The organism is Vibrio sinus, assembly GCF_023634645.1.
Classification (GTDB): Bacteria; Pseudomonadota; Gammaproteobacteria; order Enterobacterales; family Vibrionaceae; genus Vibrio; species Vibrio sinus.
In genome coordinates, this window is record NZ_JAMKMR010000011.1 from 57,672 (window position 1) to 115,342 (window position 57,671).

Annotated in this window: 48 protein-coding genes and 1 other annotated feature (2 of these 49 cut by a window edge); of the genes, 28 read left to right on the forward strand and 20 right to left on the reverse strand. The window is 44.1% G+C overall.

Features of this window, described 5'->3' with window-relative positions; translation table 11 throughout:
- A protein-coding gene (mfd, locus tag M9194_RS12785; RefSeq protein ID WP_250613055.1) for a transcription-repair coupling factor crosses the window boundary here: on the reverse strand, positions 1 to 2,404 show its 5' portion. It extends 1,061 nt beyond the left edge of the window; the window shows 2,404 of its 3,465 coding nt (coding positions 1-2,404); its start codon is at positions 2,402 to 2,404; the stop codon falls past the left edge of the window.
- Positions 2,405 to 2,418: 14 nt separating this feature from the next.
- The gene (locus M9194_RS12790) at positions 2,419 to 2,982 is read right to left on the reverse strand and encodes a PilZ domain-containing protein (protein WP_250613056.1); all 564 of its coding nucleotides are present in this window, start codon (positions 2,980 to 2,982) and stop codon (positions 2,419 to 2,421) included.
- Between the two features lie 234 nt (positions 2,983 to 3,216).
- On the opposite strand from M9194_RS12790, the gene lolC reads away from it, so the two are divergent.
- Genes lolC through lolE form a run of 3 tightly spaced genes read left to right on the forward strand, consistent with a single transcriptional unit; the run spans position 3,217 to position 6,349 of the window.
- On the forward strand, positions 3,217 to 4,425 hold the full coding sequence (lolC, locus tag M9194_RS12795; protein WP_250613057.1) for a lipoprotein-releasing ABC transporter permease subunit LolC: 1,209 nt from the start codon (positions 3,217 to 3,219) through the stop codon (positions 4,423 to 4,425).
- Positions 4,418 to 5,104 carry a lipoprotein-releasing ABC transporter ATP-binding protein LolD gene (gene lolD, locus M9194_RS12800; RefSeq protein ID WP_250613058.1) on the forward strand — a complete coding sequence of 229 codons (687 nt, stop codon included), beginning with the start codon at positions 4,418 to 4,420 and terminating at the stop codon, positions 5,102 to 5,104. The genes lolC and lolD overlap by 8 nt, the downstream gene beginning before the upstream one ends.
- The gene (gene lolE / locus M9194_RS12805; protein ID WP_250613059.1) at positions 5,105 to 6,349 is read left to right on the forward strand and encodes a lipoprotein-releasing ABC transporter permease subunit LolE; all 1,245 of its coding nucleotides are present in this window, start codon (positions 5,105 to 5,107) and stop codon (positions 6,347 to 6,349) included.
- A 149-nt stretch (positions 6,350 to 6,498) separates the two neighbouring features.
- Here lolE and M9194_RS12810 read toward each other — a convergent pair whose 3' ends face one another.
- Positions 6,499 to 7,008, reverse strand: a complete 510-nt coding sequence (locus M9194_RS12810; protein WP_250613060.1) for a DUF2062 domain-containing protein — start codon at positions 7,006 to 7,008, stop codon at positions 6,499 to 6,501.
- Positions 7,009 to 7,016: 8 nt separating this feature from the next.
- Here M9194_RS12810 and M9194_RS12815 point away from each other — a divergent pair, with 8 nt between their 5' ends.
- Genes M9194_RS12815 through M9194_RS12830 form a run of 4 tightly spaced genes read left to right on the forward strand, consistent with a single transcriptional unit; the run spans position 7,017 to position 12,237 of the window.
- On the forward strand, positions 7,017 to 9,278 hold the full coding sequence (locus M9194_RS12815; RefSeq protein WP_250613061.1) for a DNA internalization-related competence protein ComEC/Rec2: 2,262 nt from the start codon (positions 7,017 to 7,019) through the stop codon (positions 9,276 to 9,278).
- A 34-nt stretch (positions 9,279 to 9,312) separates the two neighbouring features.
- A complete protein-coding gene (gene msbA / locus M9194_RS12820) occupies positions 9,313 to 11,061 on the forward strand; it encodes a lipid A ABC transporter ATP-binding protein/permease MsbA (protein ID WP_250613062.1) in 1,749 nt (582 codons plus the stop codon).
- 8 nt (positions 11,062 to 11,069) lie between these two features.
- Entirely contained in the window at positions 11,070 to 12,077 is a 1,008-nt protein-coding gene (gene lpxK, locus M9194_RS12825) for a tetraacyldisaccharide 4'-kinase (protein WP_250613063.1), read from the forward strand.
- Positions 12,058 to 12,237, forward strand: a complete 180-nt coding sequence (locus M9194_RS12830; protein ID WP_250613064.1) for a Trm112 family protein — start codon at positions 12,058 to 12,060, stop codon at positions 12,235 to 12,237. The genes lpxK and M9194_RS12830 overlap by 20 nt, the downstream gene beginning before the upstream one ends.
- 74 nt (positions 12,238 to 12,311) lie before the next feature.
- Here M9194_RS12830 and M9194_RS12835 read toward each other — a convergent pair whose 3' ends face one another.
- From M9194_RS12835 to M9194_RS12845, 3 genes are all read right to left on the reverse strand, one after another.
- Positions 12,312 to 13,859, reverse strand: a complete 1,548-nt coding sequence (locus M9194_RS12835) for a SpoVR family protein (RefSeq protein WP_250613065.1) — start codon at positions 13,857 to 13,859, stop codon at positions 12,312 to 12,314.
- Positions 13,860 to 13,869: 10 nt separating this feature from the next.
- Entirely contained in the window at positions 13,870 to 15,141 is a 1,272-nt protein-coding gene (locus tag M9194_RS12840) for a YeaH/YhbH family protein (RefSeq protein WP_250613066.1), read from the reverse strand.
- Between the two features lie 89 nt (positions 15,142 to 15,230).
- A complete protein-coding gene (locus M9194_RS12845; protein WP_250613067.1) occupies positions 15,231 to 17,165 on the reverse strand; it encodes a PrkA family serine protein kinase in 1,935 nt (644 codons plus the stop codon).
- A gap of 313 nt (positions 17,166 to 17,478) precedes the next feature.
- Here M9194_RS12845 and M9194_RS12850 point away from each other — a divergent pair, with 313 nt between their 5' ends.
- On the forward strand, positions 17,479 to 18,279 hold the full coding sequence (locus tag M9194_RS12850; RefSeq protein WP_431769407.1) for a MipA/OmpV family protein: 801 nt from the start codon (positions 17,479 to 17,481) through the stop codon (positions 18,277 to 18,279).
- A gap of 81 nt (positions 18,280 to 18,360) precedes the next feature.
- Here the strand turns inward: M9194_RS12850 and pflA are convergent, their stop codons facing one another.
- The gene (gene pflA / locus M9194_RS12855; RefSeq protein ID WP_250613069.1) at positions 18,361 to 19,101 is read right to left on the reverse strand and encodes a pyruvate formate lyase 1-activating protein; all 741 of its coding nucleotides are present in this window, start codon (positions 19,099 to 19,101) and stop codon (positions 18,361 to 18,363) included.
- Positions 19,102 to 19,317: 216 nt separating this feature from the next.
- Between pflA and M9194_RS12860 the strand changes: the two genes are divergently transcribed.
- Complete coding sequence (locus tag M9194_RS12860) at positions 19,318 to 21,198, forward strand: methyl-accepting chemotaxis protein (protein WP_250613070.1); 1,881 nt, start codon at positions 19,318 to 19,320, stop codon at positions 21,196 to 21,198.
- Here the strand turns inward: M9194_RS12860 and M9194_RS12865 are convergent.
- Positions 21,195 to 22,178, reverse strand: coding sequence for a lipid A deacylase LpxR family protein (locus M9194_RS12865; RefSeq protein WP_250613071.1), 984 nt, complete (start codon positions 22,176 to 22,178; stop codon positions 21,195 to 21,197). The genes M9194_RS12860 and M9194_RS12865 overlap by 4 nt on opposite strands.
- Before the next feature lie 175 nt (positions 22,179 to 22,353).
- On the reverse strand, positions 22,354 to 24,630 hold the full coding sequence (gene pflB / locus M9194_RS12870) for a formate C-acetyltransferase (RefSeq protein ID WP_250613072.1): 2,277 nt from the start codon (positions 24,628 to 24,630) through the stop codon (positions 22,354 to 22,356).
- A 517-nt stretch (positions 24,631 to 25,147) separates the two neighbouring features.
- On the opposite strand from pflB, the gene M9194_RS12875 reads away from it, so the two are divergent.
- The 6 genes from M9194_RS12875 to M9194_RS12900 all read left to right on the forward strand — a co-directional run bounded on the left by M9194_RS12875 (position 25,148) and on the right by M9194_RS12900 (position 31,684).
- Complete coding sequence (locus M9194_RS12875) at positions 25,148 to 25,918, forward strand: ABC transporter ATP-binding protein (RefSeq protein WP_250613073.1); 771 nt, start codon at positions 25,148 to 25,150, stop codon at positions 25,916 to 25,918.
- A gap of 80 nt (positions 25,919 to 25,998) precedes the next feature.
- Positions 25,999 to 26,775, forward strand: a complete 777-nt coding sequence (locus M9194_RS12880) for an ABC transporter substrate-binding protein (protein ID WP_250613074.1) — start codon at positions 25,999 to 26,001, stop codon at positions 26,773 to 26,775.
- 86 nt (positions 26,776 to 26,861) lie between these two features.
- Entirely contained in the window at positions 26,862 to 27,602 is a 741-nt protein-coding gene (locus M9194_RS12885; protein WP_250613075.1) for an ABC transporter permease, read from the forward strand.
- Between the two features lie 3 nt (positions 27,603 to 27,605).
- Positions 27,606 to 28,283 carry an ABC transporter permease gene (locus tag M9194_RS12890; protein WP_250613076.1) on the forward strand — a complete coding sequence of 226 codons (678 nt, stop codon included), beginning with the start codon at positions 27,606 to 27,608 and terminating at the stop codon, positions 28,281 to 28,283.
- A gap of 140 nt (positions 28,284 to 28,423) precedes the next feature.
- Entirely contained in the window at positions 28,424 to 29,233 is an 810-nt protein-coding gene (xthA, locus tag M9194_RS12895; protein WP_250613077.1) for an exodeoxyribonuclease III, read from the forward strand.
- Positions 29,234 to 29,569: 336 nt separating this feature from the next.
- Positions 29,570 to 31,684 (forward strand): methyl-accepting chemotaxis protein, encoded by a 2,115-nt coding sequence (locus tag M9194_RS12900; protein WP_250613078.1) that lies wholly within the window; start codon positions 29,570 to 29,572, stop codon positions 31,682 to 31,684.
- Between the two features lie 31 nt (positions 31,685 to 31,715).
- Here M9194_RS12900 and M9194_RS12905 read toward each other — a convergent pair whose 3' ends face one another.
- Genes M9194_RS12905 through dinG form a run of 5 tightly spaced genes read right to left on the reverse strand, consistent with a single transcriptional unit; the run spans position 31,716 to position 36,504 of the window.
- Complete coding sequence (locus tag M9194_RS12905; RefSeq protein ID WP_250613079.1) at positions 31,716 to 32,858, reverse strand: ribosomal protein uL16 3-hydroxylase; 1,143 nt, start codon at positions 32,856 to 32,858, stop codon at positions 31,716 to 31,718.
- On the reverse strand, positions 32,858 to 33,049 hold the full coding sequence (gene rsmS / locus M9194_RS12910; RefSeq protein ID WP_250613080.1) for a pleiotropic regulatory protein RsmS: 192 nt from the start codon (positions 33,047 to 33,049) through the stop codon (positions 32,858 to 32,860). Before rsmS ends, M9194_RS12905 begins: the two co-directional genes overlap by 1 nt.
- Before the next feature lie 2 nt (positions 33,050 to 33,051).
- Positions 33,052 to 33,597, reverse strand: coding sequence for a primosomal replication protein PriC (gene priC / locus M9194_RS12915; protein WP_250613081.1), 546 nt, complete (start codon positions 33,595 to 33,597; stop codon positions 33,052 to 33,054).
- Positions 33,598 to 33,600: 3 nt separating this feature from the next.
- Complete coding sequence (locus tag M9194_RS12920) at positions 33,601 to 34,371, reverse strand: sulfite exporter TauE/SafE family protein (protein WP_250613082.1); 771 nt, start codon at positions 34,369 to 34,371, stop codon at positions 33,601 to 33,603.
- Positions 34,372 to 34,428: 57 nt separating this feature from the next.
- Positions 34,429 to 36,504 carry an ATP-dependent DNA helicase DinG gene (gene dinG / locus M9194_RS12925; RefSeq protein WP_250613083.1) on the reverse strand — a complete coding sequence of 692 codons (2,076 nt, stop codon included), beginning with the start codon at positions 36,502 to 36,504 and terminating at the stop codon, positions 34,429 to 34,431.
- A 510-nt stretch (positions 36,505 to 37,014) separates the two neighbouring features.
- Here dinG and M9194_RS12930 point away from each other — a divergent pair.
- Together M9194_RS12930 and M9194_RS12935 are read left to right on the forward strand one after the other, a co-directional pair.
- On the forward strand, positions 37,015 to 38,145 hold the full coding sequence (locus M9194_RS12930) for a porin (RefSeq protein ID WP_250613084.1): 1,131 nt from the start codon (positions 37,015 to 37,017) through the stop codon (positions 38,143 to 38,145).
- A gap of 79 nt (positions 38,146 to 38,224) precedes the next feature.
- Positions 38,225 to 38,860, forward strand: a complete 636-nt coding sequence (locus tag M9194_RS12935) for a DUF2057 family protein (protein WP_250613085.1) — start codon at positions 38,225 to 38,227, stop codon at positions 38,858 to 38,860.
- 85 nt (positions 38,861 to 38,945) lie between these two features.
- Here M9194_RS12935 and bioA read toward each other — a convergent pair whose 3' ends face one another.
- Positions 38,946 to 40,229 carry an adenosylmethionine--8-amino-7-oxononanoate transaminase gene (gene bioA / locus M9194_RS12940; RefSeq protein WP_250613086.1) on the reverse strand — a complete coding sequence of 428 codons (1,284 nt, stop codon included), beginning with the start codon at positions 40,227 to 40,229 and terminating at the stop codon, positions 38,946 to 38,948.
- A gap of 119 nt (positions 40,230 to 40,348) precedes the next feature.
- Between bioA and bioB the strand changes: the two genes are divergently transcribed.
- The 4 genes from bioB to bioD are packed head-to-tail and all read left to right on the forward strand — an operon-like array spanning position 40,349 to position 44,040.
- Positions 40,349 to 41,401 (forward strand): biotin synthase BioB, encoded by a 1,053-nt coding sequence (bioB, locus tag M9194_RS12945; protein ID WP_250613087.1) that lies wholly within the window; start codon positions 40,349 to 40,351, stop codon positions 41,399 to 41,401.
- A complete protein-coding gene (bioF, locus tag M9194_RS12950; RefSeq protein ID WP_250613088.1) occupies positions 41,388 to 42,536 on the forward strand; it encodes an 8-amino-7-oxononanoate synthase in 1,149 nt (382 codons plus the stop codon). The genes bioB and bioF overlap by 14 nt, the downstream gene beginning before the upstream one ends.
- Entirely contained in the window at positions 42,536 to 43,360 is an 825-nt protein-coding gene (bioC, locus tag M9194_RS12955) for a malonyl-ACP O-methyltransferase BioC (protein WP_250613156.1), read from the forward strand. Before bioF ends, bioC begins: the two co-directional genes overlap by 1 nt.
- Positions 43,357 to 44,040, forward strand: a complete 684-nt coding sequence (gene bioD / locus M9194_RS12960; RefSeq protein ID WP_250613089.1) for a dethiobiotin synthase — start codon at positions 43,357 to 43,359, stop codon at positions 44,038 to 44,040. The genes bioC and bioD overlap by 4 nt, the downstream gene beginning before the upstream one ends.
- A gap of 69 nt (positions 44,041 to 44,109) precedes the next feature.
- Here bioD and M9194_RS12965 read toward each other — a convergent pair whose 3' ends face one another.
- The gene (locus tag M9194_RS12965) at positions 44,110 to 44,280 is read right to left on the reverse strand and encodes a hypothetical protein (protein WP_250613090.1); all 171 of its coding nucleotides are present in this window, start codon (positions 44,278 to 44,280) and stop codon (positions 44,110 to 44,112) included.
- Between the two features lie 283 nt (positions 44,281 to 44,563).
- Here M9194_RS12965 and htpX point away from each other — a divergent pair, with 283 nt between their 5' ends.
- The gene (htpX, locus tag M9194_RS12970) at positions 44,564 to 45,427 is read left to right on the forward strand and encodes a protease HtpX (protein WP_250613091.1); all 864 of its coding nucleotides are present in this window, start codon (positions 44,564 to 44,566) and stop codon (positions 45,425 to 45,427) included.
- 623 nt (positions 45,428 to 46,050) lie between these two features.
- A complete protein-coding gene (locus M9194_RS12975; protein ID WP_250613092.1) occupies positions 46,051 to 47,286 on the forward strand; it encodes a porin in 1,236 nt (411 codons plus the stop codon).
- Between the two features lie 52 nt (positions 47,287 to 47,338).
- Here M9194_RS12975 and purB read toward each other — a convergent pair whose 3' ends face one another.
- Genes purB through mnmA form a run of 3 tightly spaced genes read right to left on the reverse strand, consistent with a single transcriptional unit; the run spans position 47,339 to position 50,501 of the window.
- Positions 47,339 to 48,709 carry an adenylosuccinate lyase gene (gene purB / locus M9194_RS12980; protein WP_250613093.1) on the reverse strand — a complete coding sequence of 457 codons (1,371 nt, stop codon included), beginning with the start codon at positions 48,707 to 48,709 and terminating at the stop codon, positions 47,339 to 47,341.
- Positions 48,710 to 48,747: 38 nt separating this feature from the next.
- Complete coding sequence (gene hflD, locus M9194_RS12985) at positions 48,748 to 49,365, reverse strand: high frequency lysogenization protein HflD (protein ID WP_250613094.1); 618 nt, start codon at positions 49,363 to 49,365, stop codon at positions 48,748 to 48,750.
- A 26-nt stretch (positions 49,366 to 49,391) separates the two neighbouring features.
- Positions 49,392 to 50,501 (reverse strand): tRNA 2-thiouridine(34) synthase MnmA, encoded by a 1,110-nt coding sequence (gene mnmA, locus M9194_RS12990; protein ID WP_250613095.1) that lies wholly within the window; start codon positions 50,499 to 50,501, stop codon positions 49,392 to 49,394.
- 222 nt (positions 50,502 to 50,723) lie between these two features.
- Here mnmA and M9194_RS12995 point away from each other — a divergent pair, with 222 nt between their 5' ends.
- Complete coding sequence (locus M9194_RS12995) at positions 50,724 to 52,028, forward strand: inosine/guanosine kinase (RefSeq protein WP_250613096.1); 1,305 nt, start codon at positions 50,724 to 50,726, stop codon at positions 52,026 to 52,028.
- Between the two features lie 79 nt (positions 52,029 to 52,107).
- Here M9194_RS12995 and M9194_RS13000 read toward each other — a convergent pair whose 3' ends face one another.
- Positions 52,108 to 52,521, reverse strand: coding sequence for an H-NS family histone-like protein (locus M9194_RS13000; RefSeq protein ID WP_250613097.1), 414 nt, complete (start codon positions 52,519 to 52,521; stop codon positions 52,108 to 52,110).
- 733 nt (positions 52,522 to 53,254) lie between these two features.
- Between M9194_RS13000 and M9194_RS13005 the strand changes: the two genes are divergently transcribed.
- From M9194_RS13005 to hisC, 4 genes are all read left to right on the forward strand, one after another.
- A complete protein-coding gene (locus M9194_RS13005) occupies positions 53,255 to 54,847 on the forward strand; it encodes a Na+/H+ antiporter NhaC family protein (protein WP_250613098.1) in 1,593 nt (530 codons plus the stop codon).
- A 127-nt stretch (positions 54,848 to 54,974) separates the two neighbouring features.
- Positions 54,975 to 55,103 (forward strand) — a sequence feature (His leader region).
- Positions 55,104 to 55,168: 65 nt separating this feature from the next.
- Positions 55,169 to 56,065: an ATP phosphoribosyltransferase gene (gene hisG / locus M9194_RS13010; RefSeq protein ID WP_250613099.1), complete on the forward strand. Its 897-nt coding sequence runs from the start codon at positions 55,169 to 55,171 to the stop codon at positions 56,063 to 56,065.
- Between the two features lie 5 nt (positions 56,066 to 56,070).
- Positions 56,071 to 57,369 carry a histidinol dehydrogenase gene (gene hisD, locus M9194_RS13015; protein ID WP_250613100.1) on the forward strand — a complete coding sequence of 433 codons (1,299 nt, stop codon included), beginning with the start codon at positions 56,071 to 56,073 and terminating at the stop codon, positions 57,367 to 57,369.
- Positions 57,369 to 57,671, forward strand: the beginning of a protein-coding gene (gene hisC, locus M9194_RS13020; RefSeq protein WP_250613101.1) for a histidinol-phosphate transaminase. The gene runs 738 nt beyond the window's last position; the window shows 303 of its 1,041 coding nt (coding positions 1-303); its start codon is at positions 57,369 to 57,371; the stop codon falls past the right edge of the window. The genes hisD and hisC overlap by 1 nt, the downstream gene beginning before the upstream one ends.

A 57,671-nucleotide genomic window follows, 5' to 3' on the forward strand; every position in this document is an offset into this window, starting at 1 on the left:
GAATGACAGCTTCATCGTGTTGTCGCACGAATGTTTTGATGGATAAACGTCTCGCAGGTGGTGTGGCGATGATAGACAAATCTCGCATGCCACTCATGGCCATATTTAGCGTTCTTGGTATTGGAGTCGCGGTTAATGTCAGGATGTCGACATCAGCGCGCATGGCTTTGACTTTTTCTTTTTGTCGAACACCAAATCGGTGTTCTTCATCAACAATAAGCAAGCCAAGATCGTTAAATTGTATGTCACTAGACAGCAATTTATGTGTGCCAACGACAATATCCACTTTTCCTTCAGCAACATCGGCCAAGATTTGTTTTTGTTCTTTTGCGGATTTAAAGCGAGACAGTACTTCAACTCGAATAGGCAAGTTCGCGAATCGATCTCTGAAATTTTCAAAATGCTGTTGGGCAAGCAAGGTGGTGGGTACAAGTACGGCAACTTGCTTACCATTGTCTGTGCTAACAAAAGCGGCACGCATCGCTACCTCTGTCTTGCCGAAGCCGACATCACCACAGACTAAGCGATCCATTGCTTTGGGCTGACACATGTCCGACAACACGGCATTGATGGCATTGGCTTGATCGTCGGTTTCTTCGAATGGGAAGCCAGACTTAAACGTCGCGTATTGGCCTCGGTCCAGCGCAAATTTGTAACCTGGCTTGAGCTCCCTTTTTGCATAAACGTCCAAAAGCTCGGCTGCAACATCTCGCACCTTCTCCGCCGCTTTCTTCTTCGCTTTAGCCCAACTTTCGCTACCCAGCTTATTTATCGGGGCCTTGTCTTCTGCGCCAGCCGAGTATCTACTTATTAAGTTAAGCGACGCGACAGGGACATACAATTTGGCTTCATTTTGATACTCAAGCATAACGTATTCGGTCGTCAACCCACCGGCTTCCAGAGTCTCTAAGCCCAAATAACGACCGATACCATGGTCGATGTGGACGACGGGTTGCCCGGGCTTCAGTTCTGCTAGGTTGCGTATGACCGTATCGCTGTTCACTACCTTGCGGTTTTTACGTCGATGCTGGATAACGCGGTCACCGAGCAAGTCACTTTCACAGATGAAGGCAACTTGGGAATTGGCAAATATAAAGCCACGTTCACAAGCACCGATCACCAGTGAGAATTTATTCTCGCCAGTTGCGGCTGCTTGGAAGCTGTCGGCCTGCTCAGGTCTAAGTTTGACACCTTGTAATAACTCGATTAACGCTTCGCGCCGACCTTCAGATTCAACGGAAAAAATGATCTTGCCAGAGAAGGACTCGCTAAATTGGCGCAGCAGGTGCAGCGGTTCACTATGTTGGTGCTGCACGGACAATTCTGGCAGTGGATGAATATCTCCATTCACCCGACCAGCTTTACTGGCGATAGAGTCACGCGATAAAGTCACTTGAGCAAAACGTTTTAGCTGGGCAAATAACTCATCTTTTTTAAGCCACAGTTCCTCTGGTGGAAGAAGAGGGCGTAAAGGATCGACTTTTCTCTGATCGTATCTAAATTCAACGTCTTCGAGGAAGGTATCAATGGGCTGCTCAATGTCACCGACAACAATGATCTGACAATTGTCATCAATATAATCAAACAGGGTTTCGGTTTGTTCAAAAAATAGTGGCTGCCAATACTCGATACCTGCTGGCCAAGTACCTTTAGATACCTGTGAATACACAGATTCCGCTTCACGTCTGGCCTCAAAGCGCATTCGCCAGCGCGTTCTAAATTCTTCTATAGCACTTTTAGAGGTTGGAAATTCGTGAGCAGGTAGCAACTGAATGCTGTTGATTTCTTCAATTGAACGTTGGTTCTCTGGATCGAATGTTCTAATGGTATCGATTTCGTCATCGAAAAAATCAATTCGATACGGAAGTTGGCTACCCATAGGGTAGAGGTCAAGAATCGAGCCTCTACAGGCGTATTCTCCTGGCCCGAAGACTTGGTCAACATGGCGATAGCCAGAGCTTTCTAGCTTTAACCTCAGTTTGTCTAGTGAAAGCAGATCGCCCGCTTTTACCATCAAGGTATGCTGCAGCATAAAACTGCGAGGGGCTTGCCGTTGCAGCAGCGTGCTGATTGGAACTATGGTTATGCCAGTGTTCAAGCTAGGGAGCTGGTAAAGCCGAGCAATTCGATCTGAGATGATTTCTTGGTGAGGAGAAAAGCTGTCGTATGGCAAGGTTTCCCAATCGGGAAACAGGGTAACGTCTTCATCGGCAAACTGCTCAATTTCACTGGCAAGTTTTAATGCAGTTTGAGGATCTGGCACTGCGAGTAATGTATGAGCTGGATGGCTTTTGGACAGTTCTGCAATGGCTAGTGCTAGGCTAGAGCCTAGTAAATTACCGACATGTTTTTTGTCTCCAGCTCCGGATGGCGTAGCTAGAGATAGCAATGAAGATGTAGTCATGATTTAACGTTAACTTATTCTCGGTTTAGCGTGCGCTCGCGCAATAGTTTTTGTTGTTGGTGAAGGGCGGCTTTAATCAGTAGGTCTCGGTCTTGTTCACGAAGCAATACATATTCCATCGAAACGGCGTAACCCTCATCATTCTCGGCACATTCCACCACTTTGGTGTAGCAGTATATCGCAGCTGCGGGATGTTCCAAGAAGAGTTTTACTCTCGCATGAGCCCCAAGAGTCAGTGCTGAAGGTGATTGGTAAAGAAATTGGCTGGCACCGAACGAAATCGTACGCTGGCGATATTGCTGCTCATCTTGTTGCGACAGCATGTAGGTAAGAATCAAATTGAGTTTTGAGTTTTGGTGATCGAGTAACTCAATCACGTGGCTTAAATCTCCGTGTTTTAGCTCCAGCATGGCTTTGTCATTGAGTTGGTCAAGTTGACTGAACTGACTGGCTATGATGAATGAATGGGGTATTTCACTTTCAAAGTCACTGGTTGTGGGAAGAGTATAATCGCTACTCAAAGGTTCAATATTGACCACCATTGAGTGGTTTACACTAAAATACTCTTGTCCTGCCATTACTGTCATCCTTATTCTATTATCCTTATGATTATATACCCAAGCGACTGACTCCACCCACAAACTTTCGCAGATATCGGTCATCAGAAATGAATATTTTGTTATCTAGAGGTGGCCCTTTGATAGATTATTTCGGCAAAAGCGAGAAATTAACGCTTTTCTAGCAAATAAAAGCTACACCCTTGCGTCGTTAATCGTTACAGTATCTCGATTCAAATATGATTGGTTTTATCTATGTTTCCATCCATCTCGGCATTTATCGGCTGGCGCTACTTGAGAGGGCGTTCAGGAGATAGGTTTAGCCGTTTTGTTTCTTATATCTCCACGGCGGGGATCACCATTGGTGTGATGTCCTTGGTGACCGTGTTATCTGTGATGAATGGGTTTGAAGCCCAGTTAAAGAGCCGTATTTTAGGGGTACTGCCTCAAGCGGTGATATCGCAATCTAATGGCGAGACACCGCTACAGTCATCGCCACCTCCATTTATCTCCAAGTTGTCTGATGCTTATCCACCTCAGCCGATTGTTCGAGGCGAAGCCATTATTCAAAGTCCATCAGAACTTACGGTAGGAATGATGGTTGGAGTTGAACCAAAAGATAACGATCCGATAGACAAATATATTATGGTGGGCAGAATCAATACACTGACACCTGGCTCCTATCGAGTGTTTATTGGCCAGACATTGGCGCGCAATTTGAACGTTTCTGTGGGGGACAAACTGCGTTTGATGGTAACCAGTGCTAGTCAATTTACCCCATTTGGAATTATTCCTCGTCAGCGCATGTTCACCGTGGCTGGGATATACAATACCGGCTCAGATGTAGACGGCCAGCTTATTCTTACCAATATACAAGACGCGGCGCGTCTGATGAGAATGAAGCCGGACACCATTTCGGGCTGGCGTTTGTTTTTCAATGATCCTTTTATCGTGAGCGAACTCGCCAAACAGCCAATGCCAAAAGGTTGGAGTTGGAGCGATTGGCGCGCTCAGAGAGGCCAGCTTTTCCAAGCCGTTGGCATGGAGAAAAGCATGATGGGTCTGATGCTTGGGCTGATTGTCGCCGTTGCCGCATTTAATATTGTCTCCGCACTGATTATGGTGGTGATGGAGAAGCAATCTGAGGTCGCGATTTTAAAAACGCAAGGTATGACCAACCGGCAAGTACTGGGTATTTTCATGATTCAAGGGGCAAGCAGCGGCACGATAGGCTCATTAGTCGGTGGCGGGCTTGGTGTGCTGTTGGCACTGAACTTAAATCAAATTTTGCAAAGTATGGGAGTGTCCTTGTTCGCACTTGGCGGTCAGCTGCCCGTTGTTATTAACCCCTTGCAGATCTTTGCCGTCATCGTGTTAGCCGTTGTACTGAGCTTTTTAGCCACTTTATTTCCTGCTTATCGCGCATCTTCAGTTAAACCAGCCGAGGCCTTGAGATATGAATAGCCTTCTAGAATGTCAAAATATTTATAAAACCTACCAAGAAGGTTCAGTATCAACCCAAGTATTAAAAGGTGTCAGCTTTAATTTGAATAAAGGGGATTTTGCCTCGTTAATTGGCACCTCTGGTTCAGGAAAGAGTACGCTGCTGCATATTTTGGGCGCATTGGATGATCCTTGTGAAGGTAAAGTGCTTTTCTTGGACAACGATTTAGCCAAACTCAATAGTGATAAGCAGGCTAAGCTACGCAACAAGCATCTTGGTTTTGTCTATCAGTTCCATCATCTGCTTACCGATTTTAGTGCGGAAGAAAACGTCGCCATGCCACTGCTAATCGGTGGTACTGGGATGTCTGCTGCGAAAAAAGAGGCTAGAGCACTTTTGGGAAAAGTTGGTTTGAGTCATCGCCTTACACATCGGCCATCTGAGCTTTCGGGTGGTGAAAGACAACGTGTCGCTATGGCTAGGGCATTGGTGAATAAGCCCGACCTCGTGTTAGCTGATGAGCCGACAGGTAACTTGGACCACAAAACAGCGCTGGCTATTTACGATTTGATGCGTGAGCTGAATCAGGAGTTCAATACCGCGTTTCTCGTTGTGACTCACGATGGTGAATTGGCTGGAAGAATGGATAGGCAACTGCATATGCAAGATGGCCTGTTGATTGGTGAGAGGGGCGAGTAAATGTTTACATCGCTATCACTTCTTATCGGCACTCGGTTTAGCCGTGCAAGGCAGCGCAACAAACTGGTGTCTTTTATATCCTTGTCTTCCACTATCGGTATCGCTGTCGGCGTTGCTGTCATCATCATCGGTTTGTCTGCGATGAATGGCTTTCAAAAAGAGCTCGATAATCGCGTGCTTGCTGTGATTCCTCATGGTGAGTTTGCCGGTGTTCGTGGGCCAATTAAAGATTGGCAGCCCGTTGTGAAACAGGTGATGAAAAGTCCGCTGATAAAAGGCGCAGCTCCGTATGTTGGCTTTACCGCACTGGCAGAAAAAGACTTGAAGCTTAAAGCCATTGCTGTAAGAGGTATTGATCCGGCTAAAGAATCTGCGGTATCTGACATGTCCAAATACATCGAGGCATCAGCGTGGAAAAATTTTAAGCCAGGTGAGCACCAAATTATTTTGGGCCATGGTGTAGCGCAAGAGCTAAAGGTAAAAGTGGGTCAGTACATCACCTTGATGATACCGAAAAACAACGAGACCACCCGAGTGGAATCGCCTAAGCGAGTCAGGCTTAAAGTCGTGGGGCTATTAACATTGGAAGGGCAGATTGACCATACGCTCGCGTTATTACCACTACAAGATGCGCAAAAATACACGGACATTGGCAACGCGGTTACAGGGGTGGCAGTGAAAGTATCCAATGTGCTTGATGCAACTCAGATCGTGCGCGAAGTGGGCAGTCACCTTGATGTTTATGTGTATCTTAAGAGCTGGCAGCAAAAGTACGGCTTCTTGTATCGAGATATTCAACTCGTGCGAACCATTATGTATTTAGTCATGGTGCTTGTTATTGGGGTTGCGTGTTTTAACATCGTTTCGACACTGATTATGGCAGTAAAAGATCGTGCTTCAGAAATTGCGATACTTAGAACCATGGGAGCGACAGATAAATTGATACGACGCATTTTTGTCTGGCAAGGTGTATTTTCTGGCGTGTTCGGCAGTGTCGTAGGAAGTATATTTGGTGTGATTGTTGCGCTTAACCTCACGACGCTAGTCGATGGATTGCAAGACTTGATAGGGCATAAGTTTTTATCTGGCGATATTTACTTTGTTAACTTTCTGCCTTCCCAAGTCGATTTTTCCAATGTATTGGTTGTTTCCGCGACCGCCATTGTGTTGAGTTTTATTGCCACTTGGTATCCAGCGTCAAGAGCGAGCAAGCTCAATCCAGCTTCTGTGTTGAGCTCAAAGTAACCACATCTTAGTCGATAAAAAAGGGCCAATCGGCCCTTTTTTCATACTTCAAATATTATTACCGCATCGAGTCTTGAGTGATGACGCGAAAATCAAGATTTGTAGCCTTCCATGCGTTAGATATCGAGGTAACCTCATTCTGAATAGAATTAACGCAGTTGACGCTTCTTCCAGCTACGAACCACAGAATATCGCCACAACCCTTTAATTCCAAAGTAGCCGATGATGGCTGCAACGGCCCCACAAATAATACAACCTAGAACAAACGGAGGGCCAATGGTATGCATCTGTTGCATGATGAAATCCCATGAAAGTTCAAAGTGAAAGGGCTGCGGAGGCGTATGTAATACGAAAGCACCGACTTTATAAGCAAAGTAAAACATCACAGGCATGGTGATAGGGTTACTAACCCAAACAAGGGCGACTGACAGTGGTAGGTTAACGCCAAATACAATGGCGAGCCCAGCAGACATGATCATTTGGCTTGGCAGAGGCACATACGCCATAAATAACCCAACAGCAAATGCCCCAGCGGCAGAGCGTCGATTTAGACACCATAGGTTGGGGTTATAGAGAACGTTGCCAAATACTTTTAATGCCTTCTGACGTTTGATGACTTCATGATCAGGAATCAGGCGTTTAATGAACTTTCTTGGCATAGGGACACATGGCTCTCTTTTGTAAATCTTGGACGTTATTGTTCTTTGTTCTCACGATACTAAGTGCTCCGTTTTGGCCTAGCTTACCGAGCCTGGAATGGAGTGCTCCTTTGGTTGCGCTACTTATTCTTTGTACTAAGTATAGGAGGTTAAACTGGTTACTTGGCGTTGTACTTGCTTTATTAGTTATCTTACTCAAAGGAAACCAAATGTACGCGCAGTCACATGCCATTTTTCAGCAAGGATCGCATGTTACCATATCTGCGCAAGTAGGCGGCTATTTTAAAAAAATTAATCATGGATATGAGGGGACAGTTCGCCTTATATCGATCAACGGCAAGCGCTTAAATTTCTTTCTCCAAAGTGACATCCGTCTAATCAGCCCAACACGGATAAACATCGGAGAAGACATTACTGCAAAGGTTAAACTCAAGCACGTTTACGGCTGGCGGAATGAAGCCGGGTTTGATAGGGAAAATTATTATTTTAGCCAAGGTTGGTTGGCACGAGCCACTGTCGTTGGTGACATGTCGGTTGACGATAGAGATTCCACCTCCAGCGCTGCAATAAAGCGATGGTTGTACAACAAGATTGAAGAAGACATTGCAACGCTTCCACACGCTGGGTTAATTAAGGCGCTTTTGTTTGGCGTTCGCGATGATATTGCCAAGCCGATTTGGATCAATCTACGCAACAGTGGCTTAAGCCATTTATTGGCGATCTCGGGCCTACACATCGGTATTGCCTATTTCATTGGTTTTGCGTGTGGTGGAGTGTTCTCGCGGCTGACTAGAATGCTCATTTGGACACCGATAATTTTGGGCGTTCTATTTGCAACGGGCTATGCTTGGTTGGCCGGGTTTACACTTTCTACACAACGAGCACTGGTGATGTGCTTGTTCAATGCATTGCTTGTGTTGTTGCGGCTGCATATGGGGGCTTTTCATCGTTGGCTCGCAACCTTAGTCGTCGTGTTAATTCTCTATCCATTTTCCGTCTTATCAGCGAGCTTTTGGTTATCTTTCACAGCTGTCGCGATCCTTTTCTATGTTTTACAGCTGACCGAAAATGACTCCGTAGTATTGAGAGCGGTTAAAATTCAGATCTCGCTCATTATATTTATGGGACCAATCAGTGCCATGTTGTTTCAAGGAAATAGCTTGGTCAGTCTTGTATACAATTTAGTGTTTGTTCCTTGGGTCAGTCTAGTGGTCGTGCCCGCGATATTCTTTTCTGCGGTAATGTCGGCGCTCAGTAGTCCATATCATTCTATGTTATGGCAGCTGTGTGACTGGTTACTTCAGCCAGTGACTTATGCGGCAAGGTATTCCGGATTTGGTTGGTTTCACTTGTCACAACAGCAGGGAACGTTAATTTTATGTGCGGCATTCTTTCTTCTTAGCTACTACTTATTTTCGCGTAAGTTTCTTCCTTTGTTGATGATATTGCTTTTGTCCAACCTCGGCTTCGTATCTTCGCTCAAAGCTCCCCCCGATTGGAAAGTGGATGTGTTAGATGTGGGGCATGGGCTAGCAATTCTCATTGAGCAAAAAGGCCAAACGGTGCTTTATGATACTGGCGCTGCATGGCCAAACGGTAGCGTGGCAGAAAGTGTGATTGTGCCCATTTTGGAACAGCGAGGCGTTTCGACTCTTGATGGTTTGATTCTTAGCCATCAAGATTCTGATCATGCTGGTGGCAAAGAAACCATCATTAACGAACTCAAACCTCGTTGGGTGCGTTCAAGCGCAATAGGTAAGGGGATGCTCCCTTGTGATAGTCAACATTCTTGGCGTTGGGAAGAGCTCAACTTTGACGTGTTATGGCCACCGACTACAGTCTCTCGAGCCTATAATCCACATTCCTGCGTGATACGTATTAGCGACAAAGAAAATAGCAATAGTGTGTTGCTGACGGGAGACATCGAAACCGTTGTTGAGTGGTTACTTAGTCAGACGGGAGGTGATGCATTGGCCAGCGATATACTTATTGTTCCACATCATGGCAGTGACTCTTCCTCTACGAGTCAATTTGTTGCTTTGGTCAAGCCTAGTGTGGCCATTGCGTCCCTTGCCAAAGGGAATAGGTGGAAATTGCCCAATTCCAGTGTGGTTGGTCGATATCAAGATCTTGGCGCTACCTGGTTAGATACTGGCGAAAATGGGCAGATATCTATCGAAATTATCAATAATATTTTCAAAATATCGACATATAGGCACAGACAAAACGTGACTTGGTATAGGCAGATGCTGCGTAACGGAGTAGAATAGCCGCAATTTTCCGAAATACCATCACGTATAAAATATGTCACCAAACACCGATGAAACGACCTGGCAAACCTTTAAGCGACTGTGGACTTATGTTAAGCATTACAAAACTGGGTTAGTCATTGCTGTCATAGCATTAATTATTAACGCGACATCAGATACCTACATGGTTTCTCTATTAAAGCCTCTCTTAGATGAAGGTTTTGGTGATGCAAAGTCTGATTTCCTTAAAATCTTGCCGTTAATTATTTTGGTGATGATGTTTGTCCGTGGTACCAGCGGGTTTGTTTCAACCTATTGCTTGAGTTGGGTATCCAGTAATGTGGTCATGAAAATGCGTCGTCGTATTTTTCACCAGTTTATGCATATGCCAGTTTCATTTTTTGATAAAGAGTCAACCGGTGCTTTGCTATCGCGAATCACCTATGATTCAGACCAAGTGGCGGCAGCAACCAGTAGCGCCATGGTAAACATAGTGCGTGAAGGGGCCAGCATTATTGGCTTGCTCGTATTAATGTTTTGGAACAGTTGGCAGTTATCACTTGTGTTGTTGATTGTTGCTCCTTTGGTGGCTTGGGCTATTGGTGTGGTTTCTAAACGATTTCGTAAAATCTCAAGAAACATGCAAACCGCAATGGGCGACATGACGTCGTCAGCCGAGCAAATGCTAAAAGGTCATAAAGTTGTACTCAGTTATGGCGGTCAAGAGGTTGAAACTAAGCGCTTTAATAGCGTGAGTAACCAAATGCGCCAGCAGTCGATGAAGCTGGTGGCGGCGCAAGCGATTGCCAACCCAGTGATTCAAATGATTGCTTCTATGGCTTTGGTGTCGGTGTTATTTTTGGCCAGTTTTGATTCTATTCGCGATCAACTCACTCCCGGTACATTTACCGTTATCTTCTCTGCGATGTTTGGTTTGATGAGACCACTTAAGTCGTTAACTGGTGTGACTGCTGAATTCCAACGAGGAATGGCTGCGAGCCACACCTTGTTCTCTTTGATGGATTTAGACACTGAAGCGGATAATGGCAAATACGAAGCGAAAACCGTTCAAGGTGAAATTCAAGTGAAGGACGTGACCTTCACTTATCAAGGCAAAGAGAAACCCGCACTGAACAAGGTGAGCTTTACTATACCCAAAGGCAAAACGGTTGCTTTGGTAGGCCGCTCTGGTTCAGGTAAGAGTACCATTGCGAACTTATTCACTCGATTTTACGACGTGGACTCTGGTTCTATCAGTTTAGATGGATACGATATTCGCGACTACACCTTGTCAAACTTACGCACCCACTTTGCTTTGGTTTCGCAAAATGTGCATTTATTTAATGACAGCATTGCTAATAATATTGCTTATGCGGCTGAGAAAGAGTATTCCAGAGAGCAAGTAGAGCATGCTGCGAAATTGGCACACGCGATGGAGTTCATTACACCTATGGATGATGGTCTCGATACCGTGATCGGTGAAAATGGAACTAGCCTCTCTGGTGGACAAAGACAGCGTGTTGCTATTGCAAGGGCACTACTCAGGGATGCACCTGTGCTTATCTTGGACGAAGCAACGTCAGCGTTGGATACCGAATCCGAGAAAGCGATTCAGTCCGCTCTAGATGAGCTACAAAAAGACAAAACGGTATTGGTGATCGCGCACAGACTTTCTACTATTGAAGCAGCAGACGAAATACTAGTGGTGGATGACGGTGAAATTATCGAACGGGGTAAACACTCGACGCTGTTGGAAAAAGATGGTGCGTACGCTCAATTGTATAAAACGCAATTTGGCGAGTGATTATTTCTGTGATTGAAAAAATATGGTTTGAGAAACATCTGCTTGGATGGCTTCTTTGGCCATTGTTCTGGCCGCTTAGCAAGTTATTCAAGTGTCTAGCCGAGCGCAGAAGAGGCTCCTATCAAAAGGATGATAAGCGCGTTTATCGAGCTCCAGTGCCCGTGATTGTTGTGGGTAATATCACTGTTGGCGGAAACGGTAAAACTCCAACGGTTATCTGGCTTGTCGAATTACTTCAGCGCTACGGTTTTAAGCCTGGTGTGGTATCGAGAGGTTATGGCGCTAAAGCGCCGTCTTATCCACTTGTGCTTGATAGCGGTACTTCAACCAAGCATTGTGGTGATGAGCCGAAACTTATTCACCAACGAACTGGTGTTCCTGTCGCGGTATCGCCCGTTCGCTCAGAGGCAGTCAAAGCGCTGCTGCCTGCTGGTGTAGATATTATTGTTACTGATGATGGCCTTCAGCATTACGCGTTAGCGCGAGACATAGAGATCGTTGTCGTTGATGGTAATAGGCGTTTTGGCAATGAAAAATTGTTGCCATTAGGGCCGTTACGCGAAAGTGTTGAGCGCTTAAACTCGGTTGACTTTGTGATTACCAATGGTGGAAAAGCAAGCAGCGAAGAGGTGGCAATGAGCCTAACGCCAAGCTTAGCGGTCAACCTAATCACCTCTGAACAAGCGCCGGTAAGTCAACTCAATGAATTAGTCGCTTTTGCTGGCATTGCTCATCCTCCTCGGTTTTTCGCTACGTTGAAAGAGCTGGGAGCAAGCATTAAACTGAGCAAAAGCTTTGCCGATCACAAAGACTTCGACCCTACAGAGCTAGCGTCGATTGCCAATCAAGGTGACAATGTCATCATGACGGAAAAAGATGCGGTAAAGTGCCAACAATATGCGCAAGACAATTGGTGGTATTTACCCGTATCTGCAAGCATAGCCGAGCATGATGAGCAGAAAATACTAGATAGAATTAAAGAGGTTATGAGAAGTTATGGATCATCGACTACTTGAGATTGTTGCATGCCCAGTATGTAAGGGAAAGCTGACTTTTGATAAAGACAGTCAAGAGTTGGTTTGCAAGCTAGATAGATTGGCTTTTCCAATCAAAGAAGGCATTCCGGTGTTGCTTGAGACAGAAGCTAGAGCGATGTCGATGGAAGAGGGACGTTAATACCCCTTAACCACAATAAAAATAGAAAGGAGCGCATTGCGCTCCTTTTGTGTATTTTATGTCAGGTAAAACGGTTATATCTTGGTGTCATAGTCAGTGCTGCGTTGTGGGCACGTACCTAAGATCTCTCTTCGGCCGCTGTCTTTGACTTCTTCCAAGATGACTTCAAATCCCCATAAACGATAAAGGTGCTTCAGTACTTCGTCATAGCCTTCATCCAAAGGAATGCGATCATGTGGAACGTATTGCAAGGTTAACGAGCGATCACCGCGTACATCAACACTAAAGACTTGGATATTTGGCTCCAAGTTACTGAGGTTATATTGAGCAGCCAATTTTTCGCGGATCTTTCGATAGCCCAAGTTGTCATGGATGGCGCTGACTTCAATGAAGTTTTTTCTATCATCGTCGCATATCGCAAACAACTTAAAGTCTCGGATCAGTTTCGGCGACAAGTACTGGCTAATAAAGCTTTCGTCTTTGAAATTGCGCATAGCAAAGTGGACGGCGTCTAGCCAGTCAGTGCCAGCCAGATCTGGGAACCACTCCTTATCTTCATCTGTTGGCTCTTCGCATATTCTCTTAATATCCCTAAACATGGCAAAGCCTAATGCGTAGGGGTTGATACCACTGTAATAGGGGCTGTTGTATGAGGGTTGAGCGACGACGCTAGTGTGGCTATGTAGAAACTCTAAGATGAATTTCTCTGACACCAAGCCCTCGTCATACAGGTGATTTAAGATAGTGTAGTGCCAGAACGTTGCCCAGCCTTCGTTCATGACTTGAGTCTGTTTCTGCGGATAGAAGTACTGACTGATCTTACGAACTATCCTAACGATCTCGCGTTGCCATGGCTCTAATAATGGCGCGTGCTTCTCAATAAAATATAGAATGTTCTCTTGAGGCTCGGAAGGGAATCGTACTTTGATGTCTTCTTCTTTTACCTCTGATTGAGGAACCGTGCGCCAGAGCTCATTGACCTGAGATTGAAGGTAAGCTTCGCGCTCTTCCTGCCTTGCTTTCTCTTCAGCAATGGAAATTTTCTCTGGGCGTTTGTATCTATCGACACCAAAGTTCATTAATGCGTGGCAGGAGTCAAGCAGCTCTTCAACTTCAGATACACCATACTTTTGCTCACATTCAGCAATGTAGTTCTTGGCAAACAGCAGATAATCAATGATAGAGCTGGCATCCGTCCAAGTTTGGAAAAGATAATTGCCTTTAAAGAACGAGTTGTGGCCGTAGCATGCGTGTGCCATGACCAATGCTTGCATAGTAACGGTGTTTTCTTCCATCAAATACGCAATACAAGGGTCAGAGTTAATGACGATTTCATAAGCGAGGCCCATTTGCCCATGTTTGTAGCCTTGCTCGGTTTGTATGAACTTCTTGCCAAATGACCAGTGGTTGTAATTAATAGGCATCCCGATACTGGAATAGGCGTCCATCATTTGCTCAGACGTGATGACTTCTATTTGGTTAGGGTAGGCATCTAAGCGGTAGTGGTCAGCTACACGTTTGATTTCTTGATGGTAGCGATCAAGTAAGTCGAACGTCCAATCCGGCCCATCGGGTAACATCTTGCTTTTCTTTTTTGAGCGTGATTTGGTTTTTGTTGTCATATGCGCCTTCCTAAGCCGTTTCTTTCTGGAACAACTCTCTAAATACAGGGAATATGTCATCGACAGTGCGAATATTTTTCATTGCAAAGTTGTCGAAGGCCTGTTCGAGTTTCTCATACTCGTGCCAGAGCGTTTGGTGGGAGCGACGTGTTATCTCGATATAGGAGTAATATTGACAGTTGGGCAGTAACTTGTTGACGAGCAGCTCTTTACAACGAGGAGAGTCATCTGCCCAGTTATCGCCATCAGAGGCTTGTGCCGCGTAAATATTCCACTCTCCAACCGGATAGCGATCTTGAACAATTTCGTGCATGAGTTTTAATGCACTGGAGACAATGGTTCCACCCGTTTCCTGCGAATAGAAAAACTCGTGTTCATCGACCTCTTTTGCTTGCGTATGGTGGCGAATAAATACGACTTCAACGTTTTCGTAAGTTCGAGTTAAGAATAAATAAAGTAATACATAAAAGCGTTTAGCGATGTCTTTTGTTGCTTGGTCCATCGAGCCAGAGACATCCATTAAACAGAACATGACCGCCTGACTAGATGGAACTGGTCGTCGTTCATAGTTTTTAAATCTAAGGTCAAAGGTGTCGATGAAAGGGACGCTTTCAATCTTTTGCCTTAGTTCCTTGATTTCTTTTTTCAGTCTTTTTTCTTCTAGCGCCTGAGCGGGTTCAATGTTTTTGATACGTTCCAGCTCGTCTTCTAGTTCATGTAGTAGCCGTTTTTTGCCGGCTGTCATTGCCGTTCTGCGAGCGAGAGATTGCTGCAAAGATCGAACAACGGCTATGTTGGAAGGAATACCCGCAGTTTGATAACCCGCTCGGTGTGTTTTCCACTCTGTGATTTTGTGTACTTGAGTTTTATCTAGATTTGGTAGCTCCAAATCTTCGAACAAAATGTCGAGGTATTCGTCTTTGGATATCTGGAAAATAAACTCATCTTGCCCTTCGCCATCTGGGCTAGCTTCGCCTTCTCCAGCTCCGCCTCCTTCGCCACCCCCTTTAGGGCGATCAATCTTATCTCCTTTAATAAATTGATCGTTACCTGGGTGGACGCGTTCTTTTACGCCGCCTTTTCCTTGGTGAAAAATGGGTTCTTTGATGTCACGGTGTGGAATTGCAACGTCCTCACCGGACTCCGTATTAGTAATGGAACGTCTGTTCACTGCATCAGCAACAGACTCTTTGATTTGTTCTTTGTGACGACGTAGGAAGCGTTGACGGTTTACCGCACTCTTGTTCTTTCCGTTCAGTCGTCTATCGATAAATTGCGCCATGAGCCACCTCTATTACTTCACTTCACAACAAGCCGACTATCTGCCAGTGTGGCAGATAGTACTTTGTTTAGGGCTTATGTTAGTTGCGGTTAAGAGGACTTACGAACTCGTAAATACCACTCAGACAGCAATCTCACTTGCTTCTCTGTATAGCCCTTCTCCATCATACGTGCGACAAAATCGTCGTGTTTCTTCTGATCTTCAGAAGAGGTTTTCGCGTTGAAAGAGATAACAGGTAGCAATTCTTCAGTATTAGAGAACATTTTCTTCTCGATAACGGTGCGCAGTTTCTCATAACTGGTCCAAATAGGATTCTGGCCGTTATTGTTTGCTTTCGCACGTAGTACGAAATTGACGATTTCGTTACGGAAGTCTTTTGGATTACTAATACCAGCGGTTTTCTCAATTTTCTCAAGCTCACTATTTAAAGAAGCTCTGTCAAACAGCTGACCAGTTTCTGGGTCACGGTATTCTTGGTCTTGGATCCAGAAGTCAGCGTAGGTGACATATCGGTCAAAGATATTCTGACCATACTCAGAATAAGATTCTAGGTAGGCTGTTTGAATTTCTTTACCAATAAACTCTACATATTTTGGTACTAGGTAGCCTTTTAAGAACTCAAGGTATTTCTCTGCTTGCTCTTGAGGGAACTGCTCGCGTTCGACTTGCTGCTCGATAACATAGAACAAGTGAACGGGGTTTGCTGCTACCTCTGCTTGATCGAAGTTGAACACTCTAGAAAGGATCTTGAAGGCAAAACGAGTGGAGAGACCAGACATGCCTTCATCAACACCGGCATAATCGCGGTATTCTTGGTAGCTCTTGGCTTTAGGGTCGGTATCTTTCAGCGTTTCACCATCGTAAACTCGCATCTTAGAAAATAGTGAGGAGTTTTCTGGCTCTTTCAAACGGGAAAGAATACTAAATTGTGCCAGAAGATCTAATGTACTTGGCGAGCAAGGCGCTTTGGACAGCTCTGAATGATCAAGCAGTTTTTGGTAAATCTTCACTTCCTCTGACACACGCAAGCAATACGGAACCTTAACGATGTACACACGATCAAGGAACGCCTCATTGTTTTTGTTGTTGCGGAAAGTTTGCCACTCTGACTCGTTCGAGTGAGCAAGAATCATCCCATCGAATGGAAGTGCCGACAGACCTTCGGTGCCATTGAAGTTACCTTCTTGTGTGGCCGTTAGTAGAGGATGCAGGACCTTAATCGGTGCTTTAAACATCTCTACAAATTCCATAAGACCTTGGTTTGCTTTACATAAGGCACCTGAATAACTGTAAGCATCTGGGTCATCTTGTGAAAAGTGCTCCAGTTTACGGATATCGACTTTACCAACCAAAGAAGAAATATCTTGGTTGTTTTCATCGCCTGGCTCAGTTTTGGCAACCGCTAATTGGTCAAGAATGGAAGGTCTAACTTTGACGACTTTGAATTTGGAAATGTCACCGCCGAATTCATGTAGTCTTTTGGCTGCCCAAGGAGACATAATCGAACGTATGTAACGTTTCTCAATGCCGTATTCGTTCTTAAGCAAGTCACCATCTTCACTGACATCGAATAGACAGAATGGATGATCGTTAACTGGACTACGTTCACCATTCGCGGATAGGACATAAATTGGCACTTGTTGCATCAGTGCTTTGAGTTTTTCTGCTAGAGATGATTTACCGCCCCCAACTGGGCCTAATAGGTACAGGATTTGCTTTCGCTCTTCCAAACCTTGTGCGGCGTGTTTTAAATAAGACACTATTTGCTCAATAGCATCTTCCATCCCATAAAAGTCTTCAAATGTTTTGTATCTAGAAATCACCCGATTTGAAAAAATGCGACTTAGGCATGGATCCTGCGCAGTGTCAATTACCTCAGGCTCACCTATTGCCATAAGTAGGCGTTCCGCTGCATTCGCGTAGGCACTTTTGTCATCTTTACAAAGTTGTAAAAACTCTTGCAAAGACATTTCTTCATCCTTGGCGGCTTCATAACGTGCTTGGAAGTGGTCAAAAATACTCATATCGAAATCCCCTCTGAACCTGTCAAATGACATACAACCCGCATTAAAGTACAAATCCTTTCTAACTTAATCCTAGCTCTTCTTTAAACATTTTGCTTAACAATTATGTGTTTAATTACAAAAACGGTGATGAAAATCCCTTATTCGAAGACCAACATTTTTTCTATGAATATGTTTGGGTTACATTACCGAGAGATGGACTAATTCTGTTGCTACTGTTACTTATGACATATTAATTACTCAAAATCCAACTTATGACGGATTGTATTTGTTTGAAATTTTGTTAACGCATATAATTTCGCATCGTAAATAAATGCTGGAACATGGATCTGAGGATTTTAGAGTGAAAACAAAATGGTTGGTTATCGCCGCTACTGCGATCAGCTGCGTACCAATGGTAGCAAGTGCTGAAATGTCGGAATTTTCATTGGGTGCAATTGCTTCCTATTCCCCCAGGGTGTACAAGGACACACCTTCGAATAAAACGGTATTCCCTATGGTGGGATATGAAGGAGAACACTTCTTTATTCGTGGACTAGGGGCCGGTTATCGACTATTTCCCCTAGGTGGTCGGGAAGGTGGTGCGTTTCGGCAAAATATCGTATTTCGATTGAAATACGATCCCCGCACGCTGAAACCGTCTGATTCGACTGATCCTCAAATTCAGCAATTAGATGAGCGTAAAACATCCATCTTTGGTGGTGTTGGCTACCAGCTTATCACCCCTGTGGGTCTATTTGAGCTAGCGGGAATGACGGATACCTTGGGCCGAAGCAATGGTTCATACGCTCAGTTATCATGGAAGGTGCCACTTATGTTTAAGAACTGGGGTATCATTCCTTCTGCTGGTTACACCTATGATGATTCTAAATTGAATAACTATTTGTATGGTGTGAGTGCGGCAGAATCTGCCCGATCTGGAATTAGAGAATTTAATGCAGGTGCTGATGGCTCCTACTTTATAACGTTGCAAAGTTACCTGGACATTACTAAGCGTGTTCGAGTTACCGCGAGTGTGACTTATCGCAATCTCGAAGGCGATATTGAGAAAAGCCCAATTATTGAAAGTGGTGTGAATACCACCACTGCATTGGGTGTGTCTTACGTATTCTAAGGCATTAAGGGAGTGAAACATGGTTTCACTCCCTTAACTTTTGAGCTTTCTTTGTGCTTTTCTTTGTACTTAGAATCGGCTCTAATACTTTACATTGCCATGGTACTCACTGAGTATATTCACAATATTATCCATGACGGCTTTGGAAGGTGGCTCGACACCTTCGAGTGGGTAGTCGTACCCCAACGCTTCCCACTTATGAGCGCCGAGTTTGTGGTAAGGAAGCAACTCGACTTTTTCAATATTATTCATGCCTTGAATAAACTGACCTAGTTGATGAGCGGCTTCATCTCCGTCGGTATAGCCGGGAACCACCACATATCGAATCCAGGTTTTCTGACCAAGGTTGTGTAAGTACTGTGCGAACTCTAGTGTCCTTTTGTTAGACACCCCAATAAAGTCATGATGGATTTCGTCATTCATATGTTTGATATCAAGCATTACTAGATCCGTCACTTCTAACACTTCATCGACAACCTCTGTGTATTTGCGAATAAAGCCATTGGTATCAAGGCAGGTATGTATGCCTTCGTTTTTAGCGGCTCGAAAGAAATCACGCACGAACTCTGGTTGTAGCATGGCTTCACCACCAGAGCAGGTAATTCCTCCACCTGAAGCGTTCATAAAATGGCGATATGATTTCGCTTCATTAATAAGTTCTTCAACGGACACTTCTTTTCCACCATGAGTATCCCATGTATCCCTATTGTGGCAATACATACAGCGCATCAGGCAACCTTGCACGAAAACGATAAACCGAATTCCAGGGCCATCGACGGTACCACAAGACTCAAAGGAATGAATACGACCAACTGTTGACATGAATATTTCTCTAAAAAGAACTTAGGTGGATATTTTATTACAAATTGTAGGGTTAATGTAGGGACAATCGACGCTGAGCTTACGCTAAATCAAAAAATTAACCACAACCTAGAAAATGTCATAAAATTGTTATTAATAATAAAATTATAAATTACGTACCCAGAGGCAGTTGTTGGTAAAGAAAGAGATGTTCGTGTCGACGATTAAGGATGTGGAATGGACGGAATTGCAATTTCTCAGAAACAGAAGATTACCCTGTTTTTAGTACTGTTATCCTTGGGTTTTGTACTTTTAGGTGTGTTTACTTCCACGCGCTTGTCCGATATGGGACAGCAATATTTTAGCAGTAACCAAGTCACAACAGGTTCTATTGCGATGTATCAAACGGAAGTGAAATTGCTGTCTCTAGCCAAAGAGCTAGGGTCGGCTTCTGGAGATATGGTCGAGCACTTAAAACAAGATATCACTGAAGTTTCCACTGAAGTTCAAGCTAATGCTACTTTTCTTATTGGACTGGGCTTGCAAGAAGAGGCTAACTCGTTAGTGGAAAGTACCAGCCAGTTTGAAAAAGCACTATTACCCTGGTTAGAGCTGCGCTCTGAGTTGGGTTTTGACGTGAGCGAAGGGAAGCTTGGGCAACTGAAAACCATCGCCGATACCATTGAGAAGAAAATCGCTGAAACAGGGATGGTAACACTGAACTCTGACTTTCAGGCCATGGTAAAAGCCCAGCAAAACTACCTCTTGCAACCGAATGAGCAGAACTTAAAGCTGTTTAATCGAGCCTTATTTAGCTTTGTTAATATTTCCAATAGTTACGCCATGTTGGAGCTGTATGAAAAAGAAATCGAGTTATTTAAAACCACGTTTGCTCGAGTTAGCGAGTTGTCCCAGCAATTAGGTACCATGGAAGAGCAGTTGTTTAGCAGTGAAGAGAAAGTCACGTCTGTTGTTAAAGAGGCGACGGAAAAGCTGACCTCTATAGATAAAAGCTACTTAGCAGCAGCCCGCACAAGCGCCGATCAAACTATGTGGTCTGTACTCATCGCGTGCGCCGTATTGGCCATCTTTACTATTGCTATTTTTATGATGTTTAGCTTGTCTCTCACTAAAGCATTGAAATCGACCAATGCCATGCTATCTGAAGTGTCGAAAGGGGATCTATCCAAACGCATGCCCTTGTCTAAAAATGACAAAGATGAATTCAATCAACTGGCCAGCGCAATCAATCAAAGCTGTGAAAACCTAGGAGAGCTAGTAAGTGCGGTGCAGCAAAGCAGTAGTGATTTGTCGAGCAATGCTGCAGAGCTCAATACAGGACTTGATAATCTGGCTAAAAACCAATCGGATGTATTAAGCCAAACTGAACTCCTCGCCTCGGCGACCGAGCAAGTCAGTGTGACCACGCAGGAAGTATCTAATTCTCTTGAATTTGTAGCAGACATCAGTAAATCAACAACTAATGCGGCTGATGAAGGCAGCAAAATCATCACTTCTGCGATTGGCTCTCTAGAGGAAGTCGGGACGATTTTGACTTCTGCTGCGGGGCATATCAAGTTGCTTGAAGAGGCGTCCTCAAAAGTGGATTCAGTGATGGAAATCATTAATGGCATTGCTGAACAAACCAATTTACTTGCTCTTAATGCTGCTATAGAAGCAGCACGTGCAGGTGAGCAGGGCAGAGGGTTTGCGGTTGTGGCCGATGAGGTACGGAACTTAGCGGTGCGAACCGTCGATGCGATTTCTGAAATCTCCGGCACAATAGAAACCATGAAGCAAGAAAGCTCAGATGTGATTCAGTATATCTCTCAATCTGAAGGCACGATAAAAGTTGGTCAAGAAAAAGGGATGTCTGCTATGGAGGCGCTGTCTCAAATTACTGAAAAAGCAGAGGAAGCAGCCCAACAAACTGATGTCATTTTTGGCTCAATTCGCGAGTTGGCCACCACAAGTCAGTCAATGGCTGACAGCATGGCCCATATTTCTACCGCGATGAAAGAGCTAGAAGAAAATAATGAACAGCTGCGCTCTGTCGGTGAAATTGTAAACGAGCGCTCGAGTAATTTGAGCTTAGATTGTCAACGTTTCAAAATTTAGAAGAAGGCATACACGGATATGCCTCCCATTCCGCTGGTTGAGTACTCAGACTCGTTGTAACTTTTCGTGCTGCCACTGAGTGAAAGGTTCACGCCAAAATGTTCATTATAGGCAGCCAGCCCTAAGATAGCCGTGCTTTGCACATGTTCTAAAGTCACATCGTACTGAGAGCTAGGCTGAGGCAAGCCGGAGCGATCCCCTTCGATGGTAATGTCATTAAATACGTAGCCTGTTTTGATGCCAGTATAGGCGAACCAGCCTGACCCAGATGCGCCTAACATGCCCGGTCTAAAAGGGTTCTCCATGGAAATCTCCGCCGCGCCAAAGCTATCGGCTAAATTGTATCCCCATCGAAGCATAAACCCAGTTGCCACATTACTTCTAAAGTTTCCTCCGTTACCCTCAGTGATATTGGACAGCTCTAGGCTGGAATTACTCCAGAATTTATCTCTCAATATATTTAAGTGGACGAGATAACCGATGCCTCCTGCAAATTGGTTATCCACTTGATATTGCCAGCCTTGCGGTTCGTCAGAGCCGATAATCGAGTGAATCAACTCTTGCGACTCTTTGGCACGAGAGCGCTCGCCTGTGGTACCAAATGTAAGGTTAATTCTTTGTGCAACGTTCGGGCTAAGGCTGATGTAGTTGGTTTCCAAGTATAAATAACCCGCGTAGGGGCGGTCGTTTATTTGTGGTTGTGAGGAAGATATATCAGTAGGAGTGTAGATTTTTTGCCCAAGCGTAATGCCTATTTTGTCCATTGAAGAGACGCCCCAGACTGCCAGGCTCAAAGGCTTTAGACCCAGTGAGGGCGTCATGCCACCGGAGGTATAATCAATAAACACACCGCTGGTGTAATCTCGGTCGACACCAAACACACCATCATTATCTACACCAACACTTAACGTAGAGCGATCTGAAGCAAAAACGGAACTAGAAGCGAGAAGAAAAGGGAGAATATAGAACAACTTTTTCATTGGGCAACATCTTATACATAATCCTTTATATCAATACCTTAACAGGAAGAGGTGCATAGTTTTAATTTATCAATGGTAAATGTGCGCACGCTCAGAACAATGAATTAGATGGGTGTGAGGGTATAGACAAAAAAGCCTCGCGGGTGCGAGGCTTAATAAGATTCGACTTTTGTCTTTATAGTGAATCAGTAAAGGTTCGTGCTATCACATCCGCTTGTTGCTCAGCGGTAAGGGAGTTAAAGCGCACGGCGTAGCCTGAAACACGAATAGTCAGCTGAGGGTATAGCTCTGGGTGATTTACTGCATCTTCAAGTGTTTCGCGGTTTAGCACGTTCACGTTTAAGTGTTGGCCACCTTCTACCCCAGATTCATGGTGAAAGTAACCATCCATAAGTCCCGCTAAGTTTGCTTTTCGGCTGTCTGCTTCTTTGCCCAATGCATTCGGCACGATAGAGAAGGTATAAGAAATACCATCTTGAGCGTCCGCGTAGGGCAGTTTCCCGACCGAAGTGAGAGAAGCAACGGCCCCTTTTTCATCTCTACCATGCATGGGGTTCGCACCTGGTGCAAACGGTGCTCCTGCACGACGCCCATCTGGTGTGTTACCGGTTTTCTTACCATAAACCACGTTGGAAGTGATGGTAAGAATCGACTGGGTTGGAACTGCATCACGATAGGTTTTTAAAGACCGGATCTTATTCATAAACCGAGTGACTAGGTCACAAGCAATATCGTCGACGCGAGAGTCGTTGTTGCCAAATTTAGGATAATCCCCCTCGATTTCGAAATCGACAGCAACACCATCTTGGTCTCGGATAGGCTTAACCGTGGCGTATTTGATAGCAGACAGTGAGTCAGCGGCAACAGAGAGCCCTGCAATACCACACGCCATGGTGCGTTTGACATCGCGATCATGTAACGCCATCAAAGCAGCCTCATAGCTGTACTTGTCATGCATAAAGTGAATCGCATTGAGTGCCGTTACGTACTGTTTTGCTAGCCAGTCCATAAATGAATCAAGACGGGTCATGACATCGTCATAGTCAAGCACGTCATCTTTGATAGCGTCGGATTTTGGTCCAACTTGAAGCTTAAGCTTTTCGTCTACACCACCGTTAATGGCATAAAGCATGGTTTTGGCTAAGTTGGCACGTGCGCCAAAGAATTGCATTTGCTTACCAACGACCATCGGTGACACGCAACATGCAATGGCGTAATCATCAGAATCAAAATCAGGACGCATTAGATCGTCGTTTTCGTACTGGATAGAAGAAGTATCAATAGACACTTTTGCACAGAATTTTTTAAACCCTTCTGGCAGTTGTTCAGACCATAGCACGGTGATGTTTGGCTCTGGTGATGGACCCATCGTATAGAGGCTATTTAAGAAGCGGAAGTTGGTACGAGTCACAAGAGTGCGGCCGTCAAGGCCCATCCCACCCATAGATTCAGTGGCCCAGATTGGGTCTCCTGAGAACAGTTCGTCGTACTCAGGGGTACGTAAAAAGCGCACCATACGCAATTTCATGACGAAATGGTCAATCATTTCTTGCGCTTGCTCCTCACTGATGTAGCCCGCGGCAATATCACGCTCTAAGTAAACATCGAGGAAAGTCGAAGTTCGGCCCAAAGACATGGCCGCGCCATTTTGTGACTTAACTGCAGCTAGGTAGCCAAAGTATGTCCATTGGATGGCTTCTTGGCCGGTATAAGCAGGTCTAGAGATGTCGTATCCGTATTTAGCCGCCATTTCTTTCATTTGAACCAATGCACGGCGCTGTTCAGCGATCTCTTCTCGAAGCTGCATAGTCATTTGCAGATCTTCGCCAGATTCAAATTTCTCTTGTAAGGAGTTAAATTGTGCTTGTTTGTCTTCGATTAGGTAATCGACACCATAAAGTGCCACGCGGCGGTAGTCGCCGATGATTCGGCCACGTCCGTACGCATCTGGCAGCCCGGTAAGCACGCCAGATTTGCGGCATTTCAAAATATCTGGTGTATAAATATCGAAAACACCAGAGTTATGTGTCTTACGATATTCATGGAATATTTTCGAGATTTGCGGATCGATATCACGGCCATAGACTTTACACGAGCCTTCCACCATGCGGATACCACCGTTAGGGATGATGGCTCGTTTTAACGGCGCGTCAGTTTGCAGACCAACGATGGTTTCTAAGTCTTTTTCAATATAGCCAGCATCATGAGACGTGATGGTAGAGATGATATCGGTGTCAAAATCTAGTGGCGCCTTTGTGCGATTTTCCTCTTTAATACCTTCCATGACTTTCGCCCAAAGGGTTTTGGTTGCATCAGTGCCCTCTGATACTAAGAAAGATTCGTCACCTTCATACGGCGTGTAGTTTTGTTGAATAAAATCTCGGACGTTTACTTCGCTTTGCCAGTCACCTTTAACAAAACCTTCCCAAGCTGTAGCAAATTGCTCTGTCATGACATACCTACCTTATTAATGGCGAGACGTGTGGTCTCATTAAGCCAACCCATTTCAATACAGCTCCAAACTAAACTAAATTTTTCCTGCAAACATTAAACTAAATCAATAAAAGCTTAAAAAAGCCGATTAAAAAAACCGCTTTTATTGGCAGCAAGACGAGAAGTGGGTTTGGTAGTGACTAAATGAGAGTAGAACTCAACCTCATAGATATGGATGTGACTCACATCAAATTATTATTCCCGCGTAGTTCACACTTTTTCAACCAATAGCAATGTTCTTGTTGTTAATGTTAACAGTAATATTTATGCACAATATTTTGCTATGTGTGGCTAACTTAAAGATAGCCATGCATGAATACTTGCAAACTTTGACTGTTTAGATGCGTTATGAGTCATATAGGTTAATGATTTGTTGCGTGAATTGGTATCTGATGCTAGTTTTTAGCGAGATATCGATAGAATGAATAATAGTATTTGCTCATCGTTTAATTTGGGTATAAAGGGAGTGTTTGCGGATGAGTGAAGTCCCCGCACTGACGATCAAGGATCTTCATAAAACGTTTGGCCAGAATGAGGTCTTAAAAGGTATTTCATTAGACGCTCACAAAGGTGATGTCATTTCAATAATTGGCTCTTCGGGATCAGGAAAAAGTACCTTTCTTCGTTGTATCAACCTGTTAGAAATTCCTACACGGGGCGAAATCTGGGTCAATGGTGAACTGATCGAGATGAAGCACAAACGTAATGGTGAGTCTCAGCCTGCGAACGAGAAGCAAGTTCAACGCATTCGCTCAAGACTTGCGATGGTGTTTCAAGGCTTCAACCTCTGGTCCCATATGACGGTATTAGAAAATGTTATTGAAGCACCTGTCCATGTTCTGGGTGTGCCAAAGTCTCAGGCAATTGAAAATGCCGAGCAGCTATTACAAAAAGTGGGTCTTTGGGAGAGAAAAGATTACTACCCTGGACACTTATCGGGGGGGCAACAACAACGTGCCGCCATCGCCCGTGCATTGGCCGTTGACCCAGAAGTCATGTTATTCGATGAGCCTACCTCTGCTTTGGATCCAGAATTAGTTGGAGAAGTGTTAGGTGTCATGCGCGATTTGGCCGAAGAAGGACGAACCATGTTAGTGGTAACCCATGAAATGGCGTTTGCACGTGATGTATCAAGTCACGTCATGTTTCTCCATCAAGGATTAGTTGAAGAGCAGGGCGATCCCGCCAAGCTTTTCACCGACCCAGAATCAGAGCGGTTGCAGCAATTTATTTCGTCTATTTATTAAACCGTATAGGAATACAAGCTACGCTTTAAATGATAAACCAATCATGACTAAAGCATATTATCAATCACAGGAGTGTGGACATGAAGAAGTGGTTACTCGCTGTAGCAGTTATGGCTACAGCAATTTCTGGATTTGCTCAGGCAAAGCAGTGGACAGTCGTCAGATTTGGTATCGAAGGCGCTTATCCTCCGTTTAGCTGGACAGAAGCCGATGGGTCACTCAAAGGGTTTGATGTGGATATGGCGCAGGCATTGTGCCAAGAGATGAACGTTCAATGTAAAATTGTTCCGCAAGATTGGGACGGTATCATTCCATCTCTTCTCGCACGTAAATACGATGCGATTATCGCAGCGATGTCGATAACAGAAGAGCGCAAGAAAAAAGTGGCATTCACTAATAAGTACGCGCTTATCCCCAACAAATTTATCGCCAAGAAAGGCACAAACCTCACCTTTACTAAAGAAGGGCTAAAAGGGCAAAAAATTGGTGTTCAACGTGCAACCACTCACGATAAGTATCTGACTGATAACTACGGAGACTCGGTAGAAATAGTTCGTTACGGCTCGTTTGATGATGCTTATCTAGACTTAAAAAGCGGACGTATTGTTGCTGTGTTAGGTGACGCGTCTGCGCTTGAAGAAGGCGTATTGAATAAGCCGGGTGGTGATGAATATGAATTTATTGGCCCTTCTCTAACCGATCCGAAGTGGTTTGGTGATGGTTTTGGTATCGCAACACGTAAGCAAGATAAAGACCTTACAGAGAAGCTAAATGTCGCCATTCAAGCGGTGCGTGACAATGGCAAATACAAAGAAATTCAAGACAAATACTTTAAATACGACGTATATGGAAACTAATACGTTTGTCATCAGAGAGGCGAAAGCCTCTCTTTCATTATTAACCCAGGCAACCAACGCTAACGCCGTATTGTTGGAATTAAATTATGTTGGATCTACAAGGTTATGAAGTCTCCATTTTAAAGGGGGCACTTCTCACCATTGAAGTTGCATTGTTATCTCTATTATTGGCAATGATACTCGGTATGCTTGGCGCGCTCGCGAAGATCTCGAATTATCGAGTCGCTCGTTATATCGCTACCTTGTATACCACGGTTATTCGCGGAATTCCTGATCTTGTCCTGATGATGTTGATCTTTTTTGGCGGCCAAATCTTAGTAAATAATGGTTTGCATTACATCAATGAATCATTAAATGAGTGGTTTGCTGCAAGTGACCCGAATCATACCTGGGTGCCTTATGTTCCAGACTACATTGACGTGAGCCCATTTATCGCTGGCGTGATTACAATAGGCTTTATTTTTGGCGCGTATATGGCGGAAACCTTTCGTGGCGCAATCATGGCCGTTGATAGCGGTGAGCTAGAGGCGGGCAAAGCGTATGGTATGAGCTCATTTTTAGCCTTTAGACGAATATTGTTGCCGCAAATGATTCGTCACGCACTTCCTGGGTTTGGCAACAATTGGCTGGTGCTATTAAAAACGACAGCTCTGGTTTCAATCATAGGTTTGGATGATATGGTCCGTGTCAGCGCATTGGCGGCGGGATCGACCAAAATGCCATTCACCTTCTACATGGCTGTTGCGATTATTTTCCTACTCTTTACGAGTATTTCAACTGGGTTGTTGAAAGTCGTAGAGCGTAAGTTCAGTCTTCATACGAGGTAAAGCATGGATTTTAGTTTAGTTGTAGAAAGCTTTCCGATTTATCTCGATGGATTATGGACAACAGTCTGGCTAGTCGCTTCTGCATTAGTCATTGGCCTGTTTATCTCAATACCAGTCGCGATCGCAAGAAATAGTCAATATCACATTTTAAGTGCACCATCATGGGCGTTCATTTATTTCTTTCGTGGTACCCCACTGCTTGTGCAGCTCTATCTTATCTATTATGGGATGGATCAGTTTTTCCCCGTCAAAGACACACTGTGGGAGAATGCGTGGTTTTGTGCTTTAGTTGCATTTGTTCTCAACACGTCTGCCTATACTGCCGAGATTATTCGAGGCGCTATCAATGGTTTACCTAGTGGTGAGGTAGAAGCGGCCAAAGCCTATGGTATGAGCGGCTGGAAAACCTATCGGCGTATCATTTTGCCCAGTGCACTAAGAAGAGCATTACCGGCGTACAGTAACGAAGTGGTGTTTATGCTACACGGAAGTGCGGTAGCTGGGATTGTCACCATTATGGATCTTACCGGAGCAGCTCGTTTGGTTAACTCTCGCTATTACGCGCCGTTCGAGTCTTTTCTCACCGCGGGGCTGTTCTATATGTGCTTAACCTTCCTCATATTATGGTGTTTTAAACAAGCTGAGAAACGCTTCTTAGCTTACTTAAGACCACTAAGTTAGCATTCACGTCCGAATTAAACCGATAAATACGTTCTATGGTCGGATTTATCGGTTACAATCCTTGCCAATCTCAACGTTATTCAGCACGCCCTAGCGATGTTCGCTTGATTAGGTGTGGTTGATCAAAGGAATTAGGACCTATGAAAGTTATTAGCTTTAACATCAATGGCCTTCGAGCTCGTTTACACCAACTTCAAGCGCTAATTGACAAACATCAGCCTGATGTTATCGGATTGCAAGAGATAAAAGTGCACGATGAGGCGTTCCCACTCGAAGATGTCGAAGCGATGGGGTACAAGGTGTATTTTCATGGTCAGAAAGCACACTATGGCGTGGCAATGATGTGTAAGCAAGAGCCAATTTCAGTGAGCAAGGGCTTTCCAACGGATACGGAAGAGCACCAAAAGCGCATGATTATGGCCACGTTTAAAGATGAAAACGATCAGCAAGTAACCATCTTAAACGGCTACTTTCCTCAAGGCGACAACATTAACCATGAAACAAAGTTCCCGTACAAACGGCAGTTTTATAAAGACTTAATGGGCTATTTAAACGATCACCATTCCAATGATGAGCAAATTATCGTGATGGGTGATATCAATATCAGCCCCATTGATCTGGATATCGGAATTGGTGAACAAAACCGTAAGCGTTGGCTAAAAACAGGTAAATGTTCATTCCAACCTGAAGAGCGGGAATGGCTGAGCAAACTTTTGGATTGGGGCTTTGAAGATACCTTCAGAAATCTCCAACCAAACGTTGATGATAGGTTCTCGTGGTTTGATTATCGCTCAAAAGGATTTAACGATAATCGCGGGCTAAGAATCGACGTGATTCTTGCAACCCCGTCTCTGGCGAAGAAATGTACTGAGTCAGAAATCGATTATGAATTACGCGGGATAGAGAAACCATCTGACCATGCGCCAATTTGGGCGACATTCTCCAAGTAACTTCTTTCAGGTGCGCGTATTCGGCGCACCTGCCTTTACTCCCTGCCTAGTTCTTTTTTATATCTGTTTAACAGATATAGGCGCAAACCGCGCTGTAACTCCTGCCAACAAATTTTCCTTAAAGTATTACAAACTCTGGTCGATACATATGAGTCTGGTGTCATTTTGTGGTTGAGGTAGGGCAAATGATCCTGTTTGACCTCCACAAAATTGACTATCTTTAGTAATAAAATTAACAAATTTTTAATCTTTCCGTTGATCCATAAGGCGATTGTGGTCTAATTGGAACGAGTATTTCTAAAGCTGATAATTTGTGGCTTTTGATAAGGAAATTGTATGCGAACCCTTTCTGTTCAGTGGAAGATCACCCTTCTCGCGGGATGCTGCTTGCTCATCACTTCACTTGCTTTGGTTGGATTCTCGGTTTACAACGCCGTTGAAAACCAAAGAATCATCAAAGCGCAAAGCTCAGAATCCGTTATCAATAAGTCCCAGCAACTGCTAGAAACGCGAGCTCTTTTCAATGCTTCCCTCGTGGCAGAATACCTCAATGAAGCGATATATCGCTCTGAAATGATCGCAACCAATGCGTTGTTTTATAAAGTCAATACCGAAGAAAATTTCGGTTCGAGTGAGGACTTACGTACGGCATTGAACGATATGGTGAAAAATGTCGTCGTCAATTATCAGAACATTCAAGGTGCCTACCTAGTCTTTCAGCCAGACTTATTGGACAGTGAAGACAGTAACTATGAAAATGCCCATTACGTAGGTTCTAATGAAAAAGGCCGTTTTGCTTCTTATTGGCTGAAAAGCGGGGATGGAGAAGCAACGGATAATGTATTAAGTGAACAAGCATTGGCGGATTCTGGCAATAGCGAGCGTTTCTTTTGTCCTCTTTCCAGTGGCAACACTTGCGTGTCGAGCCCGAAATTAGCACAAACTGCGCAAGGCAAGATTTTAACCTCTTCTATCTCGGTACCAATCATACAAGACGGTGAGGCCATTGGCTTTTTTGGCATCGACTTGAATTTGAACCAGCTTTCTTCCATTGCCCAAGAGTCTGATAAAAGCCTATTCAACGGCTCTGGGGATATCTTCATCATTAGTTTGGATGGCTCACTCATTGCCTCTGATAATACGTCGTTACCAGTGGGATCGCCGTTTAGCAGCGAGCACGTTTCTAGTGAAGCGGTGACCGACTTTTTATTTGGTAATGAGGTGGTGGCCAAGTGGAGCACGGATGGCAACTGGTTGACCGTGTTTGCACCAATCCAAATTGCCAACCAAACTTGGGGCGTAATTTTTGAAATGCCGAGAGCAAGTGTATTAGCGGACGCGGATCATTTGGATAAGATGATCAGCACGCAAGTCGAGAAAGGTGTGCTAACCGAGCTCAGTGTTGGGGCTATCTTGGTCATCATTGGCTTGGCCGTGATCGCGTTTATGGCGCTAAGCATTGTGAAACCGATACGCGCAGTTGTGGCAAGGCTAGATGATATTGCCTCTGGAGAGGGTGATTTAACCCAACGTTTAGAAATCAAATCTAGAGATGAAATTGGTCAGCTTGCCAGTGGGTTTAATTTATTCCTCGAAAAGTTGCAAAATACCATTAGCCAAGTTGTTGATACTACTAACGAAGTGGCAAACACCACCGAACAGGCGAAAACCGCGGCAGTGCATACGCGCACCAGTAGCGAGTCGCAATTTAAAGAAGTGGATCTGGTGGCGACCGCATGTGAAGAAATGACGCAGACCGCTGGGCTGGTAGTACAAAACGCAGAGGTGGCGGTCAATGCGGCAGGAGAAGCAAACGACGCTGCTAATTCTGGTAAGCAGGTGATTGAGCGCTCTGAGCAAGAAATGATGAAGCTGGTAGAACGGATGACAAGCGCTGTGCCAGTGGTCGAAGAGCTGGCGAAAAACAACGCGAATATTACCGATATTTTGACGGTTATTGAAGGCATTTCAGAGCAAACCAATTTGTTGGCGCTAAATGCAGCCATTGAGGCGGCTCGCGCAGGTGAACAAGGACGAGGATTTGCGGTCGTTGCTGATGAGGTGAGAAACCTTGCCAGTAGAACGCAAGACTCTGTTGGCGAAATTCGCCAAGTGATCGATAAAGTGCAAAAAGGTACGCAAGATGTCGTCGATGCGATTTCTCAAGGAAATACGCTGGCGAATGACTCGGCGCAACAAGTGAAACAAGCAGTAGAGCAGCTCAATCATATCTTCGAATCGATTGCTGCTATTAACGACATGAACTCGCAGATCGTCCGCGCCGCTGAAGAGCAGCAAGCGGTTTCCGGCGAAGTTAATCAGAGTGTGACCAATATTCGCGATTTGAGTGCACAGATCCTAGAGCAAGCCGGCGAATCTGAAGCGGTCGGTGAGCAAATCGGGTCGCTATCAAGTAAGCAGCAGCAGTTGGTTAACCAGTTTAAAGTGTAGTGCAACGTTAAACTGGTCACCAAAGTGAGGCTTAGTAATTGTACTGAAAATACCAGTAGCCTTTATTGACTAGCTGAGTGATGACTTCAATAGTTCTTTCCGATTCGATATGAAGATCAGCCAAGGCAAAGCTTTCGCAATTACACAATTTGTCGAGAAGCTGCTTGTCGTGGTGAATATCAAACTTTTCACCGTTTATGTAAATGGATTCGCTGCAGTCCTCGTGATAGAAGGCTTTTAACCCGGAGGTTTTGACTAGCGTGGTACCTAGAGTAAACTCTTCTTCCACTTGTTCTGGTGTATAAGGAAATTCGGGCTCAGCGATATCCAACTGATGCCTAGGTTGACTTAACATGGTGCCTAAAAATGCTTTCATCCGCTTAGGTTCTTTAATGTTTTGGTAGATTAAATCACTAAGCTTTTGGTAAGTTGAAGTGCTAATTTCGCCAATATTAGATTGCATCTGAATATCTTGCGTGCCGACATGATTTTCGCCAAAGCCATGTTCAAGGTAATAGTCCGCAAACTGGCTAATCAGCTCTTGTTCTTTGGGCGTGCGATAACCAATGGAATAGCTCATACTATTTTCCAGCGCATACCCTTCATGAGGAAATCCGGGTGGAATATAGAGTATGTCGCCGGGCTCTAAAACAACATCAATGATGGCATCAAATTGTTCAATTTGTCTTAATGCTTGCCCTTGAATGACCTCTTTATACTGTCCCTCATCTTTTGCTCCGACTCGCCAATGACGTTTCCCCGAACCTTGCACGATAAAAACATCATACTGATCAATATGTGGCCCCACGCCCCCATGCGGTGAAGAGTAGCTGATCATCACATCATCAAACATCCATTGGGGAATCTGGCCAAAAGCCGGGACAAGTGACGCCACACCAGAGTGCCAATGGTTGGCCGCCTGCACCACTAACTGCCAATGGCTCTCGGCCAAGTTGGCAAATTTACTTTCTTCAAATGGACCATGCTCGGCCACCCACTGGTCATCGGCGTTGGAAATAAACCTTGAGTCTACGTCTTCCTCTAAAGATAATCCGGCAAGCTCTTCCGGCGATATGGGATCAACAAAATCCACAAAACCAGACTTAATGACGGCTGGCTTTCTTTGCCAATGTTCACGCATAAATTGAGGCAATGGGAAGCTAAGCTGGTACATTATTTTCCTTTTGTGCTGAGTTTGTTTTCAATATCGTGTTTCACGATGTCTAACGCAGCAAGAGCAGTTTCTAAATCGACTTCATTAGTCTCTAAAAGATAAATGAGATCCACCGCGAGCTTGATTTCGTCTGGTGCATTATCAAGTGGATTTGGTGTGTTATCAGATTGGTTGGATTGGTCAGAACTCATGGCTATTGATTCTTCTCTCTGAAAGTGATTTGTTTTTCTAATTTTAATTTAGACTCTTGGCAGCGTTTTAACCGTTGCTCGGTCTTGATGAGTTTCTGCTGTGCTTGCGATTGTTGATGAAAGGACGCTTGTGACAAGGCCAGTTCTTCGGCACGAACCATATCTTTTAAGCGTCTTTCCCACTCTTGGTGCTGAGCAAGCTCTTGATATAGTTGATTAATGGACTTTCGAAAGTGATGATAGTGCTTAGGTTCATCGCGGCGAATAGACTGGGTCGATAATTCTCGTTGGATAGCTTGGATTTGTGCCACTAGGCGTTCGGTCAAAAATTCAGCTCGTTGAGCGGTGAGTTTTTCTGCAGCTTGTTCCCTCATTAAGCTGTCTAATGTTGCTTTCGCTTCTTCAACACAAGGGACCAATAATCGCGATTTACTATGAAACAGTCGCGAATCAAACAGCGCTTGGTGATGTTCACCTCGCTGCCGATCAACTACTGCGGCTTGCTTTAGCAAGTTATCTAATGTGATTTTGATATCTTGTAGCTGCATAATTTAAAACCAAGCCTGATAGGCAAGCTTCACCGCCAGCACACTGACCACGAAGACAAACATTGGACGAATAAACTTTGCCCCAAATCGAATGGCAGAATGTGCGCCAGCATAAGCGCCGATCATCAAGCAAACCCCCATTGTTAAGCCTAGCGCCCAGTGTACATGGCCCAAATACGCGAACACAATGAGGGCGGTAATATTACTGGTAAAATTCATCGCTTTTGCTAGGCCAGACGCCAGTAGGATGTTCAATCGATATAATGCCATGGAACTGACCGTCCAAAACGCACCAGTGCCAGGGCCTGCCATGCCATCGTAGAAGCCTAATGCGATTCCTTGGCTTAATTGTTTGGTATGAAATTTAGGATCAGACGTCGGAATAGCGTTTTTATTTCCGTCGGGTGTTTTATGCCAAATTGTGTAGATGGCAGCGGCAAGAATAATCAGTGGTAGTGCTTTATCTAAAAAAGCCGTACTGATTTTATCCACTAACAATACACCCGCAATCGCGCCAACAAAGGTGGCGATAAATGATCGCAACCAATATCTAGGCTTAAATAGGCGTTTTTTATAATAGGTGAATGCTGCCGTAGAGGAAGCAAACGAAGCCGCCACTTTATTCGTACCTAATGCGATATGCGGTGGTAAACCCAAAGATAACAAAGCGGGGACGGTTAACATGCCGCCGCCGCCAGCAACCGCATCGATAAAACCTGCCGCAAAGGCAACCAAAGCCAAAATGACCAACGTGGTTGGCTCAATATATTCCATAAGGTGTTTTCTTATAATAAAGATATAGTCGCTAGTACAGTGTAGGGTTTGAACGCCTTAGTACTCAATGTTTCTCTTGAATGGCGGCAGCGAGTCGAGAAGAGCTTGGCCATAACGCTTAGTGACAATACGTCGATCAAGGATGACGACTCTACCAGAATCCTGTTCTTTACGCAGCAAGCGACCGACAGATTGGATCAATTTTTTGCTCGCTTCCGGTACCGTGATCTGCATAAATGGATTACCACCTTTATGCTCGATGTATTCCGAGTGAGCTTGTTCCACGGGGGAGGTCGGTACGGCAAACGGAATTTTGGTAATAATTAGGTTCTCTAATAGTTCTCCGGGTAAATCCAATCCTTCAGAAAAGCTGCCAGTACCAAATAGCACACTTGTTTTTCCGCACTGTACTAGAGTTTTATGTTTATTTAGGATTTTTGAGCGCGAGGCATCACCTTGAACTTGCAACGCCCAACCCTTCTTTGTGAATAGCTTAGTTAATGAATCGGAGACTTGATTCATTTGCCAATAGGAAGCAAACAGCACAAGGTTGGCTTTGTTCTCAACGATTAGAGAAGGCAAAATATCACAAAGCGCATCGGTAAATTGGTCTGCCGCAGGCTCGAGCTTCATTTTAGGGATATACAATTCACCTTGATTGGCGTAGTCGAAAGGCGAGGCTAGGGCTAAAAAGCGAGTGCCATCTTCTTCTTTATTGCTCACCCCTGCTTGTTGGCAGAAAAAAGCAAACGAGTTAAGTGCACGCATTGTCGCCGAGGTGAGTACTGCGCCGATGCATCGGCTCCAAATCTGCTGATCCAGTTTCCACCCGGCTTCAAGCGGCGAGACATTGACAATAAAGTCGCCTTCTTTGTCAGGGTGCAGCTCCAGCCAGCGTGCCAGCGGCGCGCCTTTTTCGCGCTTAGGCTCGGCCATTAAGCTCCATACTTGGGTGAGATTTTCCATCCTTTGTATATAGAAGCCGATTTCTGCCAGAGCAGGCTCAGCCAGTTTATTCGAAACTTCGCCGTCTTTAATTCGCTCAGCAATTAAATCAGCAATTTTATTAATGGCTTGATGCCCTTTGCTTGAAAGCTGCTTTAATGATTGTGCTTCTTCTTCTAACCAGCTGGGTAAATCACCATGCTCAAACCGATAACACTTTTCTTCAAACTGGGTAGGGTTAAACTGTCTTGCCAACTGAGTGAGGGAAGGCACAAGTCGTTGTATGCTGTCTTGTAACTCATTGCGAAATCGACTTACGCGCTTTTCGTCGGCCAAATTGGCGTATTTGGTGACCGATTGGTTGAGTTTTTCTAGCCAGCTGGCTGCGCCTTTTAAGCTTGCTGCGGCAGAGGAATGGTCGCGTGCAACCTTGGGCAGGTGATGAGCCTCATCAAACACATATATCGTGTTTTCAGGCTCAGGTAAGATGACACCACCACCGAGATCGGCATCAGCCATCACCAAGCTATGGTTAGCGACAACCACATCGGCTTTGTCTAACTCCGCTCGCGATTTTTGAAAAGGGCATTGTCTGTGAGCAGGTAACGCATTGTTGCAGCTGTGCTTATCACTGACAATCATGGACCACAACTCATCCTTAATCGGCTCTGGCCAAGAGTCTCTGTCGCCGTCCCATTTTCCTGTCGCCAAGTTTTGATACAGCTCTTGCAGCAGATTAATGTCTTTTTCTTTTGGCTTAGTCTCAAAAATCGCCAGTTGGCCGCCATCTGTACCACTGGCCACCATGAGCTTTTCCGCGCAGCAATAACGCTGTCGGCCTTTGACCAGTTGAAAACGAAAATCTAAGTCGGTTATGCGACGATAAAGCGGTAGGTCTTTGTCCAGTAGCTGTTCTTGCAAGGCGACAGTGGCAGTAGAAATGACCACTTTGCGGTTGTTCAACACTGCCACAGGAATGGCAGCCATTAAATAAGACAGAGACTTGCCAATCCCTGTTCCCGCTTCCGCGACAATCATCCGGTTGTTTTGGTGATATTCACCGCACAATGTTTTGGCAATTTCAGCCACTAAATAGTTCTGCGCTCGGCGCGGAACGAAGTTTTCTAATTGAGCCTGTAAATTTTGGTAACTGGTTCTAATCGAAGTTTGAATGTTTTTGGCAAGCATAACGGGACCTAATCGTTCGGAAAGCCAATATTAACACATATCTACACATGCTATTGAGGTCACGAATTCGGTTTTTTTTGAGCCAAAATTGGATCGCAATCACAAAATGAATTCTAGTAAAAAAGCTGTAAATAAAAATAAATCGGATAGTTAAATAGTCTTAATTATTCCAATTATAAAAAATTAAATTCTATTTTAATTAATAATAATCGATGAAATTAGCTAGATCATTCAAATGTAAGAGTAGTGTTACAAAATGTAGATTTACGTGCTAATACTTAAGTAAATACTTATAAATCAAGTTTTTACATTCAAGTTATTGAATTTAAATGGATTTATTTGTTTTTAGATGTAGATTTTTAGGCTATTTGACAGCCTGGGGATTCTCTAGCAAGCTTAGCTACGGAATTTGACGGTAGTGACATCCGACCAATAAGAGTTTGAGTGATTACCAAAAACATAAAGGGAACCGGATAAGGACTTCCCGCTAAGAAAAGGCAGTGGATTACTATGAAAAAGACGCTAATCGCTCTAGCGGTACTAGCTACGGCTGGTACTGTTAACGCAGCACAAATCTATGGATCAGATACTTCGAAAGTGTCACTCAAGGGTGAGATTGATTCCTACCTATCTCAATGGGAAAGAGAAACAAGCTCTGCAGCTAACTCTAAGACAAAGACGAAATATAACCCTAATGTAAATCTGTGGGCTAAGATCCAGATCGATGGAGAACATAAACTTAACGATATGTTTACCGCGTTTGGCTCGTTTGAGATCGAAACAGCAAACCAAGAATGGAAAAGCACAAGCTCAGACTTTACCGCTAAGTTTGATGACCTTTATGCAGGTGTGAAAACAGATTCTTGGGGTGTCGTAATGGGTGAGCACGGTGACTGGGCTGACTCCATGGATGCAACTGAAAAAGACGATATCAGTAACGAAGGCTTTTACCTAGGTAATGCAGGTGGGCACCATGAAGAGTCTGCTGGTCACGGTATTGGCTTCAAGTTCTATGGAGTTGATAACCTAACGTTAGTTGCTGATGTCACCACAGATAGTACTGATGGCGTTGATCCTACGTGGGGCGCTTCTGCCAACTATGATATGGGTATGTTCAGCCTAGGTGCTTCATATCAAACAGGTGATCAAGCTACGGGGATAACGACTACTGATAAACAGTATGCTGGTACAGATTACTACAAAGGTGGTGTGTCAGCTTCTATGAATGTTAGTGGCTTCTATCTAGCAGCTACTTATATGGCTTATGAAGGCGTCAAGGACTTCGGTTTCTGGGAAGATTCAAATCTAGCAACAATAAGTACGGCAACAGCTAGCTTTTATGAAGGTAACTCATATGGCTTAGCTGCGGCCTATACGTTTGATAGCGTACGTCTATATTCTACTTACTCAGTGATGTCCAACGATAAGAGAACAATAGTTACAGCTTCTACCTCAACTACTTCTGATGTGAATAATGCAGATGTGAAAACGCTTCTTGTTGGTGCGGAATACACATTCACTGACAATTTGCTAGCGTTTCTTGAGTACCAGACAGCGAAAGCTGAAGCTGGCGTAAACCAAACTGGTGGCGTAGACCTAGACGCAGACTCTATTGTCTTCGGTACATACTACACATTCTAAGTTATTTATTAACTTAGTATAAAACTGAAAGCCAACGTGTTACGTTGGCTTTTTCTTTAGAGCTATTAAGGAGAATAGTATGCTGTATAAGAAGTTTTTCTTGGGGTTCTTTTTGCTGGCATTTGCTGGCTTGGTGTCGGCAGCAACATTAAATGCAAATACCGGTATAGAAATTACAGTGCTTAATGGAGAAAAAGTCAGAACTAAGTCTATTGAGCTGCAACCCGGTGACAATCAGATTGTATTAGAGTTTGGATCGCGTCTACAAAAAGGGGCTCAAAAAGAGTACCTAAGCTTTTACCCTTACCTTGCCGTCATCAATAGCAAAGGCTATCAGACGGTCGATGTAAGTCTTGTTTCCAATCAGTATTCCAAAGTAAAAAGACTGACAGACGATAAGAAGCCAGTCTATGTCTTCACGTCTAATGGAAAAACAGTTCCTAGTAAGCAGCTTGTATTGCCTGCACCAGAAGGAGCTTTCCCTTATCGTGATGTATTAGCGTTAGTTACAGCTTATAACAAGAAAAATGGCTTAGTATATGAGTCAGGTAAAATACGCGAGCTTAAACAAGAGCTTGAACAAGCCAACGGCGGCAAAAGTGCCAAAGGCGAAACAGAAAATATTCTCCAGCTTAAGCTGTGGTATAGCCGTGCTAACCCACAAGAGCGTGCTCAGTTTGAGCAATGGGTTAAACAGCAGCAATCTCAGTCTTAAGATAAGTATCAAAAGGTTTTATGTGTTACTGCCTTTTTATTACTGAGTGTTGGGAGCCATTTATTGGCTCCCTTTTTTGTTGTGGCTAGTTACTGAGAAAACACTCGGGCGTATTGAGCGCAGCTTCAATGGCCGACACGAGTTTCTCAATGTGCTCAGGCTGGCTAATAAAAGGCGGCATCATATAGATTAATCTACCGAATGGCCTGATATAGACGCCATGCTCGACAAACAACCGTTGAATGGGCTCCATATTGACTGGCCGTGTGGTTTCTACCACACCGATTGCTCCTAGCCAGCGCGTCTCTTTTACCAGATCATAATGGTTAAGCTTCGGCAGCAGTTCAGAGAACAAGTGTTCTATCTGCTTGGTTTGCGCTTGCCACTCGTTTTTCTCGATGAGCTCTAAACTGGCGTTGGCCACCGCGCAGGCAAGTGGGTTAGCCATAAACGTTGGGCCATGCATAAAGCAGCCTGCTTCGCCTCCGCACACCGTCATGGCCACTTCTTTGGTGGTGATGGCGGCCGACAAGGTCATATAGCCGCTGGTGAGAGCTTTGCCCACACACATGATATCAGGCTTGATACCAGCATGCTCACAACCAAACAACTTCCCAGTACGGCCAAAACCAGTGGCGATTTCATCTAAAATCAGCAGTACACCGAATTCATCACAAAGCGCTCGAACCTGTCTTAAAAACTCAGGATGGTACAATCGCATCCCGCCTGCACCTTGCACGATAGGCTCAAGGATTACTGCCGCCACTTCTGCGTGATGCACGGTCAGCTTTTGCTTGAAGTCATCGATATCCGACGGTTGCCAATCTTGCCAAAAGCCCGTTTGTGGCGACTGTGCAAAAATATGTTCTGGCAGGAACCCTTTGTACAAAGAATGCATCGAGTTGTTTGGATCAGTCACCGACATTGCCGCGAACGTGTCACCGTGATAACCATCTCTCACGGTCAAAAACTTAGGCCGCTTTTCTCCTTTGGCATGCCAGTATTGCAGCGCCATTTTCAAAGAAACTTCGACGGAAACCGAGCCCGAATCGGCGAGAAACACGTGCTCTAAGTTATCTGGCACCAAGTTCAGTAGGCGCTTACAAAGATTAATTGCGGGCTCATGAGTGATGCCACCAAACATGACGTGGGACATTTTATCAATTTGCCCATGTGCAGCCGCATTGAGGTGTGGATGGTTATAGCCATGAATGGCTGCCCACCAAGATGACATTCCATCAATCACCTCACGGCCATCTTCTAACTGAAAATACACATCTCTTGCGCCAACCACAGGATAACAAGTTAATGGGTTGATAGTGGACGTATACGGGTGCCAAATATGCTGACGATCAAACTCTAAATCCATAACTCCCTCAGATTAAAAATTAACCAATTGTAAACTTTGATTTTTATGATATGTTGACAGTCTATCCTGTGTCGGTAGACTAGCCAACAAAATAATCCCTCTAATAAAAAGGTAACCCCGTGGAAGTGCGTCAAAACTGGACAGTACAAGAAGTACGAGAACTCTTAAACAAACCCTTTATGGACCTGCTTTTCGAAGCCCAGCAAGTTCACCGAAAATATCATCCCGACAACTACGTTCAGGTCAGCACGTTACTTTCCATCAAAACAGGGGCGTGCCCAGAAGATTGTAAATATTGCCCACAGAGCGCACATTATCGCACTGACGTGGATCGCGAGCGTTTGATGGAAGTTGAGCGTGTTTTGGATGCGGCGCAAAAAGCCAAAAATGCTGGCTCGACACGTTTTTGTATGGGCGCGGCGTGGAAGAACCCCAAAGAGCGTGATATGCCGCATTTGATTCAGATGATTCAAGGCGTGAAAGGCATGGGTCTGGAAACGTGCATGACGCTAGGCATGTTGTCCTCGGATCAAGCAAAAGAGCTGTCTGATGCCGGGCTTGATTATTACAACCACAACCTTGATACCTCTCCAGAATATTACGGCAATATCATCACAACACGAACTTACCAAGATCGTTTAGATACGCTGTCTCATGTGCGTGACGCCGGGATGAAAGTGTGCTCTGGTGGCATTATTGGCATGGGTGAAAGCACCAACGACCGAGCCGGATTATTGGTAGAGTTGGCAAACTTGCCGACACAACCGGAAAGTGTGCCAATCAATATGTTGGTCAAGGTCAAAGGTACACCACTGGAAAAAGCAGAAGATGTCGATCATTTTGACTTCATTAAACTGGTCGCCGTTGCCCGTATTATGATGCCTAAGTCTGCCGTTCGTCTTTCAGCAGGTCGTGAAGGCATGAACGAACAAACACAAGCGCTTTGCTTTATGGCAGGGGCCAATTCTATTTTCTATGGTTGCAAATTATTAACCACACCAAACCCAGATGAAGACAGTGATATGCAGCTGTTCAAGCGTTTGGGCATAAATAGTCAACACGTTAGCCAAAAGCCGGATGAAATCCAAGAGAGTGAGCTGTTGGATCAAGTAGTCGAGCGTGTAGCGGCAAGGCCAACGGAAGACGATTTATTTTACGATGCCAGCGTTTGATATTCGGATCTCGAAAGCACTGCAAAAACGACGCGATGAAGATCTGACGCGCACGCTAGTGCCGTTCCACAATGCCAATACGGCTCTGTTGGAACACAACGGGCATCAGTATGTCAACTTTTCCAGTAATGACTATCTTGGTCTAGCTAGCGACCCTGATCTCGCTAAAGCGTGGCAAAAAGGGCTGGATCTTCATGGCAGTGGCAGTGGCGCGTCTCCCATTGTCACCGGGTTTAGCCGCGCCCATTTTGAGCTGGAGCAATCGTTATGTGAATGGCTTGGCTATGAACGAGCGATTTTATTTAGCTCTGGTTTTTCTGCGAATCAGGCTTTGCTTTTTTCCTTAATGAAAAAGGGTGATTTGTTACTTCAAGACAGGTTAAACCACGCTTCATTGATGGAAGCAGGCAGCCTGTGTGAAGCCAATATGAAGCGCTTTAAGCACAATGATGTTCAGCATTTGACCAGCTATTTTGATGATAACGAACATACCTTAGTCGTGACGGAAGGTGTGTTTAGTATGGATGGCGATCAAGCGCCCTTGCAGGATATCAAGCAGGTGTGTGAAGGCAGAGCGTGGCTAGCGGTGGATGATGCGCATGGTATTGGCGTACTTGGCGAAGAAGGGCGAGGAAGCACCTGCGAGCAGCAAATCAAACCTGACGTGTTAGTAGTGACGTTTGGTAAGGCATTTGGGCTATCTGGTGCAGCGATCTTATGTAGTGAGCAACTAGGTGATTACTTGATGCAGTTTTCTCGTCATCATGTGTACTCAACCGCGATTCCACCCTCTCAAGCTTATGCCTTGCAAGCGTCATTGTCTTTTATTCAAACTCAGCAGTGGCGTCGCGATAAACTCATCGAGCTGCAAGCGATTTATCAGCAAAAACTCCATGGCTTAGATGGTTATGTTGACACCAATACACCGATTAAACCTTTGGTGATTGGTCAGACTGAAGCGGCATTAGCGTGCGCGGAAAGGTTACGGCAGCAGGGCTTTTGGGCCACAGCGATTCGTCCTCCGACGGTGCAAAAAGGCCAATCAAGAATACGTTTAACCTTAACAGCAAATCACACCGTTAAACAGGTAACTCAATTATGCGACGCGATTTTACAAATCACGGAGAGCTTATGATGCAAGGGTCTACGAATACAGCTCATGCTGTATGTGAAAATCAAGGCGTGGACAAAGTTGCAGTGGCGAGTGCGTTTTGCAAAGCCTCGACTCACTATGACAATTATGCTCAGTTTCAGCGTGATGTGGGGCAAAGGCTGCTGGCAAAAATGCCAAATGATTTGTCAGGAAAAACGGTGTTGGATTTGGGCTGCGGCACAGGATATTTTGCCGAAAAGCTTCTTGCTCGCGGTGCGAGCGTCATTTGTGCCGATCTTTCACCGGGTATGTTGCTGGAAGCGAAACAGCGTTGTGGCGAACACAAGGTGACTTACTTGTTGGCCGATGCGGAAGAACTACCTATTGAATCGAATAGTGTTGACTATGTGTTTTCAAGTTTGGCACTGCAATGGTGTGCGGATCTATCCAATCCACTGAGAGAAATAAAGCGTGTGATCAAGTCTAACGAGCATCGCGGCTCAGCTTTTTTCTCCACTTTACTTGATGGCTCGTTAAGCGAGTTAAAACATGCTTGGGCGAGCATCGATTCGTATCAACATGTGAATGATTTTATCACCAGTAATCAAGTAAAAATTGCGTTAGCTCAAGCAAGGTGTGCGGAGTATGAACTAGACTGTCCAACCGTTACTTTATGGTACCAATCTGCATTTGAGTTGATGCGAGATCTTAAGGGCATTGGTGCCAATCATGTCGTGGGCCGCTCTCAGGGGCTAACAAGTCGAAAAACGTTTATGCAAGTAGAGCATGCGTATCAAGTTTTCAAAAACCAATTTGGATTATTACCTGCCAGTTATCAGGTATGTTTAGGGGTTATTCATCTATGATTGATGCATTATTTGTTGCAGGAACCGATACAGACGTAGGTAAAACGGTGGCGTCAAAAGCGATACTCAATGCTTTCGCGACCAAGGGATTATTAACCATTGGCTACAAGCCTGTGGCCGCAGGGTGTGAGTTTACAGAAGACGGATTTAGAAGCTCAGACGCTCTTCACCTTCAAGAAGCGGCGACTCAAGATATCGCTTATGATGATGTCAATCCGTATGCACTTGAATTGCCAGCATCGCCACATATAGCCGCCAAAAAACAGGACGTAGACATTGACTACCAAGTGCTCAGTGAAAAACTGGCTAAACACAAGAGCAATGCTGACGTTGTGTTGGTTGAAGGTGCAGGTGGTTGGCGCGTTCCAGTCTCGGACGAAGACTATTTGTCGACTTGGGTGAAAAAAGAAAAGTTGCCAGTGGTTTTGGTGGTTGGAATTAAATTAGGCTGCCTTAATCATGCGATACTTACTGCGGAACAAATTCGTGCTGATGGGCTTGAAATCGCGGGTTGGGTGGCAAATCGAATCAATCCTGGTACTGAGCACTACAACGACATCATCGAAATGCTTGAAAATAAGATGGCAGCGCCAAAAATTGGTGAAATTCCATACTTACCTAGTGTGAAGCGAAACGATCTCGCAAAATACATTAAGCCAGATCTCTTGTTGAGCAACTAAGCTCAGAATGGCAGGCAAAAAATAAGGGCTGCAAACGCAGCCCCAAAGCTAAAGAAAATTATCGTCAAATCACTTTTCTTCGGACATGCCTACTACCGCATGTCTCTCTTTATCCGTAATCGTCTTTTCAGCTTGCTTCTCTGTTGAGATACCTAGCTGCTGTTTTGCTTCGTCTTCAGTAAGACCTAAGTGGCAGCACAGTAAATCAATCGCCATTTGATAGTTGCCTATTTCCACCATAGCCTAATCCTTGTGTGTGTGTCGGTTACTATTATTATTATAGTGGTAACTGTAAGTGTTTTAATTGGTGAACTCAATAAGACTAAAGTCTAAATGGTTGTGGGTGTTAGCTGCGAAAGAGACCCTATGAGGTCACTATTTGTTGCAATTTGTGGTGAAATCTTGAAATTTAAAGTCTGGACTATATGTATAATAAGTATAGGCTTATTTGATAAGTTTGAGGGCGTACGCAAACGTCTGCTTATCTTATGTAGTCGCTTGTCAGTTCATTAGGAGAAAGTGAATGAAACGAATTTTGTTATTCTTAGCAACTAACTTAGCCGTTATCCTAGTGCTAGGTATTGTTTTGAATATAGTTTATGCGGTGACTGGCATTCAGCCAGGAAGCTTATCTGGCTTACTGCTACTTGCAGCACTGTTTGGCTTTGGTGGATCTTTCATCTCGCTACTGATGTCTAAGGGTATGGCATTAAGATCAGTAGGCGGTATGGTGATTGAAAATCCACGTAATGAAACAGAACATTGGTTACTTGAGACGGTTAGGCAGCAATCGCAGAAGGTTGGTGTTGGTATGCCGAGTGTCGCGATTTATGACTCTCCAGATATCAATGCATTCGCGACAGGTGCAAAGCGCAATGACTCTCTGGTTGCAGTGTCTACTGGTTTACTGCACAACATGACTCGTGATGAAGCAGAAGCGGTACTTGCGCACGAGATGAGCCATATTGCAAACGGTGACATGGTCACCATGACGTTGCTACAGGGTGTGGTGAACACTTTCGTGATCTTTTTATCGAGATTTATTGCCAACATCGTTTCGTCGAACGATAACGAAGAAGGGCAAGGTACTAACTATTTAGTCTACTTTGCTGTTTCTATCGTGTTGGAGCTAGTATTTGGTTTCCTCGCGAGCTTTATCACTATGTGGTATAGCCGCCGCCGTGAGTTTTACGCCGATGCCGGAGCTGCAAACCTTGTGGGTAAACACAAGATGATTGCGGCACTGGAAAGACTGAAGATGAGCCACGAGCCTCAGTTAGAAGGGTCAATGATGGCATTTGGTATTAATGGTAAGAAGACCTTGACCGAGTTGCTAATGAGCCACCCTCCGCTAGATAAACGTATTGATGCATTGAGAAATCTATAATCTAACCATACGTATTTACCCCAAAAAGCTTAGCCATGCGCTAGGCTTTTTTATTGTCTCTAAGTTATTTCTTTTTTTTGTTATTTAAAAAATTATTCAACCATCGGCAAGTATTAATTTTTTGATGATGGTTTTATTGAAGCTATTTTTTATATAAATACATATCTAATGTAGTAGGTTTTATAGTTTAAATTAATACAGTTGACCGAGGTGTATAATTTAAATACTTTATAAAATTCACCTTTTAATACAGAATAAAACGCGTAAGTATCCTTTTAGGTAATTGATTGACAGCTCGTTTAACAGTGATGTTGTGGGCTTTCAGCTTAGGCTGACTCATTCATTGAAAGTTACTTATGTTATTCATCTTATTTAAGTTTTTGGTTTGGCAATCGAGAAAGTACGCTTCCGATTGCCTTTTTTCTACGAGCTGAAGGTTGGGTGAGTAAAACTGACATTTCAACTAAGCCAGTCTAGCTAACATAAGAAATTGCATCGGTTATATCAATCATAATTAGGAAATGAGAACAGATAAATCTTATATAGAGTATGGAAACTTGAACTGATACCAAAATAATAATGTCTGGCTCTGTCTATATAAATTATTAACATTAGAGATAAAAATGAAAAAGCTCTTAATACCTTCTATTATTGCTGGCGCTTTGGCGTCAACTTCCGTATTTGCTGATAGCAATAGTGGTGCTTTGGCAATATCGCAAGTAGCTCCGGAAAATAATAGTGGTCCATTCATACTTTATAAATCCGGCAAAGATCAACTCAGCATGCTGGGCTACTTGCACGTTGCTTTGAACAATGAATCCGAGGCAAACAGCAACACTGATCCGAAGCTAACCAGTGGCTCATCCATGCTTGGTTTAGACTATGTACAGTATTTGCAAAATAACTGGCTGTTTAACGCACATTCTGCTTGGGGATTCGACTTTTTGAACCAAAACACGGGTGATGACTCAGATCCAATGTTTACCAACGATGAGTCTTATATTGCGTTTAAGCATCATTCTGACAATTGGGACACGGGTATATCAGCAGGTAAAAGATATGGTGTGTACTACGATGTCGTGAGCGGCACCGATATGTACAACTCGTTTGACCAAGTTGGATCTGGAGTATATTCAAATAACTCTAATGGCGCTGGGTTTGGTACAGGTGAAGCTGATGGCGTTATTCAATGGCGAAACGACTTTGGTCCAGTTTCATTTGCTCTTCAGTACGCAACCGCCCACACGAATCAGGAACAGTTTGGAGCACTAACTAATAGCTCTACGGATGCCCAAGGTAATATTAAGCATGGCTATGGTGTGAATATCATGGGTCACTTGGATATTGGCACGGGGCTTAACTTTGGTGTGGCGTATAACCAAGCGCAGGTTGATGAAATCAATGTGGCTGGTACAACGGTGAACAATGGTGCGGTCAGCAATGGTGAGCTGACGCCAAAAGCACAAGCTATCGGTGTGCAATATGGTCAATGGGGCAGAGGGAAAGGTTGGTATGCTGCCGCAAACTACGGCGTATATAGAAACCAAGAAAACTTTGCTGGTTGGACAGGGTATGTGACAGCAAACAATACCATTTATGATAAAGCACAGGGTATGGATGCTAAGGTGGCGTACTCATTTGCCAACGGTATTCGATTACTCGGTGGATACGATACTTTACGACAAGATACAGCTGGTGATGCTGCCAAGATACAATATGCGGTTTATGGTATTTACTGGGATATCACTGAGCGTGTTGAAATCTTTACTGAGAATGATATTAATATGTCAACCAACTCAGATGGTACTAGTAATCACAACGATATCTATAATGTTGGTGCTCGTTACTACTTTATTTAGTCAGTATTAGATAAAAACCCCTAATGAAATCATTAGGGGTTTTTCAAATAGCTTACAGCTTATCAGTTAGCTCAATCGCTTGGCCGATATAATTGGCTGGTGTCATTTCTTTAAGACGCGCTTTTTCATTTTCCGGCAATTCTAAGCCATCGATAAAGTTGCGCATTGCTTCGCCGTCTACACGTTTACCACGAGTGAGCTCTTTTAGCTTTTCATAGGGTTTTTCAATACCGTAACGACGCATCACTGTCTGGACGGGTTCAGCTAACACTTCCCAGTTTTGGTCTAACTCGGAAAGCAGTGCTTCACGGTTCACTTCTAGTTTGCTGATGCCTTTCAATGTGGATGTGTAGGCAATGATTGCGTAACCGACACCCACACCTAAGTTTCTTAACACGGTAGAGTCAGTTAAGTCACGTTGCCAACGTGAAACAGGCAGCTTTTGTGCAAGGTGGCCGAATACGGCGTTCGCAAGCCCTAGATTTCCTTCCGAGTTTTCAAAATCAATTGGGTTGACTTTGTGCGGCATGGTGGAAGAGCCGATTTCTCCAGCAATGGTCTTTTGCTTAAAGTGACCAAGCGCGATATAGCCCCAAACATCACGATCAAAATCGATCAAGATGGTGTTGAATCGAGCAACAGCATCAAACAGTTCGGCAATATAATCGTGTGGCTCGATTTGGGTGGTGTAAGGGTTCCAAGTGACACCTAAAGATTGTGTTACGAACTCTTCACTAAACGCATGCCAGTCTAACTCAGGGTAAGCTGATAAATGAGCATTGTAGTTACCAACAGCGCCATTGATTTTTGCTAGAATTTCAACATTTTCAATCTGCTTGTATTGGCGCTCCATACGATAGGCGACGTTTGCCATCTCTTTGCCCATTGTCGAAGGTGAAGCTGGTTGGCCGTGAGTGCGCGAAAGAAGTGGAATATCACGATATTCTTCAGCAAGTTTACTGATGGCATTAATGATGTTGCGAATTTCTGGGAGAATAACGGTTTCACGTGCTTCTTTAAGCATTAAAGCGTGTGAGGTGTTATTGATGTCTTCAGAGGTACAGGCAAAATGAATAAATTCATTGACGGCATCAAGTTCTGCAACCTCTGACACCTTTTCTTTAAGGAAATACTCTACAGCCTTTACGTCGTGGTTAGTCGTACGCTCAATTTCTTTGATACGAGCAGCATCGCTTTCACTAAAGTTGTCTGCGATATCATCTAAGAATTGATGAGCTTGTGCACTAAAAGCAGGGACTTCTTTGATGCCATCGGTTTGTGAGAGCTTCTGTAACCAACGAATTTCAACGATGGTACGGTATTTTAGGAGACCAAACTCACTAAAGATTTCGCGCAACGCAATCGTTTTACTTCCGTAGCGGCCGTCTACCGGTGAAACAGCAGTCAAGGCTGACAGTTCCATTTTTTTCTCCTGAATATTAATAACAATTTTGGGGATGATTACATTCTTGCAAGCAGAATTCTTGCTTGCTCGACGATTTTCTTTCGACTGAAAACAAGGTGACGGCGTTTTCCACCGACTTGTCTCCACAATACTGCACTGCGTATGCCAGACAGCAAAAGCGCACGTACTTTATGTTGGTTACCAGTTTGTTGTAAAACTTCTGGTGTTCCTGTGATCTGAATTCGAGGGCCGATAGGGCTTATCACGTCTAAATAGACACTTGCGAGGTTGCTTATCATGTGGTCTTCGAGCAAATCATAATGTATATTTTGCCTTTCAAGTGTTTGTATGCGATCACCGAGTTGGGACATTGCATCTCGGCGAGCATTTAGCTTTCGCTCGAGTGTAAGAAGGCCAATAATATAGCGGGTGACTTCACTGCCTGAGGGAGAATTATCAATACCTTGAATGAGGCATTCCAGCCCCACCTTTAAATCAGACTCTCTACCAAATACATCCAATGTATTGTTTGGGTTGGTATTTAATATGGCTCTTAGTGAAGTTTCAAACGCGTGCGAATCACAGTGGCCATTTTTGGCGACTTCTCTGACCAAGGCGACTGCTTGGCAGATGCCAGCAAATGCGATTGTACGGTCATAAATTGTGTTAGCCACGTGTTAATACTCCTCAAATGAATCGTTTATATCCGTTGTTCGATGATTCCGCCACCTAAACACACCTCACCATCATAAAAGACAGCGGACTGACCAGGTGTGACAGCCACTTGCGGATCATCAAACTCAACTTTGATGCTGTTCTCGTCAATGGGAAGGACAGTGCATGGGATGTCTTGCTGGCGATAGCGTGTTTTTACTGTACACTTAAATGGCTCAGTTACCGATTTTCTAGAGACCCAATGTAGTTGCGAAGCGACAAGCCCATCGGATTTCAATAATGGGTGATCAGCGCCTTGAACCGCTATGAGAACATTTCGTTTTAGATCTTTATCTGCAACATACCACGGATCTTCGTTACCACCGCCACCTTTTTGACCTCCAATATGAAGCCCTTTGCGTTGGCCTAATGTGTGGTACATCAACCCTTGATGTTCACCAATGACTTTGCCTTCTGGCGTCTCGATTTTACCCGGTTGTGCTGGTAAATAACGAGATAAAAATTCAGTAAATTTGCGCTCACCGATAAAACAAATGCCGGTTGAATCTTTCTTTTTGGCCGTGATTAATCCTTGCTCTTCAGCGATTTTTCGCACCTCAGATTTATCGAGCTCACCGACAGGAAAGAGGCTACGAGCCAATTGTTCGTGACTAAGGGTATAGAGGAAATAGCTTTGATCTTTGTTGCTATCTAGGCCGCGCAACATGTGTACCGGATCATTGCTCTCGGACATGGTGCGACGAACATAGTGACCCATGGCGATATAGTCTGCCTCTAATACATCATCAGCAAAATCCAGAAAGGCTTTAAATTTGATTTCTTTATTACAAAGAATATCAGGGTTAGGGGTTCTGCCCGCTTTGTACTCAGAGAGAAAATACTCGAAAACGTTATCCCAGTACTCAGCAGCGAAGTTTACTGTGTGTAATTCGATGCCGAGCTTATCACATACTGCTTGAGCATCCGCTAAATCTTCAGCGGCTGTGCAATATTCTTCTCCATCGTCTTCTTCCCAATTTTTCATGAAAAGACCTTCAACCTGATAACCTTGCTGTTGCAAAAGATAAGCAGATACAGACGAGTCAACGCCACCAGACATACCAACGATGACTTTTTTTAGATTGTTGTCGGACATCAATATACACCACATACATAAACCGGACGCAGATTCTAACAGAAAGCACCGCTTGGGGACAGATCTGAGAGTCAAATCACAGCGAGTATGAAATTATACATTTTTCACAAGGCAAACGTTTGCCTTTGTCGGTTATGTTGCTGTGAGGTGACAGTCAATGTAAAATCCGCCATCTTTCTCTGTATCACCGCAAAACGGTCAATAGACCTTAGAACCTACATTATGAAATTTCCTGGACAAAGAAAATCCAAACATTATTTCCCTGTGGATGAGCGAGACCCTCTAGTTGGTCAGGTTCAGCACAATAAAAACATGTCCCACACTCACATTATTGGTATTGATCAAACCCTAGTGGACATCGAAGCGAAAGTGTCTAGCGAACTTATTGATAAGTTCAGTCTAAGTAAAGGGCATTCGTTAGTTATCGATGACGAAGCGGCAGAACGTTTGTACCAGGAATTAGTCACAAATAATTTAATTACCAATGAATTTGCTGGCGGCACGATAGGGAATACACTTCATAATTACTCAGTTCTTGCGGATGACAAATCAACACTACTCGGAGTGATGAGCCAAGATATCAAAATTGGTAGCTATGGGTATCGTTATTTATGTAACACTTCAAGTCGAATGGATCTCAACTACTTGCAAGGTGTGGATGGGCCGATTGGGCGCTGTTTTACGCTTATAACTGAAGATGGCGAGCGAACTTTTGCGATAAGCGAAGGTCAAATGAATCAACTAAGACCTGAAAGTATTCATGAGTCGATATTTGAAAATGCGTCAGCTTTAGTCTTGACCGCTTATTTGGTGCGTTGTAAAGAAGGCGACCCAATGCCTGATGCGACTATGAAAGCCATCGAGTATGCAAAAAAATATAATGTTCCAGTCGTTTTAACACTTGGGACAAAATATGTCATTCAAGAAGACCAAGCTTATTGGCAGACATTTTTGCAAGACAATGTTTCTGTTGTCGCAATGAATGAAGAAGAGGCGGAAGCATTAACCGGAGAGAGTGATCCTCTTGCTGCTGCAAATAAGGCATTAGATTGGGTTGACTTGGTATTATGCACTGCTGGGCCATTGGGTCTATTTATGGCAGGGTATACTGAAAGTGCAGCGAAACGACAAACGTCGTTGCCTTTGTTACCTGGCAAAATTGCTGAATTTAATCGGTACGAATTCAGCCGCCCAGCTATTAGAGGTCTGTGCTCTGATCCAATTCGAGTCTATTCACACATATCACCTTATATGGGTGGCCCTGAGAAAATTAAAAATACCAATGGTGCTGGCGACGCGGCATTGTCTGCATTATTGCATGATATGGCGGCAAATAAATACCATAAAGAAAATGTCCCGAATTCAAGCAAACACAGTTATTCCTTTTTAACGTATTCATCATTTTCACAGGTTTGCAAATACGCTAACCGAGCGAGCTATGAGGTGCTTGCCCAGCATTCACCAAGATTATCTAAGGGCTTGCCTGAACGTGAAGATAGTTTAGAAGAAGCATATTGGGAAAGATAGTTTTCCTCGCTTAAGGTAAGAACAAAAAAGCCGCTTTATAGCGGCTTTTTAAATTCATATTATTCTAGATATCGCTTAATTAAATTGCGAAGTCTTCTAGTTTTTTACCTTTATCAAGGGCTACTTGAATAGCAGAAGGTGTACGGCCTTGGCCTGTCCACGTTTTCTCTTCGCCTGACGCATCTACGTATTTGTATTTAGGTGGACGAGGTGCGCGCTTAGATTTCGCTTTACCTTTAGATTTACCTTCGCCAGATAGTGCAGAGATAAGTGCTTCAACGTCAATGCCGTCTTTAGCGATTTGATCAGCAATAGCAGATAGTTTAGCTTCTTGTTTAGCTAGTGCTTCGCGTTCTTGAGCTTCTACTTCCTGTCTTTCTTCAACGACAGTAGTCAATTTTTCCAACGCTTCCTCCAGTTGCTCAAGAGTTAATTCGCGAGCGAAAGCACGTAGACTACGAATATTTAATAAAGTTTTAGTTATTTCCGACATTACAATTCCTATGAATTAAAACAAACGACCTAATAATATTAAACTGCATTGCAGATGAAAACAATAAAGCGATTGCAAATAGTGATTAATTTCTCTGCAAAATATCGATATTTTTCTGCATTTGAAGTTTTACTGGTTATCCTTAAGTAAACTTAATCGCATTCTATACAAAACTAACTTTAAATTACTACATATGTTGCTTATTTCACACACTGTAATTGTCTGTTTTATGAAAAAGTGATGTCTAACACATTCTTACTTTGGATAATGAAATCTATTTTTGTTGTTTTGCATGAGTAGAGTAGTTTTTAGATAAAACACTATTATGAAAACAGGTGCGCGCATAAAGGCGCTATGAGTTATTCTATATTAGTTATCATGTTTATCAGTAATGTTTAGGTGAAATATGATTAACATTTGTAACAAATTAACACTCAGGTGATATTGCACTTAAAGTTTACTGACGTAACAATAGGGCTAGCCATCATGGCATCATCATTGGTTGGTTCTTTTACCCACATAAGTATTGATTAACAATGACGACTATCTATTGATGTAAATAGTCACATTGCCATCGCAACCTTTTCTTTATTATGTAATGGAGTACTACCGTAATATTGGGTACTGAGTACGCATTTAGAGATCATATAAACCTGCTTACAAAAACTAGAGCAGGATACCTATTTTACAAATGCTGTAGTCCTCTTACCACTTATTAACTGGTTTAAAGATCATGAATTTAATAGACTTTAGCTCTTCCCCTATTTCCTTGTTGCCAGCAGTGGTCGCGTTAAGCTTGGCCATCGTTACTCGTCACGTTATTGCCTCATTAGGTGTTGGTATCCTTTTAGGTGCATTTTTGCTGGCCGATCACTCGATCTACGAGTCGACTCAATACCTAGGCGCGACTTTATTCGGCGTCTTTATTGAAGACGGCGGGCTAAATACTTGGAATATGAGTATTCTTGGCTTTCTTATTTTACTGGGAATGATGACTGCGCTGCTTGCCTTGTCCGGCGGTACAGCCGCTTTCGCTAATTGGGCGCAGCATAAGGTAAAAAGTAAAAGAGGCTCCAAGCTCCTTGCCGCCGTTTTAGGTGTATTTATATTTATTGATGATTATTTTAATAGTTTGGCTGTCGGCTCTATTTCACGGCCAGTAACCGATAGATTTTATGTATCACGAGCTAAGCTAGCATACATTTTAGATTCAACGGCTGCGCCTATGTGTGTAATTTCTCCAGTTTCTAGCTGGGGAGCTTATATTATGACAATTGTCAGTGGTATTTTGATTTCTCACGGTATTGTCGAATATTCAGCGCTTGGTGCATATTTACGTCTGATACCAATGAACTTCTACGCTATTTTCGCCTTGTTAATGGTGTTTGTTGTGGCATGGTTTTCGTTAGATATAGGGCCGATGCGTAAACACGAGATTAAAGCATCTCAAGCTCAATGTATCGATGAAGATGAAAACCATCCATCACAAGATGAAGAGCTCGGTATAAAAGAAAGCCCAAATGGCAAAGTGGTCTATCTTATTGCACCTATCGTCATACTTATTATCAGCACATTTTCTGCAATGCTTGTGACAGGGTTACAATCATTAGAGGCGCAAAATAAAGCTTATTCTCTATTTGCTGCGCTGGAAAATACTAATGTCGGCACTTCCCTAATCATTGGCAGTGCGATTGGGGTGTTGTCCTCTTTGATCATTGTGTTAAAGCAAAAGTTACCTACTAAGGATATTGGCTTTGCTCTGTGGGTTGGAGCCAAATCGATGAAGGGTGCCATCATCATATTGATTTTTGCATGGACCATTGGCAAGGTGATCGGAGACATGCAAACTGGATCGTATCTTTCAACTCTTGCGCAGGGGAATGTCAGTCCAGCCTGGTTGCCAGTCATCCTTTTCTTGTTGTCTGGTTTGATGGCCTTTTCTACCGGTACTTCATGGGGCACATTTGGTATTATGTTACCCATTGCCGGAGACATGGCCGCATCCATTGAAATTTCTCTGATGCTACCTATGTTAAGCGCGGTTCTCGCAGGATCGGTATTTGGCGATCATTGCTCTCCAATATCCGATACCACGATATTGTCATCAACAGGGGCTAAGTGTAACCACATTGCTCATGTTTCAACTCAACTACCTTATGCACTTGCCGTTGCCTTTATTTCAAGTATAGGCTTTATCGTACTTGGTCAAACTGAGTCTCTAGCGCTTTCTTTATTGATAACGACGATTGCTTTTGTCATTGTTTGTGTGGTGTTTTCAGTGATGTCTCGGTCTCGTATGTCAACATCGAGTGAACGCCACGTTTGAGATGAAAACAGTCATGGACAATTATTTTCAATAAAGGGGTTGCAAAACACCGCGCGCTTAGTTAGTGTCTAGGTGTACCACTGAACTAATACAGTAATATGAGTATGCGCAATATTGAAATGAACATTCATCACCATCATCACCCTAAATAGTCTTTCGGGGAGGTGAGCGCGTACCCGGGAGACCAATCTCCCGGAGGTGAATTTTAACAACAGATTCAGACCCTCGGGAGCCACAATCCCGAGGGTTTTTTTATATATACCCAACATGCCTTGAGGTGAATTGGGTGCCAGTTTTAATCTGTTTATTAGGAAGCACATCATGCAGACACAACGCCTAAGAATTGCTATTCAAAAAAAAGGTCGATTAAGCAAAGACAGCCAAGAGCTACTTAAAAAATGCGGAGTTAAGTTTAATGTCATGGGGGAGCGTTTGGTGGTTCATTCTTTGAATATGCCAATTGATCTTCTCTTGGTTCGTGATGACGATATCCCAGGTTTGATTATGGATGGTGTTGTCGATCTAGGCTTTATTGGTGAAAACGAGTTAGAAGAAGTTAGGCTTGAGAGAAAAGCGTCGGGTGAGGCTTGTGAGTTTGTGGCATTAAGACGTTTAGACTACGGTGATTGCCGTCTATCTATTGCGGTTGATAAAGATGAAACCTATACCGGCCCTCAGGATTTAGCGGGCAAGCGAATTGCAACCACTTATCCGCAGCTTGTAAAAGCGTACATGGATAAGCAAGGGGTAGATTACAGCACTTGCATGCTAACTGGGTCGGTTGAAGTGGCCCCTCGCGCTGGGCTGGCGGATGCCATTGCCGATCTGGTTTCCACTGGTGCAACGCTAGAAGCCAATGGCTTAAAAGAAGCGGACATCATTTTTGAATCGAAAGCAACATTAATTCAGCGTACTGGTGATTTCGATGCAGACAAAGTGGCTTTGATTGAAAAGTTGCTGACTCGTATGCAAGGGGTTCAGCAAGCTAAAGAATCCAAATACATCATGTTACACGCACCAGTAGACAAGCTAGAAGAGGTGAAATCTTTACTGCCAGGCGCTGAAGATCCAACCGTACTGCCTTTGGCGTCTGATAAACAAAAAGTGGCGATTCATCTGGTCAGTACAGAGAACTTATTCTGGGAAACCATGGAACAACTTAAAGAGTTAGGTGCAAGTTCAATTTTAGTATTACCAATCGAAAAAATGATGGGGTAGGTAGGATGCGTACAGTTGGATGGCAATCTTTGAGCGAGTCTCAGCAAGAAACCATATTAAAAAGGCCTGCTATTTCAGCAGGCAAAGATATCTCGGCTGCAGTCAGCGATGTGATCGCGCAAGTTATAGCATCAGGTGATAGTGCGCTTGGTGATCTCACTCGTCAATTTGATGGTATTGAGCTCGAATCAATCCGCGTCTCTGACGAGCAAATAAAACAAGCCTCGGGTCGTCTTTCAGATGAGATGAAATCGGCGCTCAACGTGGCTTACGATAATATTGCTAAATTCCATAAAGCGCAAAAGTCCCAGCCAATTCGTGTTGAGACTCAGCCTGGTGTGGTGTGTGAGCAAATCACTCGAGCAGTTAATAAAGTCGGTCTTTATATTCCCGGTGGCAGTGCGCCACTTTCATCTACAGCATTAATGCTCGGTGTACCCGCCAAAATTGCTGGATGCCGTAAAGTTGTATTGTGTTCTCCACCTCCTATCGCGGACGAAATCTTATATATAGCAAAGATGTGTGACATCGATGAAATATACAGTGTCGGCGGTGCTCAGGCGATTGCTGCGATGGCTTATGGCACGGAAACCATCACCAAAGTGGATAAAGTTTTTGGGCCAGGTAATGCGTATGTGACAGAAGCGAAACGCCAAGTCAGTAACGATTTCAATGGCGCGGCCATCGATATGCCTGCGGGGCCGTCAGAAGTATTAGTCATCGCCGATGAGACAGCAAAGCCGGAGTTTGTCGCGGCTGATTTGTTAAGCCAAGCAGAGCACGGTCCTGACTCTCAAGTCGTGCTGGTGACGCCTTCACCTATTATTGCTGATCAAGTTGCTGATGAGGTGAAATCTCAACTTGCCCAATTGCCTCGCGCCGACATTGCAGAGCAAGCACTATCTTCGAGCATTATTATTATTGCTGAATCCTTGACTCAAGCCGTATCTATTTCCAATTTCTATGGCCCAGAGCACCTCATCGTGCAGACCAAAAGCCCTAGAGAGCTGCTGCCTTTGTTAGACAACGCAGGCTCGGTATTTTTAGGGGATTGGTCGCCAGAGTCGGTGGGTGACTATGCGTCTGGTACCAACCATGTGTTGCCGACCTATGGCTACACGCGCACCTACTCAAGCCTAGGTTTAGCTGATTTCTCCAAACGAATGACCGTTCAGGAACTTTCTTCACAAGGTTTGTTAGATATTGCGCCAACCGTCGAGAAAATCGCGGAGTCTGAAGGGCTAGATGCACACAAAAGGGCCGTAACCGTTCGAGTTGAGATGTTGAAAAAGGGAGAAGCATAATGGAAAAACTGGCCAGAAAACGAGTACAGGCTCTGACACCTTACCAATCGGCCCGTCGCATTGGTGGCAGTGGTGATGTATGGCTAAATGCGAACGAGTCCCCCTTTGATAACGAGTATAAGCTCGACTGCAGTCGGCTAAATCGCTATGGCGAATGTCAGCCCCAAGAGCTCATCAATGCTTATGCGGATTATTCCAATGTTCAGCCAGAACAAGTGTTGACAACCCGAGGTGCCGACGAAGGGATAGAGCTGCTGATTCGAGCATTTTGTGAGCCGGGTGAAGAGGCAATTTTGTATTGT

What these genes read in the sequence shown, in the direction of transcription:
- M9194_RS12965 (WP_250613090.1), bottom strand. Translation starts at nt 44,280, where the DNA reads ATGGTGGAAATAGGCAACTATCAAATGGCGATTGATTTACTGTGCTGC.
- M9194_RS12920 (WP_250613082.1), bottom strand. Translation starts at nt 34,371, where the DNA reads ATGGAATATATTGAGCCAACCACGTTGGTCATTTTGGCTTTGGTTGCC.
- M9194_RS12860 (WP_250613070.1), top strand. Translation starts at nt 19,318, where the DNA reads ATGGACGGAATTGCAATTTCTCAGAAACAGAAGATTACCCTGTTTTTA.
- rsmS (WP_250613080.1), bottom strand. Translation starts at nt 33,049, where the DNA reads ATGAGTTCTGACCAATCCAACCAATCTGATAACACACCAAATCCACTT.
- bioA (WP_250613086.1), bottom strand. Translation starts at nt 40,229, where the DNA reads ATGGATTTAGAGTTTGATCGTCAGCATATTTGGCACCCGTATACGTCC.
- purB (WP_250613093.1), bottom strand. Translation starts at nt 48,709, where the DNA reads ATGGAACTGTCAGCCTTGACTGCTGTTTCACCGGTAGACGGCCGCTAC.
- M9194_RS12930 (WP_250613084.1), top strand. Translation starts at nt 37,015, where the DNA reads ATGAAAAAGACGCTAATCGCTCTAGCGGTACTAGCTACGGCTGGTACT.
- M9194_RS12810 (WP_250613060.1), bottom strand. Translation starts at nt 7,008, where the DNA reads ATGCCAAGAAAGTTCATTAAACGCCTGATTCCTGATCATGAAGTCATC.
- M9194_RS12865 (WP_250613071.1), bottom strand. Translation starts at nt 22,178, where the DNA reads ATGAAAAAGTTGTTCTATATTCTCCCTTTTCTTCTCGCTTCTAGTTCC.
- hisD (WP_250613100.1), top strand. Translation starts at nt 56,071, where the DNA reads ATGCGTACAGTTGGATGGCAATCTTTGAGCGAGTCTCAGCAAGAAACC.
- M9194_RS12830 (WP_250613064.1), top strand. Translation starts at nt 12,058, where the DNA reads ATGGATCATCGACTACTTGAGATTGTTGCATGCCCAGTATGTAAGGGA.
- bioC (WP_250613156.1), top strand. Translation starts at nt 42,536, where the DNA reads ATGCAAGGGTCTACGAATACAGCTCATGCTGTATGTGAAAATCAAGGC.
- pflB (WP_250613072.1), bottom strand. Translation starts at nt 24,630, where the DNA reads ATGACAGAGCAATTTGCTACAGCTTGGGAAGGTTTTGTTAAAGGTGAC.
- msbA (WP_250613062.1), top strand. Translation starts at nt 9,313, where the DNA reads ATGTCACCAAACACCGATGAAACGACCTGGCAAACCTTTAAGCGACTG.
- M9194_RS12935 (WP_250613085.1), top strand. Translation starts at nt 38,225, where the DNA reads ATGCTGTATAAGAAGTTTTTCTTGGGGTTCTTTTTGCTGGCATTTGCT.
- bioD (WP_250613089.1), top strand. Translation starts at nt 43,357, where the DNA reads ATGATTGATGCATTATTTGTTGCAGGAACCGATACAGACGTAGGTAAA.
- M9194_RS12995 (WP_250613096.1), top strand. Translation starts at nt 50,724, where the DNA reads ATGAAATTTCCTGGACAAAGAAAATCCAAACATTATTTCCCTGTGGAT.
- M9194_RS12850 (WP_431769407.1), top strand. Translation starts at nt 17,479, where the DNA reads ATGCTGGAACATGGATCTGAGGATTTTAGAGTGAAAACAAAATGGTTG.
- M9194_RS12815 (WP_250613061.1), top strand. Translation starts at nt 7,017, where the DNA reads ATGGCTCTCTTTTGTAAATCTTGGACGTTATTGTTCTTTGTTCTCACG.
- xthA (WP_250613077.1), top strand. Translation starts at nt 28,424, where the DNA reads ATGAAAGTTATTAGCTTTAACATCAATGGCCTTCGAGCTCGTTTACAC.
- M9194_RS12885 (WP_250613075.1), top strand. Translation starts at nt 26,862, where the DNA reads ATGTTGGATCTACAAGGTTATGAAGTCTCCATTTTAAAGGGGGCACTT.
- priC (WP_250613081.1), bottom strand. Translation starts at nt 33,597, where the DNA reads ATGCAGCTACAAGATATCAAAATCACATTAGATAACTTGCTAAAGCAA.
- lolC (WP_250613057.1), top strand. Translation starts at nt 3,217, where the DNA reads ATGTTTCCATCCATCTCGGCATTTATCGGCTGGCGCTACTTGAGAGGG.
- M9194_RS12790 (WP_250613056.1), bottom strand. Translation starts at nt 2,982, where the DNA reads ATGGCAGGACAAGAGTATTTTAGTGTAAACCACTCAATGGTGGTCAAT.
- M9194_RS12875 (WP_250613073.1), top strand. Translation starts at nt 25,148, where the DNA reads ATGAGTGAAGTCCCCGCACTGACGATCAAGGATCTTCATAAAACGTTT.
- M9194_RS13000 (WP_250613097.1), bottom strand. Translation starts at nt 52,521, where the DNA reads ATGTCGGAAATAACTAAAACTTTATTAAATATTCGTAGTCTACGTGCT.
- bioF (WP_250613088.1), top strand. Translation starts at nt 41,388, where the DNA reads ATGCCAGCGTTTGATATTCGGATCTCGAAAGCACTGCAAAAACGACGC.
- M9194_RS12890 (WP_250613076.1), top strand. Translation starts at nt 27,606, where the DNA reads ATGGATTTTAGTTTAGTTGTAGAAAGCTTTCCGATTTATCTCGATGGA.
- M9194_RS12845 (WP_250613067.1), bottom strand. Translation starts at nt 17,165, where the DNA reads ATGAGTATTTTTGACCACTTCCAAGCACGTTATGAAGCCGCCAAGGAT.
- htpX (WP_250613091.1), top strand. Translation starts at nt 44,564, where the DNA reads ATGAAACGAATTTTGTTATTCTTAGCAACTAACTTAGCCGTTATCCTA.
- lolD (WP_250613058.1), top strand. Translation starts at nt 4,418, where the DNA reads ATGAATAGCCTTCTAGAATGTCAAAATATTTATAAAACCTACCAAGAA.
- hisG (WP_250613099.1), top strand. Translation starts at nt 55,169, where the DNA reads ATGCAGACACAACGCCTAAGAATTGCTATTCAAAAAAAAGGTCGATTA.
- M9194_RS12840 (WP_250613066.1), bottom strand. Translation starts at nt 15,141, where the DNA reads ATGGCGCAATTTATCGATAGACGACTGAACGGAAAGAACAAGAGTGCG.
- pflA (WP_250613069.1), bottom strand. Translation starts at nt 19,101, where the DNA reads ATGTCAACAGTTGGTCGTATTCATTCCTTTGAGTCTTGTGGTACCGTC.
- M9194_RS12880 (WP_250613074.1), top strand. Translation starts at nt 25,999, where the DNA reads ATGAAGAAGTGGTTACTCGCTGTAGCAGTTATGGCTACAGCAATTTCT.
- M9194_RS13005 (WP_250613098.1), top strand. Translation starts at nt 53,255, where the DNA reads ATGAATTTAATAGACTTTAGCTCTTCCCCTATTTCCTTGTTGCCAGCA.
- mnmA (WP_250613095.1), bottom strand. Translation starts at nt 50,501, where the DNA reads ATGTCCGACAACAATCTAAAAAAAGTCATCGTTGGTATGTCTGGTGGC.
- M9194_RS12905 (WP_250613079.1), bottom strand. Translation starts at nt 32,858, where the DNA reads ATGTACCAGCTTAGCTTCCCATTGCCTCAATTTATGCGTGAACATTGG.
- M9194_RS12835 (WP_250613065.1), bottom strand. Translation starts at nt 13,859, where the DNA reads ATGACAACAAAAACCAAATCACGCTCAAAAAAGAAAAGCAAGATGTTA.
- dinG (WP_250613083.1), bottom strand. Translation starts at nt 36,504, where the DNA reads ATGCTTGCCAAAAACATTCAAACTTCGATTAGAACCAGTTACCAAAAT.
- M9194_RS12975 (WP_250613092.1), top strand. Translation starts at nt 46,051, where the DNA reads ATGAAAAAGCTCTTAATACCTTCTATTATTGCTGGCGCTTTGGCGTCA.
- M9194_RS12900 (WP_250613078.1), top strand. Translation starts at nt 29,570, where the DNA reads ATGCGAACCCTTTCTGTTCAGTGGAAGATCACCCTTCTCGCGGGATGC.
- lolE (WP_250613059.1), top strand. Translation starts at nt 5,105, where the DNA reads ATGTTTACATCGCTATCACTTCTTATCGGCACTCGGTTTAGCCGTGCA.